Source organism: Nocardiopsis sp. LDBS1602 (assembly GCF_035818715.1).
Taxonomy (GTDB): domain Bacteria; phylum Actinomycetota; class Actinomycetes; order Streptosporangiales; family Streptosporangiaceae; genus Nocardiopsis; species Nocardiopsis alba.
The window spans coordinates 464,975-522,645 of record NZ_JAYLVW010000002.1 but is presented as its reverse complement, the minus strand read 5'-3'; the positions used below and the strand labels follow the sequence as shown (position 1 = coordinate 522,645).

At 70.3% G+C, this 57,671-nt stretch carries 48 protein-coding genes and 1 pseudogene (2 of these 49 running past the window's edge); 21 read left to right on the top strand and 28 right to left on the bottom strand.

Annotation, left to right across the window (positions count from 1 at the left end):
• The 7 genes from U9J66_RS10440 to U9J66_RS10410 form a co-directional block, all read left to right on the top strand.
• A protein-coding gene (locus U9J66_RS10440) for a ligase (protein WP_161110616.1) crosses the window boundary here: on the top strand, positions 1–241 show its 3' end. Its footprint begins 1,127 nt before the window's first position; the window shows 241 of its 1,368 coding nt (coding positions 1,128–1,368); its start codon lies off the left edge, out of view; its stop codon occupies positions 239–241.
• A complete protein-coding gene (locus U9J66_RS10435; protein ID WP_014910832.1) occupies positions 238–1,461 on the top strand; it encodes an aminoglycoside phosphotransferase in 1,224 nt (407 codons plus the stop codon). Before U9J66_RS10440 ends, U9J66_RS10435 begins: the two co-directional genes overlap by 4 nt.
• Before the next feature lie 82 nt (positions 1,462–1,543).
• Positions 1,544–2,419, top strand: coding sequence for a sulfotransferase domain-containing protein (locus U9J66_RS10430; protein WP_161110617.1), 876 nt, complete (start codon positions 1,544–1,546; stop codon positions 2,417–2,419).
• Positions 2,389–3,912: a lipopolysaccharide biosynthesis protein gene (locus tag U9J66_RS10425; protein WP_326337600.1), complete on the top strand. Its 1,524-nt coding sequence runs from the start codon at positions 2,389–2,391 to the stop codon at positions 3,910–3,912. The genes U9J66_RS10430 and U9J66_RS10425 overlap by 31 nt, the downstream gene beginning before the upstream one ends.
• Positions 3,913–3,980: 68 nt before the next feature.
• Complete coding sequence (locus tag U9J66_RS10420) at positions 3,981–4,439, top strand: polysaccharide biosynthesis protein (protein ID WP_017533396.1); 459 nt, start codon at positions 3,981–3,983, stop codon at positions 4,437–4,439.
• Positions 4,436–5,938 carry a glycosyltransferase gene (locus U9J66_RS10415; protein WP_161110619.1) on the top strand — a complete coding sequence of 501 codons (1,503 nt, stop codon included), beginning with the start codon at positions 4,436–4,438 and terminating at the stop codon, positions 5,936–5,938. The genes U9J66_RS10420 and U9J66_RS10415 overlap by 4 nt, the downstream gene beginning before the upstream one ends.
• Before the next feature lie 119 nt (positions 5,939–6,057).
• On the top strand, positions 6,058–6,642 hold the full coding sequence (locus U9J66_RS10410) for a GNAT family N-acetyltransferase (protein WP_326337599.1): 585 nt from the start codon (positions 6,058–6,060) through the stop codon (positions 6,640–6,642).
• Between the two features lie 49 nt (positions 6,643–6,691).
• Here the strand turns inward: U9J66_RS10410 and U9J66_RS10405 are convergent, their stop codons facing one another.
• The 8 genes from U9J66_RS10405 to U9J66_RS10370 all read right to left on the bottom strand — a co-directional run bounded on the left by U9J66_RS10405 (position 6,692) and on the right by U9J66_RS10370 (position 16,659).
• Positions 6,692–7,846 carry a glycoside hydrolase family 26 protein gene (locus U9J66_RS10405; RefSeq protein ID WP_326337598.1) on the bottom strand — a complete coding sequence of 385 codons (1,155 nt, stop codon included), beginning with the start codon at positions 7,844–7,846 and terminating at the stop codon, positions 6,692–6,694.
• A 102-nt stretch (positions 7,847–7,948) separates the two neighbouring features.
• The gene (locus U9J66_RS10400; RefSeq protein WP_326337705.1) at positions 7,949–8,842 is read right to left on the bottom strand and encodes a sulfotransferase; all 894 of its coding nucleotides are present in this window, start codon (positions 8,840–8,842) and stop codon (positions 7,949–7,951) included.
• Between the two features lie 203 nt (positions 8,843–9,045).
• Positions 9,046–10,203, bottom strand: coding sequence for a S8 family peptidase (locus U9J66_RS10395; protein WP_017533391.1), 1,158 nt, complete (start codon positions 10,201–10,203; stop codon positions 9,046–9,048).
• A 457-nt stretch (positions 10,204–10,660) separates the two neighbouring features.
• Positions 10,661–11,929 (bottom strand): sulfate adenylyltransferase subunit CysN, encoded by a 1,269-nt coding sequence (cysN, locus tag U9J66_RS10390; RefSeq protein ID WP_017533390.1) that lies wholly within the window; start codon positions 11,927–11,929, stop codon positions 10,661–10,663.
• 64 nt (positions 11,930–11,993) lie between these two features.
• Positions 11,994–12,926 carry a sulfate adenylyltransferase subunit CysD gene (gene cysD, locus U9J66_RS10385; protein ID WP_017533389.1) on the bottom strand — a complete coding sequence of 311 codons (933 nt, stop codon included), beginning with the start codon at positions 12,924–12,926 and terminating at the stop codon, positions 11,994–11,996.
• A gap of 58 nt (positions 12,927–12,984) precedes the next feature.
• Entirely contained in the window at positions 12,985–13,776 is a 792-nt protein-coding gene (locus U9J66_RS10380) for a 3'(2'),5'-bisphosphate nucleotidase CysQ (RefSeq protein WP_326337597.1), read from the bottom strand.
• A gap of 3 nt (positions 13,777–13,779) precedes the next feature.
• Positions 13,780–15,315 carry a sugar transferase gene (locus U9J66_RS10375; RefSeq protein WP_017533388.1) on the bottom strand — a complete coding sequence of 512 codons (1,536 nt, stop codon included), beginning with the start codon at positions 15,313–15,315 and terminating at the stop codon, positions 13,780–13,782.
• A gap of 363 nt (positions 15,316–15,678) precedes the next feature.
• Positions 15,679–16,659: a DsbA family oxidoreductase gene (locus U9J66_RS10370; RefSeq protein ID WP_326337596.1), complete on the bottom strand. Its 981-nt coding sequence runs from the start codon at positions 16,657–16,659 to the stop codon at positions 15,679–15,681.
• Between the two features lie 47 nt (positions 16,660–16,706).
• Here U9J66_RS10370 and U9J66_RS10365 point away from each other — a divergent pair, with 47 nt between their 5' ends.
• Positions 16,707–17,270, top strand: coding sequence for a TetR/AcrR family transcriptional regulator (locus U9J66_RS10365; RefSeq protein ID WP_326337595.1), 564 nt, complete (start codon positions 16,707–16,709; stop codon positions 17,268–17,270).
• Positions 17,271–17,336: 66 nt separating this feature from the next.
• On the opposite strand, the gene pth is transcribed toward U9J66_RS10365, so the two are convergent.
• The 4 genes from pth to glmU form a co-directional block, all read right to left on the bottom strand.
• Positions 17,337–17,972: an aminoacyl-tRNA hydrolase gene (pth, locus tag U9J66_RS10360; protein ID WP_014913330.1), complete on the bottom strand. Its 636-nt coding sequence runs from the start codon at positions 17,970–17,972 to the stop codon at positions 17,337–17,339.
• A gap of 107 nt (positions 17,973–18,079) precedes the next feature.
• The gene (locus U9J66_RS10355; protein ID WP_041561711.1) at positions 18,080–18,667 is read right to left on the bottom strand and encodes a 50S ribosomal protein L25/general stress protein Ctc; all 588 of its coding nucleotides are present in this window, start codon (positions 18,665–18,667) and stop codon (positions 18,080–18,082) included.
• A gap of 355 nt (positions 18,668–19,022) precedes the next feature.
• A complete protein-coding gene (locus tag U9J66_RS10350; protein WP_014912904.1) occupies positions 19,023–19,991 on the bottom strand; it encodes a ribose-phosphate diphosphokinase in 969 nt (322 codons plus the stop codon).
• 20 nt (positions 19,992–20,011) lie between these two features.
• Positions 20,012–21,475: a bifunctional UDP-N-acetylglucosamine diphosphorylase/glucosamine-1-phosphate N-acetyltransferase GlmU gene (gene glmU, locus U9J66_RS10345; protein WP_026124781.1), complete on the bottom strand. Its 1,464-nt coding sequence runs from the start codon at positions 21,473–21,475 to the stop codon at positions 20,012–20,014.
• Positions 21,476–22,018: 543 nt separating this feature from the next.
• Between glmU and U9J66_RS10340 the strand changes: the two genes are divergently transcribed.
• From U9J66_RS10340 to U9J66_RS10320, 5 genes and pseudogenes are all read left to right on the top strand, one after another.
• The gene (locus U9J66_RS10340) at positions 22,019–22,990 is read left to right on the top strand and encodes an acyl-CoA desaturase (protein ID WP_014909339.1); all 972 of its coding nucleotides are present in this window, start codon (positions 22,019–22,021) and stop codon (positions 22,988–22,990) included.
• Positions 22,991–23,004: 14 nt separating this feature from the next.
• Positions 23,005–23,667: a TetR/AcrR family transcriptional regulator gene (locus U9J66_RS10335; RefSeq protein WP_026124780.1), complete on the top strand. Its 663-nt coding sequence runs from the start codon at positions 23,005–23,007 to the stop codon at positions 23,665–23,667.
• 111 nt (positions 23,668–23,778) lie between these two features.
• Positions 23,779–24,288: a MarR family winged helix-turn-helix transcriptional regulator gene (locus tag U9J66_RS10330; RefSeq protein ID WP_017533382.1), complete on the top strand. Its 510-nt coding sequence runs from the start codon at positions 23,779–23,781 to the stop codon at positions 24,286–24,288.
• Between the two features lie 52 nt (positions 24,289–24,340).
• Entirely contained in the window at positions 24,341–25,267 is a 927-nt protein-coding gene (locus tag U9J66_RS10325) for an SGNH/GDSL hydrolase family protein (protein ID WP_326337594.1), read from the top strand.
• 152 nt (positions 25,268–25,419) lie between these two features.
• Positions 25,420–25,746: pseudogene (locus U9J66_RS10320) on the top strand (Scr1 family TA system antitoxin-like transcriptional regulator); the annotation flags it as partial.
• A 49-nt stretch (positions 25,747–25,795) separates the two neighbouring features.
• Here the strand turns inward: U9J66_RS10320 and U9J66_RS10315 are convergent.
• Positions 25,796–26,719 (bottom strand): LysR family transcriptional regulator, encoded by a 924-nt coding sequence (locus U9J66_RS10315; protein ID WP_326337593.1) that lies wholly within the window; start codon positions 26,717–26,719, stop codon positions 25,796–25,798.
• Positions 26,720–26,804: 85 nt separating this feature from the next.
• Between U9J66_RS10315 and U9J66_RS10310 the strand changes: the two genes are divergently transcribed.
• Positions 26,805–27,968: a TDT family transporter gene (locus U9J66_RS10310; protein WP_326337592.1), complete on the top strand. Its 1,164-nt coding sequence runs from the start codon at positions 26,805–26,807 to the stop codon at positions 27,966–27,968.
• Between the two features lie 37 nt (positions 27,969–28,005).
• Here U9J66_RS10310 and U9J66_RS10305 read toward each other — a convergent pair whose 3' ends face one another.
• Positions 28,006–28,497, bottom strand: coding sequence for a glutathione peroxidase (locus tag U9J66_RS10305; RefSeq protein WP_326337591.1), 492 nt, complete (start codon positions 28,495–28,497; stop codon positions 28,006–28,008).
• A gap of 54 nt (positions 28,498–28,551) precedes the next feature.
• Positions 28,552–29,061: an ArsR/SmtB family transcription factor gene (locus U9J66_RS10300; RefSeq protein ID WP_326337590.1), complete on the bottom strand. Its 510-nt coding sequence runs from the start codon at positions 29,059–29,061 to the stop codon at positions 28,552–28,554.
• A gap of 95 nt (positions 29,062–29,156) precedes the next feature.
• On the opposite strand from U9J66_RS10300, the gene U9J66_RS10295 reads away from it, so the two are divergent.
• Complete coding sequence (locus U9J66_RS10295) at positions 29,157–30,062, top strand: S41 family peptidase (RefSeq protein WP_326337589.1); 906 nt, start codon at positions 29,157–29,159, stop codon at positions 30,060–30,062.
• Between the two features lie 13 nt (positions 30,063–30,075).
• Here U9J66_RS10295 and U9J66_RS10290 read toward each other — a convergent pair whose 3' ends face one another.
• From U9J66_RS10290 to U9J66_RS10275, 4 genes are all read right to left on the bottom strand, one after another.
• On the bottom strand, positions 30,076–31,857 hold the full coding sequence (locus U9J66_RS10290) for an ABC-F family ATP-binding cassette domain-containing protein (RefSeq protein WP_017533365.1): 1,782 nt from the start codon (positions 31,855–31,857) through the stop codon (positions 30,076–30,078).
• A 107-nt stretch (positions 31,858–31,964) separates the two neighbouring features.
• Positions 31,965–32,864 carry a transketolase family protein gene (locus U9J66_RS10285; RefSeq protein WP_161110629.1) on the bottom strand — a complete coding sequence of 300 codons (900 nt, stop codon included), beginning with the start codon at positions 32,862–32,864 and terminating at the stop codon, positions 31,965–31,967.
• Complete coding sequence (locus U9J66_RS10280) at positions 32,857–33,585, bottom strand: thiamine pyrophosphate-dependent enzyme (RefSeq protein ID WP_017533363.1); 729 nt, start codon at positions 33,583–33,585, stop codon at positions 32,857–32,859. Before U9J66_RS10280 ends, U9J66_RS10285 begins: the two co-directional genes overlap by 8 nt.
• A gap of 83 nt (positions 33,586–33,668) precedes the next feature.
• Positions 33,669–34,616: a 4-(cytidine 5'-diphospho)-2-C-methyl-D-erythritol kinase gene (locus U9J66_RS10275; RefSeq protein WP_161110630.1), complete on the bottom strand. Its 948-nt coding sequence runs from the start codon at positions 34,614–34,616 to the stop codon at positions 33,669–33,671.
• A gap of 262 nt (positions 34,617–34,878) precedes the next feature.
• Here U9J66_RS10275 and U9J66_RS10270 point away from each other — a divergent pair, with 262 nt between their 5' ends.
• A complete protein-coding gene (locus U9J66_RS10270; protein WP_036567723.1) occupies positions 34,879–36,711 on the top strand; it encodes a serine/threonine-protein kinase in 1,833 nt (610 codons plus the stop codon).
• An 858-nt stretch (positions 36,712–37,569) separates the two neighbouring features.
• Here the strand turns inward: U9J66_RS10270 and guaA are convergent.
• Positions 37,570–39,150, bottom strand: a complete 1,581-nt coding sequence (guaA, locus tag U9J66_RS10265; RefSeq protein WP_014909507.1) for a glutamine-hydrolyzing GMP synthase — start codon at positions 39,148–39,150, stop codon at positions 37,570–37,572.
• A 58-nt stretch (positions 39,151–39,208) separates the two neighbouring features.
• Positions 39,209–40,270: a UDP-glucose 4-epimerase GalE gene (gene galE, locus U9J66_RS10260; RefSeq protein WP_326337588.1), complete on the bottom strand. Its 1,062-nt coding sequence runs from the start codon at positions 40,268–40,270 to the stop codon at positions 39,209–39,211.
• Between the two features lie 149 nt (positions 40,271–40,419).
• Here galE and U9J66_RS10255 point away from each other — a divergent pair, with 149 nt between their 5' ends.
• The 5 genes from U9J66_RS10255 to U9J66_RS10235 all read left to right on the top strand — a co-directional run bounded on the left by U9J66_RS10255 (position 40,420) and on the right by U9J66_RS10235 (position 44,834).
• Positions 40,420–41,637 (top strand): sensor histidine kinase, encoded by a 1,218-nt coding sequence (locus tag U9J66_RS10255; protein WP_326337587.1) that lies wholly within the window; start codon positions 40,420–40,422, stop codon positions 41,635–41,637.
• The gene (locus U9J66_RS10250) at positions 41,634–42,329 is read left to right on the top strand and encodes a response regulator (RefSeq protein ID WP_161110632.1); all 696 of its coding nucleotides are present in this window, start codon (positions 41,634–41,636) and stop codon (positions 42,327–42,329) included. The genes U9J66_RS10255 and U9J66_RS10250 overlap by 4 nt, the downstream gene beginning before the upstream one ends.
• A gap of 98 nt (positions 42,330–42,427) precedes the next feature.
• Complete coding sequence (locus tag U9J66_RS10245; RefSeq protein WP_017533357.1) at positions 42,428–43,327, top strand: ABC transporter ATP-binding protein; 900 nt, start codon at positions 42,428–42,430, stop codon at positions 43,325–43,327.
• Complete coding sequence (locus U9J66_RS10240) at positions 43,324–44,091, top strand: ABC transporter permease (RefSeq protein WP_326337586.1); 768 nt, start codon at positions 43,324–43,326, stop codon at positions 44,089–44,091. Before U9J66_RS10245 ends, U9J66_RS10240 begins: the two co-directional genes overlap by 4 nt.
• Positions 44,088–44,834 carry an ABC transporter permease gene (locus U9J66_RS10235; protein WP_326337585.1) on the top strand — a complete coding sequence of 249 codons (747 nt, stop codon included), beginning with the start codon at positions 44,088–44,090 and terminating at the stop codon, positions 44,832–44,834. Before U9J66_RS10240 ends, U9J66_RS10235 begins: the two co-directional genes overlap by 4 nt.
• A gap of 43 nt (positions 44,835–44,877) precedes the next feature.
• On the opposite strand, the gene U9J66_RS10230 is transcribed toward U9J66_RS10235, so the two are convergent.
• The 7 genes from U9J66_RS10230 to U9J66_RS10200 all read right to left on the bottom strand — a co-directional run.
• A complete protein-coding gene (locus U9J66_RS10230) occupies positions 44,878–47,361 on the bottom strand; it encodes an endonuclease/exonuclease/phosphatase family protein (protein WP_161110635.1) in 2,484 nt (827 codons plus the stop codon).
• 223 nt (positions 47,362–47,584) lie between these two features.
• Entirely contained in the window at positions 47,585–49,567 is a 1,983-nt protein-coding gene (locus tag U9J66_RS10225) for a translation factor GTPase family protein (protein ID WP_326337584.1), read from the bottom strand.
• 222 nt (positions 49,568–49,789) lie between these two features.
• A complete protein-coding gene (locus U9J66_RS10220; protein ID WP_326337583.1) occupies positions 49,790–52,381 on the bottom strand; it encodes a polynucleotide kinase-phosphatase in 2,592 nt (863 codons plus the stop codon).
• Positions 52,378–53,877: a 3' terminal RNA ribose 2'-O-methyltransferase Hen1 gene (locus U9J66_RS10215; protein WP_326337582.1), complete on the bottom strand. Its 1,500-nt coding sequence runs from the start codon at positions 53,875–53,877 to the stop codon at positions 52,378–52,380. The genes U9J66_RS10220 and U9J66_RS10215 overlap by 4 nt, the downstream gene beginning before the upstream one ends.
• Positions 53,878–53,968: 91 nt before the next feature.
• Positions 53,969–55,000, bottom strand: a complete 1,032-nt coding sequence (locus U9J66_RS10210) for a hypothetical protein (protein ID WP_026124774.1) — start codon at positions 54,998–55,000, stop codon at positions 53,969–53,971.
• Between the two features lie 103 nt (positions 55,001–55,103).
• The gene (locus U9J66_RS10205) at positions 55,104–57,344 is read right to left on the bottom strand and encodes a TRAP transporter permease (protein ID WP_042283986.1); all 2,241 of its coding nucleotides are present in this window, start codon (positions 57,342–57,344) and stop codon (positions 55,104–55,106) included.
• 111 nt (positions 57,345–57,455) lie between these two features.
• A protein-coding gene (locus tag U9J66_RS10200) for a DUF1850 domain-containing protein (RefSeq protein ID WP_014909545.1) crosses the window boundary here: on the bottom strand, positions 57,456–57,671 show its 3' end. Its footprint extends 348 nt past the window's final position; 216 of the gene's 564 nt are visible here — the last part of the coding sequence; its start codon lies beyond the right edge, outside the window — the gene reads right to left on this strand; the stop codon is at positions 57,456–57,458.

The following is a 57,671-nucleotide window of genomic DNA, read 5'->3' as shown; positions in this document are numbered from 1 at the left end:
CACGGCCCTGTTCGTGGCCTTCTTCGTCCTGGTCGCGTGGCGCTACCGTTCCGCGACCACCCTGGTCGGGCAGGGAGCCCTGCTGACCGTTCTGCTGCTGTTCTGGTACATGTTCTTCTACGTCGCGCTCATGTCCCCGCTCGCCGTCACCATGATCGCCGTCGCCCTCCTGTGGCGCGTCGAGGAACCGAGGGTGTCGGCACGACGGGGACCCGCGCGCACCGGCGGGGGTGCCTGGTGACCACAGAGACCACCTACCTGACCGATCTCGCCGCCGTGCTGTGGCCCTGCGGCGGACTGCTCGGTACCGGAGACGGAGGCCCTCGCAACGCGCCTCCCCGGCGCCGGGGGCACCAGTACCTGCCGGTGCCCAGCGCGCACAACCCGAGGGTGATCCTGCCCGTGCACGACCGCTCGGCGGCCACCCGGGGCATCACCTCCTTCGCGCAGAACCACTCCCTGCGCGAGCGCCTGCGCACTCTGCTGCTGACCGGGGCCTTCGCCAGCGGGGTGGCCCCGCTCCTGCTGCGCGACCGGCTGTACGTGGGCGCCGGCCCGGGGATCGAGCACGCGCTCGCCGCCGCGCTGGACCGCGATCTGTCCATCGCGATCCACCTGGGACCGCCGCGCGCCAACCGCAAACCGGTCCTGCTGTTGTTGACCCCCGGCGGGCGGACCATCGGCTACGCCAAGGTCGCGGTCAACGAGCTCACCGGCCGGCTGGTCCGGGCCGAGGCCGAGGCGCTCCGGCTGCTGTCGGAGGCGAGACTGCCGGACGTGACGGTGCCCCGTCTCCTCTACGAGGGCGAGTGGAACGGACAGCCTCTGCTGGTGCAGGAGGGGCTCCCGGTGGGCGGCCAGACCGACCGCCCCACCCGACACCAGCTCCTGCGCTGCGTCACCCGGATCGTCTCCGTGGCCCCGGTGACCGAACGCCGACTCTCGATGAGCCCCTACCGGAGCGCGCTGGACGAACGGATCGCCAAGCTCGGCTCCCGGCCCGAGGTGGGCCCTCTGCGCGCCGCGCTGCAACGCCTCCCGGACGTGTCCCTGTGCTTCGGCGCCTGGCACGGCGACCTCACCAGATGGAACATCGCCGGCACCGCGAGACGGGCGTTCGTCTGGGACTGGGAACGCCTGTCCTTGGACGCCCCCGCCGGGTTCGACGCCCTGCACTACGACCTCAACGAATGCGTTCAGGCCGGGGTCCACCCGGGGGTGCACCGCTGGCTGGACAGCGGCGCGCGGCTTCTGCGCGACCCTCTCCTGGCCGAGCTCGGAGTACGGCCCAACACGGTCTCCACCGTGATGGCCCTGTACCTGATCGACCTGGCCACCCGCTACCTGCACGACCGTCAGGCGGAGAGCGGAGGTCACCTCGCCGCCGTCGACGACTGGCTGCTCCCCGCCCTGGAGGGGCTCCAGGAACGAGCCGCCCACGAGGCCGTCCACACCGGTTGAACGACCGATGTCATCGGACGGCACGCGTCCCGACCCCGTCGTCGCCGCGGCGGGGCCACGTCTCACAACGAAGGAGCTCGCGATGTCCCGGGCCACCTCTGCGCTGAATCGCCTGGCCGTCCCGGCCCGGCGCGCCCTGCTACCGATCGCCGACGGGCTGGGGGGCGTGACCAGTCCGGCGAGGGCCCTGCCGGACTTCCTCATCTGCGGAGCCCAGCGGTCGGGCACCACCTCGCTGTTCAAGGCCCTGTGCTCGCACCCCGCGATCTCCGGTCCGACCCTGCGCAAGGGGGTCCACTACTTCGACACGGGATACCACCGCGGCCTGTCCTGGTACCGCTCGCACTTCCCTCTGCGCGGCGGCCTGCGGTCCCGGTGGGGACGACCGCGGACCCTGGTCTTCGAGTCCAGCCCGTACTACCTGTTCCATCCCCTGGCCCCGGAGCGGATCGCCCGCGAACTGCCCGGGGTCAAGGTCGTGGTGCTCCTGCGCGATCCGGTCGAGCGGGCCTACTCCGCGCACGCCCACGAGACCGCCCGGGGCTTCGAGACCGAATCCTTCGCGCGCGCGATCGAATTGGAGCCGGAGCGTCTGGCGGGCGCCGAGGAGCGTCTGATCGAGGACCCGGGCCACTACTCCCATTCCCACCAGCACCACGGGTACGTGGCGCGCGGACACTACGTGGATCAACTGCTGCGCATGGAGGCCCGGTTGGGGCGGGATCGCATGCACGTGGTGGACTACGCCGACCTGTTCGACGGAACCTCCCGCGCGTTGGAGGAGATCGTCCGCTTCCTGGGCCTGCCCACCACCCCCATGGCCGCGCCCGGCCGCCACAACGCCCGTAAGCGCTCGGTGATGCCGGACTCCCTGCGCGCCGAACTCACCGCCCGGTTCACCGAGAGCGACGCCCGCCTCGCCGACTGGTGGGGGCGCACCCCCTCGTGGTCGATGTGACGTCGGCGGAACACCGCGTCGACCGCGGAACCCGCCGCGTACTGCGCGGCGGGGTGATCAACATGGCGGGCGCGGTGGTGAGCGCCGTGCTCAACCTGGCGTTGATCGTCGCGATCGCCCGCGCCTTCTCCCAGGAGACGGCGGGCCTGCTGTTCTCCGCGACGTCGGTGTTCCTGATCATGACGGCGGTGGCCAACCTGGGAGCCCCGGACGGGCTGGTGTACTTCATCGCCCGGCTCCGGGTGTTCGGCCGCCCCGGAGGCGTCCCCGCGCTGTTGCGGCTGGCCATGGGACCGGCGGTGGTGACGGCGTCCCTGGTCTCGGTGCTCCTGCTGGTGTTCGCCGACCCCCTCGCCGACGCCCTCGGCCCCGAGGAGGCCGCCGCCTACCTGAGGATCCTGGCGCTGTTCCTCCCGTTCGCGGTGCTCACCGACACGGCCCTGGCCGCGACCCGGGCCCATCACGACATGTCGGCGACCGTCCTGGTGGACCGGGTCGGTCGGCCGCTGGCGCAGCTCGCGCTGGTCGGAATGATCGCGTTGACCGGGTCGGTCGGGCTGCTGGCCCTGGCCTGGGCCGGCCCCTACCTGCCGGCGGCGGTGCTGGCCTGGTTCTGGGTGGGTCGACTCGTACGCCGCTCCGTTCCCGAGAGCGTCGCCGTGCCGCCCGACGACGAGGGCCCGGTCACCCCGGCGAGGTTCTGGGCCTTCTCGCTCCCTCGCGCCCTGGGCGGGGTCGCCCAGATGGGGGTGCAGCGGGGCGGGGTGGTGATGGTGGCACTGCTCGGCGGCCTGAGCGGGGCCGCCGTCTTCACCGCCGCCACCCGGATCATGGTGGTGGGCCAGTTCGGCACCCAGGCGGTGCTGTACGCGGCACAGCCCCGTTTCGTGGAGCTCCTGGCCTCGGAGGACCACTCGGGCGTGCGCTCGCTCTACCAGGCGGGAACGGCCTGGCTGGTGTGTCTGAACTGGCCTCTCTACCTCTCCGCGCTGGTGTTCGCCCCCGAAGTGATGCGGCTGTTCGGAGACGCGTACGCGACCGGCGCCGTGGTCCTGGTGACCGTGTGCCTCGGACAGTTGACCGGGGCGGTCCTGGGCATGGGAGACCTCGTGCTCACCATGACCGGACGCACCGGCCTGAACCTGCTCAACAACCTGCTGTCGTTGCTGGCCAACGTGGGGGTGTGCCTGCTATTGGTGCCCTCCCACGGAGCGGTGGGCGCGGCGGTGGCACTGGTGATCGCGGTACTGGTGCGCAAGACCCTGCCCCTGTGGCAGTTGCGTTCCCTGGTGGCGCTGCATCCGGTGAGTCGTCCGGTCCTGGTCGCCGTGGGCTGCGCCCTGGTGTGGTTCGGCGGACTCCCCCTGGTCGTGGAGGCGATGACCGGGGGCGGACTTCCGGCCCTGGGGATCTCCATCGCCGCGGGCGTCCTCGGGCACCTGGCGTCGCTGTGGTGGCTGCGCGACCACCTGTCCCTGAGGTCGTGGAGGTGAACCCGAGAGCCCCGACCCCGCACTCGCACATCCCGGTTCATGACACACGGTTATGAGTTGATCACGACATGTCTGCACGTCCGGTCCTTCTGGTGGCCTCCAGCGGCGGTCACCTCACCCAGTTGTGCTCGCTACGTCCTTGGTGGCGGGACAGAGAACGCGTGTGGGTCACCTTCCGCACGCCCGACGCCGAGGCCGCCCTCGGCGGGGAGAACGTGCGGTGGGCCTTCCACCCGACCACCCGTCACATCGGCAACCTGCTGCGCAACACGGTCCTGGCCCTACGGGTGATGGGCGGACGGCGCCCCTCCGTGGTCGTCAGCACCGGAGCCGGGGTCGCGTTGCCCTTCTTCGTGCTGGCCTGGGCGCTGCGGATCCCGACCGTCTACATCGAGGTCTACGACCGCATCGACACGCCCACTCTCACCGCCCGTCTCTGCAAGCCGTTCACCAGGCTGTTCCTCACCCAATGGGAGGAACAGCGTTCGTTCATGCCGACCGCGATCACCGTAGGACCACTCCTGTGACCGAACAGACCACACGCCCGAACCCGCACCGAGACGACGAGGACGACCATCCCGACGTGGTCGTCAGCGTCGGCACCGACCACCACGCGTTCGACCGCCTCGTGCGCTGGATCGACGACTACGCCCGCCGCCACCCGGACCTGAGGATCCTCGTCCAGTACGGGCACGGATCCGCGCCGGAGCGGGCCTCCGGCGTTCCGTTCCTGCCCGGGGACGAACTGACCGAGGCGATGCGGCACGCGAGGGTGGTGGTCGCCCATGGCGGCCCCGGCACGATCACCCAGGCCAGGTCGGCGGGCCGGATGCCCATCGTGGTGGCCAGGGACCCGGAGTTGGAGGAGCACGTCGACGACCACCAGCTGCTGTTCGTCGAACGCATGGAGGGGGCCGGCCGGATCCGCGGCTGCTCGACCGCCCAACAACTGCACACGTTCATCGACAAGGCGTTGGCCTCCCCGGAGGACTTTCGCGTGGCACCCGAGACCGACGGCGGGGCCGAGAGGGCGGCCCTGCGCGCCGGAGAGCTCATCGACCTGGTGACCGACGGCGCCACGACCGAACCGGTGACGCCCACCGCGGTCGTGGACGACACCTGGCCGGAGGTGACCGTGGTCGTCCCGACCCGGGGCCGCCCCGAACTGCTGCGCCGCACGTTGAGGGCGGTGGCCGAACAGGACTACCCGGGGCGCGTCACCACGATCGTGGTGTTCGACAACGACCGCCCCGACCCCTCCCTCGCCCTGGACGAGGGGGAACGTCGGGTCGAGGTGGTGACCAACACGCAGACGCCCGGGCTGGCGGGAGCGCGTAACACCGGGGTGCTGGCCGCCGTCACCGACCTGGTGGCCTTCTGCGACGACGACGACACCTGGCTGCCCGACAAGCTCCGCGCCCAAGTGGAGATCATGCGTTCCGAACCCGGAACGGACATGGTGTGCTGCGGGATCCGGGTGGTCTACGACAAGGTGGAGTCCGAGCGGGTCCTGGACCGCACCAGCGTCTCCTTCGGAGACCTGTTGGGTTCGCGCCTGACCGAGCTGCACCCCTCCACCTTCCTCATCCGCCGTTCGGCCATGGTGGACGGTTGCGGCGCGGTGAGCGAGGAGATCCCGGGCAGCTACGCCGAGGACTACGAGCTGCTGCTGCGTCTGGCGCGGCGGGGGCCGATCCGCAACATCCCCGAGGCGGGCGTACGGGTGCTGTGGCATCGCAAGTCCTTCTTCGCCGAACGTTGGCAGACCATCTCCACCGCGCTGCGCTGGTTGTTGAGGCGCTACCCGGAGTTCCGTCTGGTGCCGCGCGGCTACGCCCGCATCACCGGCCAGATCGCCTTCGCCGAGGCCTCGGCCGGCCGTCGTGGGCGGGCTCTCCGCTGGATCGGCACCACCCTGCGGGCACGCCCGACCGAAGGGCGGGCCTACCTGGCGTTCCTGGTGATCTGCGGGGTGCCTCCGGGCTGGATCCTGCGCATGCTCCATCTGCGCGGCAAGGGCGTCTGAGAACGTTCGGGGCCGTCCCGTCCGGGACGGCCTCGAAATACGTGGCGTCGCGGGGGGAGGGGTCACTAACCTCCGGGTGAGGCCGGCGGTTCCGCCGGTGGGTTCGAAGGGGGAGGCACATGATCAGAGAGGCCACGGTCGCGGACGTGGAGGGGGCCGCGGACACGTTGGCGGAGGCGTTCGCCGACTATCCGTTCACACGGCACACGATCACCGCCGACGACCACCTCGCGCGGCTCCGGGAGTTCCAGCGGATCTTCCTCGCCGAGGTCGGTCTGCCGCACGGGCGCGTCCACGTCTCCGATGACCTGGCCGCCGTCGCCGTGTGGTCGACCCCGGACTCGGGTGGGGCCGACGTCACGCTGGAACGGCTCCTGCCCACCCTGATCGAACTGGCCGGGGACCGGGCCGACGCCTACGCCTCGGCGGAGGCGACCATGGAGCGCCACCGCCCGACCGGACCGGTGTGGTTCCTGGGCACGGTCGGGGTCCGCCCCGACGCCCAGGGGCGCGGACTGGGCCGAGAGGTCGTTCGCGCCGGTCTGCGCGAGGCCGACGCCGGCGGCGTGCCCGCCTTCCTGGAGACCTCCGCCCGGGGGAACGTGCGCCTGTACGAGTCTCTGGGGTTCACCGTCGACGCCGAGTACGACCTTCCCGACGGCGGTCCGCGTACCTGGGCGATGTCCCGGCCCGTGGGGGGCTGAACGGTCGGGGAGGACGCCGGCCGCGCCCGACCGGTGCCCTCCCCGACCGTCAGTCCTGTTCCCGCCCCTGCTTGCGCCGCTCGGCGAAGTCGACCAGTTCGCGTACCCGGTCGGGCAGGTTCACGTACGGGTCCTGGCCGGCCAGCTTGAAACCGCGCAGGGCGTGGGGGTTGACGCTCACACGGAAGTCGCAGCCCTCGGAGACCTTGTTGTCCCAGAGCTTGACCGCGCGGACGCGCTCGTAGCGTTTGAGGACCTCGGGGATCTCGGCGTACCACTCGTAGGTCTCGGTGGCCCCGATGTCGGTGGTGCCCATCTCGCCGATCATGACCGGTTTGGTCGGGTCGATCCCGTGCTCGGGCCCCTCCCGTTGGATCCACTCGTAGGCGGGGGCCAACGCCTCCTCGAAGGAGACCACGTGGTTCCAGTTCGGCTGGGAGTCGCAGTCGGTCATGTTGTAGGCCTCCCAACTGAGCCAGTCGACGTAGTCGTTGCCCGGCCAGAGCCCGGGGAGCCGGTCGAGGTTGTCGGGCCAGCCGGTCACGTTCCACACCCAGACGGCGTTGTCGGCCCCCTCTCGCCGGTACAGGTCGACGATGTGCCGCCAGGATTCGACGAACTCCTCGGGGGTGCCTCGACGGTTGTAGCGTCGGTTGGCGTCGGCCTCGTGGTCGAAGGTGATGAAGTAGGGGACCCCGGTCTCGGCGACGGCGCGTGCCTGGGAACGGAGGGAGTCGTCGAACTCTCCGGCGATGATCTCCCGGTAGGGGATGTCCGGACGGCCGGGAGAGCCGAAACGGCGCGCCTCGATGTTGGTGTGGACGAAGCGGCCCTCCTCGATCATCCGCAGTTCGCGCTCTCCGGGCACCCTGGCCTGGTCGATCCCCCGCCAGGTGTAGACGATGTCCATGTTCCGGCCGACCGCCTCCTCCAGCGGTTCGACCTCGTCCTGGTAGGGGCTGGCCCCCCACCAGACGCCGCAGGAGGTCTCGAGGATCTCCGAGACGGTGCAGCCGGTCGCTCCGACCGGCGGTAGCCCGAGAAGGGCCTCCGGGTTCGGAGGTGGTCGCAGGGCGGTCAGGGGGCGGCCCTTCGGTGCCTTCGGCGCGTCCGCGACCGTGGGCGTGTCCCCGGCACCGGCCAGTCCCAGCGCGAAGAGGAGCGCCCCCGTCGCGGCCATGCCCCGTATCGGTCCGCCACCCATGATCCATCGCCTCCTCTTCCCCTTCGATGACACAGGGTAACAAAGGTATGACGATACGTTATTTTCCGTGCAGGCGACACCCCCTGAGCACATAGGGGGACATCAGTACCCGTAGCGCCCACGAATGGGGGCGGTGACCGCCTCGACCAGACACCGCCTCCACGGGGCGAACTCCTCGCGCCAACGGTGATCCGCCCGGACACCCACCGGGCCGGACCGGAAGCGCATCGGGTTCCCGGAGACCGCGTGTCCCTCGGTCGGCTCCACCCCCGCGCCCCCCAGGTCGAGCGGCGGACCGTCGTGGCCCACGAAGTCGGCGATCCGGCCGAACTCCCGGTCGGGATCGGCCACGAAGTCCTCGTAGCGGACCCTGAGCGTGGCCACCCCTCGCCGCGCCAGCGCGTCCAGGGTGGCGTTCTGGGTCATCCACTGGACCGCCGCACGGCCCGCGGAGTAGCGCGCCATCTCCTTCTCCCGGCTGTCGGGCGAGGCGTCGGGGCGGGCCACCCTCCTGCCCCAGGAGTGGGCCACCGCCCGAGGGTCGCGCACCACGTGCAGAAGGCGCATCCGGTCGCCGTACCCGCGCCGCAGGCAGGCCGCGAGGGAGGCGTGCTTGCTCGCGTCGACGACCACCCGCGCCCCGGAGACCTCCGCCACCGCCCCGTGGAGCCGGTGGTAGAGGTCGACGTAGAGGCGGCCGCGCGTCGCGAACACGCCGTTCCCCCACTCTTCGTCGAGCAGGGCCGGCAGGAAACGGGTGCGATCCACTCCGTCCTTGAGACGCAGGACCCCGTCCACGTCCAGGCCTCCCCAGCCGCCGAAGGCCCGTTCCCCGACCTCGCTCCAGAAGCCGCAGTCGAGAAAGGCCTTCCCACAGCCGCAGCGCTCGTTCTCCAACAGCCCCCGGCGCCACAGGTGCACGGTCTCTCCGACGGAGCAGAACCCGGGCAGCTCACCGAGGAGACGTTCGATCAGGGTCGATCCGGAGCGGCCCATTCCTCCGACGAAGATCAGACGATATCCATCCACACCTTCAGGTTATTACTTTCGGTGACAGTTCATGACCGGAGGGTCGTCGGTGTCGGGGAGCCCCGGACACGACGCGGCCCCGGACCGGAGGTCTCCCTCCGGCCCGGGGCCGTCCCGTCGATCCTCACTCCGGATTGTGGACGCGCGGGGTCTCCACAGCCCGGTGGGTCCTACAGACCCTCGACGTTCAGCAGCAGGTTGACCGTGCCGCTCGGGACGCCGCTGATCTTGTCGGCACCGCCGTTGTCGATCATCCAGTCCAGGATGGTGCCCTGGTCGTCGTCACCGAGGCTGCTCTTGTACAGAGCCGCGGCGCCGGCGACGTGCGGGCTGGCCATCGAGGTGCCGCTGTAGCTGTCGGTCCCGCCACCGGGGATGGTCGACTCCACGTCCACGCCGGGGGCGTAGATGTCCACGGCCGAGCCGTAGTTGGAGAAGGAGGCCGCGCCGTCGGACGAGTCGGAGGCGGCGACCGTGACCACGCCGGAGGCGCCGCCCGGGGAGACGTTGCCCGCGTCCTGGCTCTCGTTGCCCGCGGCGACGGCCACGAACACACCGGACTCGGCCAGGGCGTTCACCGCGTCGTCGACGGCCTGCGAGGCCGGGCCGCCCAGCGACATGTTGGCGACGGCGTTCGGACCGGCGTTCTCGGCCACCCAGTCGATGCCCGCGATGACGTCGTCGTAGGTGCCGGAGCCGTCGTCCCCGAGGACCTTCACGCCGAACAGGTCGGCGCCGGGGGCGACACCGTAGCTGTCGGAACCGACCGTGCCGGCCACGTGGGTGCCGTGGCCCTGACGGTCGAGACCGTCACCGCCGGTGGCGTCGAAGCCGACCTCGGCGCGACCACCGAAGTCGGGGTGGTCCGGGTCGATGCCGGTGTCGATGATGTACGCCGAGGAGCCGGAGCCGTCGGCCTCCGTGGTGTACGAACCGTCCAGGGGCAGGTCCTCCTGGTCGATCCGGTCCAGGCCCCAGGGAACCATGGTGGTGACCTCACCGACCTGCTCGATGTAGGCGACACCGTCCTGAGCCCGCAGGTCCTCGACCTCGGACTCGCTCAGCGTGGCCGAGTAACCGTTGAGGGCCTCCTCGTAGGTGTGGTTCACCTGGTCCTGCGAGATGCCGAAGGACGAGGGGGACACCGAGGCCGTGCTGACCGAGTCCTCCAGCACGACGATCCAGTCGCTGGAGGCGGAGGCGTTGGTGTAGACCGGCGCGAGGTCGGCCGCACCGGCGCTGACGGCCCCGGAGAGGGCCATGGGGATGGTGAGCGCGCCGACCGCGACGGCGCCGATCGCGACCCTGCGAGTGGGGTGCTTCTTCACGCGGTTCCTCCTTATGAGGGAGATCGGGGGTCAGGGGTACACAGAGGGGTCCTCACCGTGCGTATTCGCCCGATTGCGACCCACCTGCGATTTGGACACTTTAGGCAGACTTGAACCGTTATTGCCAGAGCCCCAGGGATTTTTTTCTTCTCGTTTCATTCATCCCATGTCTGACACCCGGGCACGTTCACCCCTTCGATGCCTGACACCACGCCAGGTCCGACCCGCTGGACAGGCACCTAACGCCCGGTAACCCCACCCCCTCCAGAGGCCCCATTAACACCGAACCGACTGGAACCGGGGCCCGGAAAAAGACTTATGTTTCTTTTACATCTGGAAATACGACTGCAAGATCTCACCTTCGATCCGCAGGTCCGAGGGCGACTCGATCCGCCCCCGAACGCACGAGAGCGGGACCGCCCGAAGGCGATCCCGCTCTCGTGCGGCGTGGGGGAGGTCAGTCGGCCTTGACGACCATGCCCGCCCCGACGGTGACGTTGGTGGCCTCGTCGATGAGGATGAAACCGCCGGTCTGACGGTTCTTCGCGTACTCGTCCACGAACAGGGGCTGGGTGGAGCGCAGCCGCACCCGCCCGATCTCGTTGAGCGCCAGGTGGTCGGCCTGCTCGTCCCTGTGCAACGTGTTGACGTCCAGGCGGTAGCGCAGATCCTTGACCATCACCTTCGCGGTGCGGGTCGTGTGCTTCACGATGAGCTTGGAACGGGGGGTGAGTTTGCGCGCGTCCGTCATCCAGCACACCATCGCCTCGATGTCCTGGGAGACCACCGGGGTGTTGTTGGGCCGGCAGATCATGTCGCCCCGCGAGATGTCGATCTCGTCCTCCAACAGGAGGGTGACCGACATCGGCGAGAAGGCCTCGGCGACCTCGCCGTCGGCCGTCGAAATCCTGGCCACCCGGGTGGCCAGGCCGGAGGGAAGATGGACGACCTCGTCCCCCGGCTTGAGCACTCCGCCCGCGAGCCGGCCCGCGTAACCGCGGTAGTCGTGCAGTTCGGGGTCGCTGGAACGGTGCGGCCGGATCACGTACTGAACGGGGAAGCGCACGTCGATCAGATTGCGGTCGGAGGCGATGTGGACGTTCTCCAGGTGATGGAGCAGAGAGCCGCCCTCATACCACGGCATGTTCTCCGAGCGGCTCACCACGTTGTCGCCGTGCAGCGCCGAGATCGGGACGAAGGCGAGGTCGCGGGTGTCCAGTTTGGCCGCGAACTCCGCGAACTCGGCCTTGATCTCCTCGAAGCGCTCCTGGGAGTAGTCGACCAGGTCCATCTTGTTGACCGCCAGCACCAGGTGCGGAACCTGGAGCAGGGTGGCGAGGAAGGCGTGCCGGCGGCTCTGCTCCTGAAGGCCCTTACGGGCGTCGACCAGGATGATCGCCAGATCCGCCGTAGAGGCTCCGGTGACCATGTTCCGGGTGTACTGGATGTGGCCGGGGGTGTCGGCGATGATGAAGGTGCGCTTGGGGGTGGCGAAGTAGCGATAGGCCACGTCGATGGTGATGCCCTGCTCCCGCTCGGCGCGAAGGCCGTCGGTGAGCAGCGCCAGGTTGGTCTGCTCCTCGCCCCGGGCGACGCTGGTGCGCTCCACCGCGTCGAGTTGGTCCTCGAAGATCGACTTGGAGTCGTACAGCAGCCGGCCGATCAGGGTGCTCTTGCCGTCGTCGACGGAGCCCGCAGTGGCGAACCGCAGAATGTCATTGCTCATGATGCCTGGTCCTAGGTATGGAGGGGACTATCGCCTGAAAGGGGAGGTCTCGCCTGCGCGCGAGCTAGAAGTAGCCCTCGCGCTTGCGGTCCTCCATGGCGGCCTCTCCGGCCCGGTCGTCGGCGCGGGTCTGGCCGCGCTCGGTGATCCGGGTGGCCGCGATCTCGGCGATGATGTCGTCCAGCTCCACCGCGGTGGACTTGACCGCCCCGGTGCAGGTCAGGTCGCCGACCGTGCGGTAGCGCACGGTCTCGGTGAAGGGCACCTCGGTCTCGTCCCTCGGGATGATCGGGGAGGCGGCGAGCAGGATGCCGTCGCGCTCGAAGACCTCGCGTCGATGCGCGTAGTAGATCGAGGGCAGGTCCAGCCGCTCCCGCTTGATGTACTCCCACACGTCCAGCTCGGTCCAGTTGGAGATGGGGAAGACCCGGATGTGCTCACCCCGATCGATCCGGGTGTTGTACACGTTCCAGAGCTCGGGGCGCTGATTCTTGGGGTCCCACTGGCCGAACTCGTCGCGGAAGGAGAAGACCCGTTCCTTGGCCCGGGCCTTCTCCTCGTCACGACGCGCGCCCCCGAAGGCCGCGTCGAAGCCGTGCTCCTCGATCGCCTCCAGCAGCGCGGAGGTCTGGAGGCGGTTGCGTCCGGCCCAGCGGCCGGTGGGCTCGACGACCTTGCCCGCGTCGATCTGCTCCTGGACCGAGGCGATGACCAGGCGGACCCCGGCCTCCTTCACCCGACGGTCGCGGAACTCGATGACCTCGTCGAAGTTGTGGCCGGTGTCCACGTGCATGACGGGGAAGGGGATCGGCCCCGGCCAGAAGGCCTTCTCCGCCAGACGGAGCATCACGATGGAGTCCTTGCCGCCGGAGAAGAGCAGGACCGGCCGCTCGAACTCGGCCGCCACCTCGCGCATGATGAAGATCGACTCGGCCTCGAGAACGTCCAGCTGGGAGAGCTGGTAGCGCCCGAGGGTCTGCTGACTCGCCTGACCCATGGAATCCGCCTTAGAAGTACCGACACACGACCGGACCCAGGCGGAGGGTCCTTACCGTTCAGCCCCCCGCGTGTGGACCGGCGCTATCTAGGTCCGCGCCGTCGCGGATGCTCGCCAACAACATACCCGACAATTCCGATCGGCATACAAGGATATCGGGGAGTAGCGGGTCCGCCACGTTATAGCGCAATTCGGCCCCGTCGATCCGGGAGGCGTGCAACCCCGCGGCGCGCGCCACCGCCACCGGCGCGGCGCTGTCCCACTCGTACTGTCCGCCCGCGTGCACGTAGATGTCGGCGATCCCGAGCATCACGGCGCAGATCTTCGCCCCCGCCGAACCCATCGGGACGACCTCGGCCCCCATCTGGGTGGCCATGCGCTGCACGAACGCCGGAGGCCTGGTGCGGCTGGCGGTGATCCGCAGACGCTGCCCCTCCGGCCGCTCCTCCGGGAGCCAGGGCGGATCCACCGTGGACAGGCAGCTCCCCTGGGAGGGGAGCGCGACCGCCCCCGCGACCAGCTCGCCGTTCTCCCACAGCGCCACGTGCACGGCCCAGTCGGTACGGCCGGGCTCGGAGAACTCCCGGGTGCCGTCCAACGGGTCGATGATCCACACCCGTCGCGCCTTCAGCCTCGACTGATCGTCGACACCCTCCTCCGACAGCACCGCGTCACTGGGACGCAGCCGCCCGAGCGCCGAGAAGAGGAACTCGTGCGAGGTCCGGTCCCCCAGCGTGCGCAGTACCTCCGGCTCGTCGAAGCCGTGCCGGGCTCGCAGGCGCAGCAACAGCTGACCGGCCTCGGAGGCCAGGTCCCGGGCCACCTCATGATCGTTTCGGATACTCTTCACCGGCTAGTAAGCTCCCGCCCCACGGATCACCGCTGACCACGTCTTCCACAGGATCTGGATGTCCAACGTCAGCGACCAGTTTTCCACGTACCGCAGATCCAGGCGGACCGATTCCTCCCAAGAGAGGTCGGAACGACCGCTGACCTGCCAAAGACCCGTCAATCCCGGTTTGACCACCAATCTCCGACGGACGTCGTGCCCGTAGCGGGCGACCTCCTCCGGCAGCGGCGGCCTGGGACCGACGAGCGACATCTCTCCGCGCACCACGTTGACGAGCTGGGGAAGCTCGTCGAGGGAGTAGCGCCGCAACCATGCCCCGACAGGGGTGACGCGGGGGTCTCGACGCATCTTGAAGAGCACACCGTCGTGCTCGTTTCGGGGTTGTAGCACCGACTTCAACGTCTCGGCGCCGACCACCATCGTACGGAACTTGTACACGGTGAACTCGCCCCCGTCCCGACCCACACGGGTCTGTCGGAACAGTGCCGGCCCGTCCCCCTCGGCCCGAATGAGCACGAACAGCACGATGAACAGGGGTGAGAGCAGGAGGAGGGCCAGGGAGGCGGCGCAGCGATCGAAGACCCCCTTGATCAGCCGCCGGGCCCCGACCAGCTCGGGGTGTTCCACGTGGAGGAGGGGCAGACCGGCGACCGGACGGATGCTGGTGCGCGGGCCCGCGACCTCCATGAGGGCCGAGGCGACGGTGAGGTCGGTCCCGCTCTTCTCCAGCTCCCAGGCCAGCCGACGCAGTGCCACCCCGTCCATCTCCGGACAGGCCAGGACGGCGACCGTGTCCGCGTCGACCAGGGCGGCGGCGTCGGCCGCGTCGGCGAAGGTGCCCAGGACCGGACAGCCCTCCACCTCGCTCAGGTCCGTCTCGTGCGCGGGCAGGCACACGCCCACGACCCGCATGCCGTGGTAGATCTCGTCGCGAAAGCGCGTGATGAGCTCACCGGCGGCGTTCCGATACCCGACGACCACCACGCCGCTCATGCACGCACCGACCCGACGGCTCTGGTGCAGGGCCTTGCGGCGCGCGTAGCGCAGACCGAGGCTGAGCAGGACGAGCAGGGGCAGGGTGACGAGCACGTAACCGCGGGCGAGGTCGAACTTGACGGCGTAGGCCCCGATGGCGACGGTCGCGGCCAGCAGCGTTCCGGCCACCGCGACCCGGCGGTACTCCTCGGTGCCCACACCCAGGAAGCGACGTTCGTACCCGCCTCCGAGTCGGACGAAGACCACCCAGACCAGGGGCAGTACGAGCGAGAGGGCCAGGTAGGGCGCGGTGGTGGTCGCCGCGAGGGCGTCATGGAACCGGGCCGCGGTGCCTGCGAGGGTCGCGGTCAGGGCGGCGATCAGGTCGAGTCCGACCAGGCCGACGATGTAGGGGCGTACCCAGGCGCGGGTTCCGCCTCCGGACGGCCGGATCGGCGGACGTCGATGGCCGCCGCCCTTCGGCCCGGCCGAGGTGTCCGTCTCCGAACGCGGCGCCGGCCGGACGGTGGGTTCTCCCTGGATGGTCCCGCTACCTGTGACCACGTCTTCCCCTCAGGTTTCAGACACTCACCTTGAGTAGTCGCCCCTGGCGCCATGGGGCTCATGTGGAGGGTATGAGCGGGGCGCGCCATCGGGCGCAGAACACCTACTGCCAACCCGAACAGTAGCTAAAAGTAGTCGAGAAGTCGCTCGGAGTTGTTGCTTGTCAAGGAAGAAGTCCTGCTCAAGGGGAGAATGTGGCTATCCCGAGACCGGCAAGGCCTTCCTCGGCCCACCCCCGAGGGCCAGAACCGAACCGCCCGGCGCCTGCGACCGAAACCCTGTGCGGAACGTGATCGCCCCGGCCGAGGAGAACACCTCGGCCGGGGCGTGGAGCACGTCCCACCGGAGACGACCCTTCCGGGCTCAGGCCAGGCTCGGGTCCATCACGGCGGCCAGCCGCAGGTGCGGCCCGGCCGCCTCCTTCTCCCCCTGCCTACGGAGCGTGGTCCCCAGAAGCAGGTGGGCGTAGGCGTCGTCGGCCCCGTCGGCGATCAGCCCTTCCAAGGTCCGGCGCGCCCGACCCAGCTGGGCCGAGTGGTAGTAGGCGCGGGCGGCGAGCAGGCGGAGCGCCCGGTCGGAACCGTGCTCCTCCAGCAGGGGGCCCAGGAGTTCGAGGGCTCCCAAAGGGTCGCGCAGGTCGACCAACGCCTCGGCTCGACGCAACCGCTCCACCTCCTCCGGGAGCCTCCGGGGGCTCCGCCGAGCGGCCTCCCCCAGAAACTCCTCGATGAGTTCGGAGGGCTGTGCGCCGGCCAGGGACATCCCGTTGAGGACGAAGGTCGGCGAGGTCGCCACCCCCTCGGCCTTGCCGACGAGGAGGCGTTCGCGCACGAGCCGCTCGCCGCCCCCGTCGGCCAGAACGGACCCGCCCCGCCCGAACCCGGCCTCGGCTGCGAGCGCCGCCAGGACCTCCGGGTCGCCGATGTCCCGTTCCTCCACGAAGTGGGCGCGCAGGACCCGTTCGGCCACGGCGTCCTGGAGAGCGGGGCCGCCCTCCTCCTCGGCCAGGGCCAGCAGACGGTGGGCGCGCCGAGAGTCGACACGCCACGCGGCACCCCAGCGATCCCCGAGCCCCTCGGCCGCGGCGATCTCCGACACCCGGGCCCAGTTCTCCTCCAGAGTCGTGCCCGCCGGGCCACAGGAGAGCATCGCGTCCTCGACGAAGGGGTCGCGCACCGCCTCATCCAAGGGTTCGGACACGGCGGGGGCCGCGGGGTCGATCAGGTAGGGCCGCCACACGACCTCGACCTTCTCGCCCTCGTGGTTCCGCAGCGCCCGCTCCAGCCGACGCCTGCCGATGTAGGCCCAGGGGCAGACCACGTCCGCCCAGATCTCGATCCTCATGCCATGAAGATAAACGACAAGCGTTGTTAAAGCAACACCTGTCGTTTATGCTGTGGATCATGAACCCCGACGATCCCCGGGTCCGACGTACCCGAGAGCGCCTGCGCGCCGCACTGTTGTCACTGTCCGAGGAACGAGAGCTCTCCTCCCTCACCATGTCCGCCGTCGCACGACGGGCCGAGATCAACCGGGCCACCGCCTACCAGCACTACGCGGACCTGGACGCCCTGGTCGCCGACGCCATGGAGGACGCGGTGTCCCACGTCGCCGAATGCGCCGCGCTGTGCCCCCTGGACTCACCCGACGGCGCCACCCCCGCGCCCCTGGTCGACCTGTTCTCGCACGTGGCCGACAACGCCGTCCTCTACCGCAGGATGTTCACCGAGCGAGGAGGCTCCCGCTTCGCCGAGGTCCTGCGCGAACGCGTCGCCCGAGAGCTGCTCCCCGGATTCGACGCCGGTAGGCGACCGGCCCGCCACTCCGACGTGCCTCCACCCCTGCACGCCTCCTTCATCGCGGGCGCCCTGGTCGGAGCGATCGCCTCCGCGGCCGAGACCGACCGCTCCCCCACCACCGACGCCCGCGACACCTGGATCCTGCTCACCACGTGATCCCCCGCGACGACGAACGTCCCCGCTCCGGAGCACCCGGGACGGGGACGTTCGCGACCGCGACCCTCAGGCCGCGGTGTGAAAGACGTTCTGGGCCCGACCCAACCCCTCGGTGAGGATCGTGCGGACCGCGTCGGCGGCACGTTCGACGTTCAGTTCCAACTCGGGGCGTTCCGTCGAGGAGAAGTCGCGCAATACGTGGACGGCCGGATCCATCCGACCGGGCGGACGCCCCACACCGAAGCGCACCCGCAGGTAGTCCGGCCCGGACAGCGAGGCCGTGGTCGACTTCAGGCCGTTGTGACCACCGGAACCGCCGCCCCGCTTGAGCTTGAGCGCCCCGTAGTCGATGTCCATCTCGTCGTGCACGACGACGATCCGCTCCATCGGGACCTTGTAGAACTTCGCCAGACCGGCGATCGGCCCCCCGGACACGTTCATGAAGGTGCGGGGCTTGGCCAGGACCACGGAGGCACCGTCGATCCTCGTCTCCACGACGTCGGCGTTGGCCTTGTGCGCCTTCCAGCGCTCACCCTTGTCGGCCGCGAGGGCGTCCACCACCATGAACCCGGCGTTGTGCCGATTCCCCGCGTACTTGGGGCCGGGGTTGCCCAACCCCACCACCAACCAACGTTCGCTCTCCGCCATGTCCTCGTCGTCCTTGTTCTTCCCGACGCCCAACCTGCTCAACAAGCCCCACATGCCGCGAGCCTATCGGGGTCGGTCCACCCTGAACCCGAAACGCCGAACGCGCGGACCCCGGAAGGGACCGCGCGTTCGAACTCGAAGCGTGGAATGCGCACACCGAACTACTCGGCGGCGGCCTCGGCGGCCTCGGTGCTGGTCTCCGGCTCATCGGCCACGCGCGGCGCGGAGACGGTCAGGACCGTGGTCTCCGGGTCGTCGATGAGCGTGGCGCCCTCGGGCAGCACGACCTCACCGGCGGTGGGGACGGCACCGATCTCCAGACCCTGAATGTCGAACTCGACCTGGCCGGGGATGTTGTGGGCCTCGACCTCGACGCGCACGGTCACCAGCTCCTGGTTGAGAACACCCGGGGCCTTGACCTCGCCGGTCAGGACCAGGGGCACCTCGACCTCGACCTTCTCGCCCTTGGTGACGACCAGCAGGTCGACGTGCTCCAGGAACCCCTTGATCGCGTCGCGCTGCACGCTCTTGGGCAGGGCGAGGTTGTTCTTGTCCAGGCCGTCGAGACGGATCAGGACGTTCGGGGTCTTCAGGGCGAGCATGAGCTCGTGGCCCGGAAGGTTCAGGTGGCGGGGCTCGGTGCCGTGGCCGTAGAGGACGGCCGGCACCTTACCCGCGCGGCGGGCGCGACGGGAGGCGCCCTTGCCGAATTCCGTGCGGGGCTCGGCAGCGATACGTACCTCGGACACGACAAAACTCCTCGGGTTCAACCCCGCAACACGGGGAACACGACTCCATTAGTACGAACGATTCTCGCCCTCGGCGGAGAATACGACGGGGTCGCCCGGCTGGCAGGGGACTCGACCGCCTTGGTTCCAGGCGTGCCCGGCGAGCCGTCACCGGACCCGTTTCGGCCCGGGAACGCTCGTCGCGCACCCCTGCCCGCGTTGTTTCCGAACGGTTACACACGAAGACACGTGGAATCCGTCCGGGCACGGGGACACTCGGCCAAGTCTACTGGTTCCGGTGACGACTCCGTACATGCCCCACAGAGACCCCCGGCGGACCGGGCGGCCCCTGTGGGGCATGTCATGACCCGGGGGGTTACTCGAACAGGCTCGTGACCGAGCCGTCGGTGAACACCTCGTTGACGGCACGTGCCACCAGCGGGGCGATCGAGAGCTGGGTCAGCTTCTCGAAGGAACGCTCCTCGGGGACCGGAAGGGTGTTCGTGATCACCACTTCGGAGATCCGGGAGTTCTGCAGACGCTCGGCCGCCGGCCCGGACAGCACACCGTGCGTGGCCGCCACCAGGACCTTGGCCGCGCCCTGCTCGAAGAGGGCCTCGGAGGCCTTCACGATGGTGCCGCCGGTGTCGATCATGTCGTCGACCAGGACGCAGACGCGGCCCTTGACCTCACCGACGACCTCGTGGACCTTCACCTCGTTGGCGACGTCGGGGTCACGCCGCTTGTGGATGATCGCCAGCGGGGCGCCCAGACGGTCCGCCCAACGGTCGGCGGTGCGCACACGGCCGGCGTCCGGGGAGACCACCGTGATCTGGGACCGGTCGACCCGACCCGCGATGTGGTCGGCCAGGATCGGCAGCGCGAACAGGTGGTCGACCGGGCCGTCGAAGAAGCCCTGGATCTGGTCCGTGTGCAGGTCGACGGCCATCATCCGGTCCGCGCCCGCGGTCCGGAACAGGTCCGTCATCAGGCGGGCGGAGATGGGCTCGCGACCGCGGTGCTTCTTGTCCTGACGCGCGTAGCCGAAGAACGGCGTGACCACGGTGATCCGCTTGGCGGAGGCCCGCTTCAGGGCGTCCACCATGATCAGCTGCTCCATGATGGACTCGTTGATCGGGTCCGCGTGGCACTGGATCACGAAGGCGTCCGAACCGCGTACCGACTCCAGGTAGCGGACGAAGATCTCTCCGTTGGCGAAGGTGTCGAACCGGGTGGGGACCACGTCGATCCCCAGTTCCTTGGCCACCTCCTCGGCCAGCGCGGGGTGCGTGCGCCCCGAGAAAAGCATCAATTGTTTCTGTCCGGTGGCCTTCATCCCGGTCACGTGTTTCTCCCCCACAGTCACTACTCGTTCGCGGAGTCGGCTCTACGCCGTTCCGCCTCCTCCGCCGCCTCGGCGGAGGCCGTTCCCGGACGCTTGCGACGCGTCCAGCCCTCGACGTTGCGCTGCCGGTGCCCCTCGGAGACGGCGAGTGCACCCGGCGGAACGTCCTCGCGGACCACCGTCCCGGCCCCGGAGTAGGCACCGTCGCCGACGGTCACCGGCGCGACGATGGTGTTGTCGCTGCCGATGCGCACGTGGTCGCCGATGGTGCTCCGGGACTTGTCGACCCCGTCGTAGTTGACGAACACCGAGGAGCAGCCGATGTTGCTGCCCACGCCGATGTCGGCGTCGCCCACGTAGGTCAGGTGCGGGATCTTGGAACCGGTGCCGACGTTCGAGTTCTTGACCTCGACGAAGGCTCCGGCCTTGGCCCGCTCGGCCAGGCGGGTGCCCGGCCGGAGGTAGGTGTAGGGACCGACGGTGGTCTCGGGACCGATCTCCGCGCGGTCGGCGGTGGTCTCGCGCACCTCGGCGCCGTCGCCGACGACGGTGTCGCGAAGGTCGGCGCCGGGGCCGATCCGGGCGTCCTCGCCGATCCTGGTGGTTCCGTACAGGCGGCTGTCGGGGAGCACCACGGTGTCCACGCCGATGCTCACCTCGGAGTCGATCCAGGTCGTCGCGGGGTCGACGATGGTGACCCCGGCGAGCATGTGCTGTTCGAGGAGGCGCTCGTTGAGCAGGCGCCGGGCCTCGGCGAGCTGGACGCGGTTGTTGACGCCCTGGACCTCGTGGCGGTCCGCGGTGCTCCAGGCGCCGACACGGTGGCCGTCGCCGCGCAGCAGGGACACCACGTCGGTGATGTACTCCTCGCCCTTGGCGTTGTCGCTGGACAGACGCTGGACGACCTCGGTCAGCAGGGAGCCGTCGAAGGCGTACATGCCCGAGTTGATCTCGTCGATCGCGAGCTGTTCGGGGGTGGCGTCGGCGTGTTCGACGATCTCGGTGAAGGAGCCCGCGTCGTCGCGGACGATGCGACCGTAGCCGTGCGGATCCGGGACCCGGGCGGACAGGACGGTCACCGCGTTGCCCTCGCGCTCGTGCTCGGCGATCAGGCCGTTGAGCGTCTCACCGCGGAGCAGAGGTGTGTCGCCACAGGTGAGAACGACCGTGCCGGTGAGCTTCAGACCCTTGTCGGCCAGGTCCTCCAGAGCCATGCGCACCGCGTGACCGGTGCCGTTCTGCTCCTCCTGGACCGCGGTGAGCGCCTCGGGGGCGACCCGCTCCAGGTGCTGGGCGATGCGCTCCCGCTTGTGGCCCAGGACCACCACGGTGTGCTCCGGGTCGGTCGCCCGAGCCGCTTCGAGGACGTGGCCCAACATGCTGCGGCCCGCGATCTCGTGAAGCATCTTGGGGAGTTTCGACTTCATCCGGGTGCCCTCTCCCGCGGAGAGGACGATGACGGCAGCCGGGCGTTTCACGCTCACTGGAGGAGACCCCTCGTGATAGCTGGCACATGAACAGTCGGCTCACCCTTCGGCGGCGCGTCCCGCATGCCGCGCGGGCGGCCGTCGGATGACCAGCGGCCGACAGGGGAAGGATACATGCGCGTCACGAGCGCCCCCCGGTGGCGGCGCACGTTGACGAGGGCGCCCGTCCGGCGGGGTGTCCGCACACCCCTGGGGCCCGGGAAAGCGGCGTCGGATGTGAGTTGCGCCGCCGTGGACCCTCCGCGCCCCGGGGCGAGGGGGCGATCAGGGTCGGGAACAGCTCCCGGACCAGGGCTCGAACCTGGACGATGGGGACCAAAACCCCACATGCTGCCGATTACATCATCCGGGAACGCGCCGGGCCTCCGGCCCGTGCGTCCGTCACCAACATAGCGCCTTCCAGGGAGGGCTTGCCAAACCTACGGGTTCGTAGGTTACGGTTACGTAGGAATAGGTTGGACCGTCCCCACGGGTGCCCCGTACCCCGGCGACGCCGTTCTGACCAGTGACGACGTTCTCCGTGACGAGGTGTGCGAGACCATGACCACTGCTCCCGAACTACCCGCGGAAGGCACCGCCACGACGCGCCCCAAACGCGAGGCGATCCCCGAGTACGAGCCCGAGCTGAGGGGCAAGGCCGAGCGCTACACCGTGTTCGCCTTCGTCTTCGTGCCGCTCCTCGCGCTCTTGGGCGCGGTGCCCTTCTTCTGGGGCTGGGGCCTGTCGGTGACGGACATCGTCATCGCCGTGGTCTTCTACGTGATCAGCGGTCTCGGCATCACCGTCGGCTTCCACCGGCACTTCACGCACGGTTCCTTCCGCGCCAACCGGCCGCTGCGGATCGCCCTGGCGATCGCGGGCAGCATGGCCATCGAGGGCAGCGTCATCAAGTGGGTGGCCGACCACCGCCGCCACCACAAGTACGCCGACGCCGAGGGCGACCCGCACTCCCCGTGGCGCTTCGGCGACGACTGGAAGTCCGTGGCCAAGGGCATGTACTACGCCCACATGGCCTGGATGTACCTGGACGAGAAGAAGACCTCTCCGCGCCGCTTCACCCCGGACCTGCTCAAGGACAAGGACGTCGTCCTCGTCGACCGACTGTTCGTGCCGATCGTGCTCTTCTCCCTGTTCGCCCCGGCCGCCATCGGCGGCCTGGTGACCATGTCCTGGTGGGGCGCCGTCACCGCGTTCTTCTGGGCCGGTCTGGTCCGCGTCGCGCTGCTGCACCACGTCACCTGGTCGGTCAACTCCATCTGCCACACCATCGGCGAGGAGAACTTCGAGGTGCGCGACCGCTCCCGCAACGTGTGGTGGCTGGCCATCCCCTCCTTCGGCGAGTCCTGGCACAACCTGCACCACGCCGACCCGACCTGCGCACGTCACGGCGTCCTCAAGGGTCAGATCGACATCTCCGCCCGGGTCATCTGGGCCTTCGAGAAGATCGGCTGGGCCACCAAGGTCCGCTGGCCCAACAACGAACGACTCGCCGCGAAGCGGGTCAAGGTCTAGGATCGGTAACCATCATGGGAGCAGCCGACAGCGAACAGAGGACCCGCGTGCGCCGCAAGCGCATGACGGGCAAGGAGCGTCGGCAACAGCTGTTGGGGATCGGCCGGGAGCTGTTCGCCGAACGAGGGTTCGACGCGACCTCCGTCGAGGAGATCGCCGCTCGGGCCGGTGTGTCCAAGCCCGTGGTCTACGAGCACTTCGGCGGCAAGGAGGGCATCTACGCCGTCGTCGTGGACCGGGAGATGCGCACGCTCCTGGACATGATGGGCGAGGCCCTCACCGCCGATCACGCCCGGAGCAAGATCGAGAAGGCGGCCTTGGCCCTGCTGCGCTACGTCGAGGAGGACAGCGTCGGTTTCCGGGTGCTCACCCGGGACTCCCACGTCGCCTCCGGAACGGGTAGCTTCGCCAGCCTGATCAACGACATCGCCAGCCAGGTCGAGCACATCATGGCCGACGAGTTCGCCGAACGCGGTTACGACCCGGCGCTCGCCCCCATGTACGCGCAGGCCCTGGTCGGTATGTGGGCGCTGACCGGCCAGTGGTGGCTGGAGGTGCGCAAGCCCAAGCGCGAGGTGGTCGCGGCCCATCTGGTCAACCTGGCCTGGAACGGTCTCTCCTCCCTGGAGGCGAAGCCGAGTCTGGGCGAGGAGCACCGTCGAGGACGTTCCGGCTGACCCCGCTGCGGCGCCGTCCACGGGACCGGCGTCGCCCCAGGTCGCGTGTGGGGCGGGTGTGCAACGGCATACCCGCCCCACTATCTTGATGTCAAGAGATATGCTGTCCTCATGTGCGATGAGGTGGATGGGCTGTTGGAGGCGTGGCGCTCCGAACGGCCGGACTTGGACGTGACCCCGCTGGAGGTGTTCAGCCGGGTGTCCCGGCTCGCCCGCCACCTGGACCGCGCTCGACGCACCGTCTTCACCGAACACGCCCTGGAACCCTGGGAGTTCGACGTCCTCTCCGAGCTGCGCCGCTCGGGCCCTCCCTACGAGCTGAGCCCCGGTCGCCTGCTCAGGGCCACCCTGGTCACCTCCGGCACCATGACCAACCGGGTCGACCGACTGGCCGCCGCCGACCTCGTCCGCCGTCGCCCCGACCCCGCCGACAAACGCGGGGTCCTGGTCCGGCTCACCGACAAGGGCGCCGAACGGATCGACGCCGCACTGGAGTCGTTGCTGAGCTACGAGGAGACACTCCTCGCCCCCATGCCCACCGACGAGCGCGAACAACTGGCATCGTTACTGAGAAGCCTTCTGGCGCCGCTCGACAGAACGCCCTCCGGCCCACAGAACTAGGGCGTATGCCGAGCGCGCCGGTCCCCGCACACGATCCCGGTCGGAGAGCACTGTGAGAATCCGATGGACGGCCGCCCTCGCCGCGGCACTGACGATCACGGCCTGTTCGGCACCGGCCGACGAGGAGCCTCAGGAGAGGGCGGCCCCACAGAGCCACTACCTCTCCCTCGGCGACTCGTTGACCGTCGGCGTGCAGCCCGACGAATCCGGGGTGCCGGTGGAGACCTCCGAGGGCTACACGGACGTCCTGTACCGCGCCCTGAAGGACGAGGACTCCACGCTCGTCCATGAACGCATGGGGTGCGGCGGCGAGGACACCACCACCTTCATCGAGGGCGGGCTCATGCGGTGCGACCTCCGCTATGAGGGCGACTCCCAACTCGACCGTGCCGTGGCCTTCCTGGAGGAGCACGGCGACCGGGTCGACCTGGTCACCCTCACCATCGGCGGCAACAACTTCACCGGCTGCGTGAACGGAGTCCCCTCCGACCCCGAGGCCGAGATCGACCCCGACGCCCTCGGGGTGAACGAGGAGTGCGTGGCGGACGGGCTGGAGCGGTTGGAGACCGAGGTCCCCGTGATCGCCGAGCGTCTGGTCGAAGCGGCGTCGCCGGACACCCGGATCGTGGCGATGACCTACTACAACCCGTTCCAGGCCCTGGCCCTGGTGACCGGCCCCGAGGCGGCGGCCTCCGAGAGCGGACCGGCCGCCCGCACCGTCGAGATCATCGACGCGGTCAACGCCTCGCTCGTCGACTCCTACGAGGCCGCGGGCATCGAGGTCGCCGACGTGGCCGGGGCCTTCCAGGCGGCCGGCGCCGAGGCCCCCTCCGAGGGCGACGGGGCCGGGCTGCCCGCCGACCTGCGCGCCGTCTGCGCCCTCACCTGGATGTGCGACACCGCTCGAGGGCCCGACATCCACACCAACCCCGCCGGTGCCCGCACCATCGCCGAGGCCTTCCAGGAACGACTCGGCTAGGCACGGAAGGATCGTCGCCCCGGCCAGAGCGCGCGGGGTTCAGGGGGCTGTGTCCCTGACGCGGCGGGCGACCTCCGCGAGCCGTACGTCATCGGCCCTTTCGTGGTCGTGCGAGGACAGGTAGCCCTGCTCCACCCCGGGATCAGGCCTTCGCCAGGCAGGCCGGTTCTCCCGAGGTGATGGTGGAACAGATCGAGGACATCGCTCGTGTCGTGACTCAAGCGCCGAACGCGGTGGTCGGCGTTATCCCATGGACTCGACCGGCCCATGTCTTCCCAGGTCATGGCTTTAACATCTATGACGAGGACGCCGTCATGGTGGGCACGGAGACAGCGACCGCGACTCTGACCGGTACTGCCGACATTTCCACATATGTCGAGTTGTTCGGCGAGCTGGAGAAGTTGGCCGACTTCGGCGATGAGGCGGTCGCCCACCTGGAGCGCATCGCGGCGGAGTACCGGCAACTCGCGCGAGGGTGACGAGGGTGGAGAGGCGGGTGCTCCAGACCTCCCCTCCCGCCCCCCCACCTCACCCGGGCGGGCCGGCGAGGACGTGCCTCAACAATTCCTCCGCGGCTCGCGAGAGCCTCGTCCCCTCGGCCCAGATCACGGCGAGCGGCCTGGTCAACCGCACCCCCGACACCGGGACCTCGACCAACCTCCCACCGTCGAGATCCTCCTCGACGGCGCGGCGGCTGACCACGGCGGGAAGCCCCTCCTCGATGGCGGTGAGCCGGATGCCCGCCGCCGTGGGCAGCTCCGCCGCCGGCGCTACCGGCGCCAACGGCTCCGGTAGCGCCCCGAGCGCGTACTCGAAGGCGCTTCGAGTACCCGACCCCGGCTCCCGGAGGACGAGCGGGGTGGAGGCGAGCCCGCGCGCCGTGATCGGCCGGCGCCGCAGGGCCCAAGGGTGTCCCGGTGCGACGACGACGGCCAGGTCGTCGGAGCCGATGATCCGGTACTCCACGTCGCGCACCGGCTCGGGCGTCTCGACGAAGCCCAGGTCCGCCCGCCCCTCACGGACCCGTTCGACGACCTCGGTGCTGTTGGCCGCCACCAGTCTCACCTCGGGCGGCTCTCCCCGTCCGGTCTCCTGACGCATGGCCCTCAGCCAGCGCGGCATGAGGTGCTCGGCGATGGTGAGGCTCGCGGCGACCGTCAACCGCGATTCCGCGTCCCCGCGCAGGGTCGCGAGGGAGGTCGCCACCCGATCCGCCGAGGCCAGGAGTTCGCCCGCCCACCCGGCGACGAGCACGCCCGTGTCGGTGAGGCGCGCCCCCTGCGCGCCACGCGCCACCAGCGTCACGCCCAGCCGTGCCTCCAACTTCTTCACCCTCGCCGACACGGCCTGCTGGGTCACCCCCAACCTCCGTGCCGCCTCGGTGAGGCTGTGACCGTCCCCGACCATGGCCAGAACCCGGAGCGCGACGAGGTCCAGATCGACCGGGTCCATGCCCGTCCCCCTTCACAAACAACGCTTGTGCCGCCACAAGGACATCACTCTTCCCGGGACCGCCGCGCGGCGGCACTCTGGGCTCATGACCTTCTCACCTTCGTCGACGTCCGCGCCCACCCCCTCCGCTCCGGCCCGCGGATCCGGCCGCCGGTGGCTGTGGCGTGACGTCGACGACGTGAGGGACCTGGTCGGCTCGGTGACCCCGAACTGGTACGCGTCGATCATGGGCACCGGCATCGTCGCCGTCGCCGCCGCGACCCTGCCGTTCCAGTCCTCGGCCCTGCGGATCTGGGCGACGGGCGTGTGGATCCTGGCCACCGTCCTGCTGATCACTCTGACGGTGGCCTTCTTCGTCCACTTACGCGTCGCCGCCTCCAAGGCGCGCGGCTCCCTCACGCATCCGGTGATGGCGCACTTCCTGGGCGCCCCGCCCATGGCGCTGCTCACCGTCGGCACCGGAACCCTGCTGCTCGGCGGGGACCTTCTCGGGCAGCGGACCGTGGTCGTCGTCGACGCCGTCCTGTGGACGCTCGGCACCCTCCTCGGGCTCGCGTGCGCCTGGTACGTCACCTACACGACCTTCATCGGGAGGAACCACAGCCCGGTGGAGTCGACCTTCGGCGGCCGGCTGATGCCCGTCGTCCCGCCGATGGTCTCGGCGGCCTCCGGAGCCCTGCTCGTCCCCCACATACCCGCCGGTGAGCCACGTCTGCTGATGTTCCTGGCCTGCTACGCCATGTTCGGTCTCTCGCTGGTCGCCTCGTTGCCGATCATCGTCATGCTGTGGACCAGGCTCGTTCAGCACGGCCCCGGAGAGACCACCATGGTGCCGACGCTGTGGATCGTGCTGGGCCCTCTGGGGCAGTCCATCACCGCGGCGAACCTCCTGGGCGACAGCGCCCACCACGCCGTCTCCGCACGGCTCGCGACCGCCTTCGAACTCTTCGGCGTGGTCTACGGGCTCCCCGTCCTCGGGTTCGCCCTGCTGTGGGCGAGCGTCGCGGCGGCGGTGACGGTCCATCGGTTCCGCGGCGGGGCGCCCTTCGCCCTGACCTGGTGGTCCTTCACCTTCCCCGTCGGCACCTGCGTCACCGGCGTCGGTGCGCTGGCCGGCCACACCGGGTCGGTCACCCTGGCCTGGCTCGCCGCCGTCCTCTACGTCGGGCTCGTCGCCGCCTGGATCGTCGTCGCGACGCGCACCTTCCACGGGAGCGTCGTCAGCGGCCGGCTGCTCGCCCCGTCGTGAACCGGCCGCCGAACGCCCGGCGTGGACGGTCCTCCGGTCAGGTGCCCTCGGGCAGGGAACCCTCGATGAGGTCGACGATCTCGGGGGCGTCGGGCACCGTGGTCGGCCGGAATCGGTGCGTGGTCCCGTCCGGCAGGACCAGGAACTTCTCGAAGTTCCACCTGATCCGTCCGGCGCTCCCCCCGGCGTCGGGGACCCGGGTGAGCTCCTCGTAGAGGGGGTGGCGCCCGCGTCCGTTGACCTTCGTCTTGGTGGTCATCGGGAAGGTGACGCCCCAGGTCGTCGAGCAGTACTCGGCGATCTTGTCGTCGCCGCCGAACTCCTGGAGGAACTGGTTGCTGGGGAATCCGATGACCGTGAAACCGCGGTCGGCGTAGCGCTTCTGGAGCTCCTCCAGCGCACCGTACTGGGAGGTGAGTCCGCAGCGGGACGCCACGTTCACCACCAGGCGCACCTTTCCGGCCCACTCGCCGAAGGTGGTCTCGCGTCCGTCGATCAGGGTGACCGGGATCGAGTCCAGGTCGGCCATGGCGTCTCCTTGCGTTCGGAACCGTACGCGCCCTGTGGACAGCCTATGAGTCGGTCACTCGGGCTCGGGCATGGAGGGTTGTCGGTAGAGGCCGACCAGGATCCCGTATCGGGCCTCGCCCTCCCCCGCCTCCTCCGCCTCGTACGCCAGGGCGAACAGTTCGTCGTGGAGACGTCGGGCCTGCGCCTCGGTGAGTCGCAGGTGGCGCACGGCCAACAGCGGGTCGCCCGGCGCCTCGGTGAACTCCGTGGAGACGGCGCGGAGCATCGCCTCGGCCGGTCCGGGGTGGGCCTCCTCGATCGCGACGTGTCCGATGGAGCGCCGGTAGTAGTACTCGGTGCCGCCCCGTACCTTCCGGCTTCCGGCCGGCTCCACCATGCCGGTGGCGACGAGGACCTTGAGGTGGTGGGCGATGTTGCCCTTGTGGGTGTCCAGGATCGTGGCGAGTCGGCTGACGGTCTCCTCACGCTCTCCGAGGACGAACAGCATCCGTTGCCGGAGGGGATGCGCGAGGGCCTTGAACTGCTCCGGCTTGGAGAGCGGGGGGTCCGAGTGGTCGGTCATGATTCCAAGAGTCAAGAATCATTGACGCTTTGTCAATCCCCGTGCTCTACTGAACGCCCTCACCCCCCCCGCGTCACAGTGCAGGAGCACACGACATGAACATCGACGACCTCGTCGCGGAGACCGGCCGGCTGGTGGCCCGGCATTACGTCTTCCCCGAACAGGGCGAACGGCTCCGACGGCTGTTGGCCGACCGGCACGCCTCGGGCCGCTACCGGGGCGCGGACGGCCCGGCCGCCCTCGCCGAGCTGGTCACCGCCGACCTGCGCTCCTTCAACGGCGACGCGCACCTGGGACTGAAGCACCACGCGGAGGAGATCCCCGAGTCGCCGGACGAGGCCGGTCTGACCGAGATGATGACCCGTGAGGCCCGAGAACAGGACGGCGGGGTCGCCGGGATCGACCGGCCGGCGGACGGCGTCGCCCACCTGGAGCTGCGACCGCTGCTCTACCCGCTGTCGATGGTGGTGGACCGGCTGACCGCCGCGCTGCGATCGGTCGCCGACGCGGACGCGCTCGTCATCGACCTACGGCACAACCGGGGCGGCGCCCCCGAAACGGTGGCGTTCATCTGCGGCCACCTGTTCGACGAGCCGACCCACCTGCACACGATGCACTTCGCGGACGGGACCGCGCCCGTCCAGTCCTGGGCCTCCCCGCCCCCGTCCGGGCCCACGTTCGGCGGCCGGAGGCCGCTGGCGGTCCTGACCGGCGCGGACACCTTCTCCGGCGCGGAGGAGCTCGCCTACGACCTACAGCAGTACGGACGTGCGACGGTCGTCGGCGAACGCACCAGGGGCGGCGCCCACCCGCGCGAGGGCTTTCGGATCCATCCCCACCTGGAGGTGGCCGTGCCGACCGGCCGCCCGGTACATCCGATCACCGGCACCAACTGGGAGGGCTCCGGGGTGGTACCGGATCTGCCGTGCGCCGCCGAGGACGCCCTCGACGTGGCCCTGACCCGCCTGTCCCACCGGCCGGCGGGCCCTCGGTGTCCCTGAGGGCCCGAGAACCTCAGTCGCCGATCAGTTCGGCCTGCTCCAGCCAGACCATCTCCAGCTCGTCCTTCTCGGCGGCGAGGGTCCTGACCTCGGCGTCGAGTTCGGCGAGCCGGGTGTAGTCGTCGGCGGCCTCGGCCATCTGCTCGTGGAGCTGCGCCTCGCGCTTGGCGATCTTGTCCATCCGCCGCTCGACGCGCTGCATCTCCTTCTGGGCGGCGCGGCGCTCGGCGGCGGAGACCACCGGCCCCTCGTCGGGCTTCTCCGCGGCGGCCACCTCGGAGGCGCCCAACGGCACGGTGGCGTCGCCCGCGCCGGCGGCCCGACGCTCCAGGTACTCGTCGACCCCTCCGGGCAGGAACGCGAGCGTCCCGTCGCCCATGAGGGCCAGCACACGGTCGGTGATCCGCTCCAGGAAGTACCGGTCGTGGCTGACCAGCACCAGGGAACCCGGCCAGCCGTCGAGGAGGTCCTCCAATTCGGTGAGGGTCTCGATGTCGAGGTCGTTGGTGGGCTCGTCCAGCAGCAGCACGTTGGGCTCGTCCATGAGCAGGCGCAGCAGTTGGAGACGGCGCCGCTCACCACCGGACAGGTCGCCGATCGGGGTCCACTGGCGTTCGCCCCGGAAACCGAACTTCTCCAGCATCTGGCTGGCGGTGTAGTCCCGCTTGCCGATGGTGATGTGCTCGCGCACGTCCATGACGGCCTGGAGGGGGCGGGCGGTGGGGTCGAGCTCGGCCACGTTCTGGGACAGGTGGGCCAGCCTGACGGTCCGGCCGGTGCGCACGGTGCCCGAGTCGGGCTCGCGCTCCTCGGCGAGGATCTTGAGCAGCGTGGACTTGCCGGCGCCGTTCACACCGACGAGGCCGACCCGGTCGCCGGGGCCGAGCTGCCAGGTGAGTTCGTCCAGGAGAGTGCGGTCGGGGATCGAGACCGAGACCTTCTTCAGGTCGATGACGGTCTTGCCCAACCGCGAGCTGGCGAAGCGGACCAGCTCCACGGTGTCCCGCGGCGGCGGCTCGTTCGCGATGAGCTGGTTGGCCGCCTCGATCCGGAACTTGGGCTTGGAGGTACGCGCGGGGGCGCCCCGACGCAGCCAGGCCAGCTCCTTGCGCATGAGGTTCTGCCGGCGGTCCTCCGCGGCGGCGGCCTGCCGGTCGCGTTCGGCCTTGGCCAGCACGTAGGCGGCGTAACCACCCTCGTAGCGCTCGACGGCGCCGCGCCCGACCTCCCAGGTGCGAGTGGTCACGGCGTCCAGGAACCAGCGGTCGTGGGTGACGACCACGAGCGCCTCGGGCCGGTCGCGCAGATGTCCGGCGAGCCAGGCGATGCCCTCGATGTCGAGGTGGTTGGTCGGCTCGTCCAGGACGATGAGGTCGTGGTCGTCCACCAGCAGGCGCGCCAGCCCCGAACGGCGGCGCTCACCGCCGGAGAGCCCCGACATCGGCAGGTTCAGGTCCCAGCCGCCGAGCAGGCCGCGCAGGATGTCGCGGATGCGGGCGTTGCCGGCCCACTCGTGTTCGGCCATGTCGCCGAGCACGAACTCCCCCACCGTGGTGTCGGGGAAGTCGTCGCGCTGGTGCAGGAAGCCGACGCGCAGCCCCCGGTTGTGCACGACGCGGCCGGAGTCGGGCTCGGTGATACCGGACAGCACCGAGATCAGCGTGGACTTACCGCCGCCGTTGCGACCGACCACGCCGATGCGTTCGCCCTCGTCGACCCCGAGCGACACCTTGTCGAGGAGTACGAGCGGCCCGTAGGCCAGGGACACGTCCTGAAGGTTGACCAGATTCGTCATCACCTTCCATTGTGCTGCCCCCGCGAAGGTGCGCGGACCGCCCGTCCGGACGAGGACACCCGGGGCCTCACCACGCCGGGCCCCGGGTGCGTTCGATGGGCGACGTCTCAGACGAGAAAGAAGTCGCGGGCGGACTTGGCGATCCCCTCGACGTCCAGACCGTGGGCGCGGGCGTGCTCCTCGGGGGTGCCGTAGGCGCGCAGTTCGGATCCGCGGCCCACGCCCAGGGAGCGCTGTCGGTGGCGGCGGTCCGCGAGCGCCTCGGAGATCTCCAGGGCGGAGGTGCCCTCCAGGTAGGGCTCGACCATGAGCACGTCGGCGCTGCCGGCCGAGGCGACCAGGGAGGCCAGTCCCTCGCGGTCGAAGGGGCGCACGGTGGAGGTGTAGGCGACGGTGACGTCGAGGCCCTCGGTGGCCTCCAGGACCCGGTCCAGTGTCGGGCCGACGGCGACGACCACACCGGCGGAGCGGCGCGACCCGGTGCGGACGACGTGGAGGCGGGGGCCGACCGGTAGCGCGGAGCGGTTGGTCTCCCCGGTCAGGCGCATGTAGACGGAGTGGTCGCCGGGCAGGTCCTGTTCCAGGGCCTGGCGGACCTCGTCGGGGTGGCCGGGCACGCGCACGGTCCAGCCGGGCAGGGTGTCGATCAGGGCGACGTCCCCGGGCGCCTGGTGGGTGCGGCCCTCCGAGGCGGCGTCGTAGGAGGCCCCGATACTCACCAGGATCGCTCCCACGCCCTGGTGGCCGAGGTCGAGCTTGATCTGTTCGAAGGGGCGCTCGATGAGGAAGGGCGCGTAGGTGTGCACGATGGGGCGCATCCCGGAGAGCGCCAGGCCGCCGGACACCCCGATCATCGCCTGCTCTCGAATGCCCAGGTCGATGACGCGGCCCGGGTGGCGCCGGGCCGATCGCTGAAACCGGTCGGCGGAGATGGCGGCGAGGACGAGCGCGGTGCGGGGGTCCTCGTCGAGGGCCTTCTCGACGGTGTTCACGAAGGTCTCACGCATGGTCGGCTCCTCGGTTTCCGTTGCGGATGCGGGCGACGACGACCAGCGGACGTCCATCGTCGGAGGGTGTGAAGGCCTTTTCGAGGGCGTCGTGGTCGCGACCGTTCACCTCGCGCGTCTCCCAGCCCTCGACCTCGAAGCGGCGGCCGATCCCGCCGGGCCAGCCGTGCTGGGAGGAATCGTTGTCGATGACCACGACGGTCAGGTTGTCGACACCCAGCCGCGCGGCGGCCGCGATGGCCTCGTGGTTGCTGCCCTCGTCGAGTTCGCCGTCGCCGACGAGCACGACCACGCGGGGTTCGGCCCCGTCGGCCCGGCGAAGGCCTTGGGCTCGCAGCCCCAGGGCGCTGCCCAGCGCCAGGGGGAGGCCGTGGCCCAGGGAGCCGCTGCCGATCTCGGCCCCGGGCACCAGGACGCGGTCCGGGTGGTGGCCGAGCGGTGAGTCGAAGGAGGCCCATCCGCGCAGGGCGGAGACCTTGAGGAAGCCCTTGGCGGCGAGCACGGCGTAGAAGGCGGTCGGTCCGTGCCCCTTGGAGAGCAGGAAGCGGTCTCGGTCGGGGGCCTCTGCGGTCTCGGGCGTGGTGGAGAGGACACGGTCGTAGAGCACCCAGAGGACGTCGACGGTGGAGAGCGAGGCACCGTCGTGCTTCTCGTCCCCCTCCATGAGTCCTATGAGCGCCGGGAGGTCGGCGTACCTGGAGAACGTCGCTGTCGTCGTCATGCACACCAGTGTTCGACCTCAATCAAGGTTGAGGTCAAGTGGTGGAATGCCCCGCTTTCACCGAAAAACGGAAGTGATTCGCATCACACGACCATGGCGCCCGGAACGTCCCCGTCCGCGGCCACGACCCGCTCGCACAGCCCGGTGCCGTTCAGAGCCGCCACCACCTCGGCCTCTCGCTCGGCCAGAACCCGCGGATCCTCACCGCCGCCCACCAGGAAGGCGCAGGTCGGGCCCGACCCGGAGACGAGGGCGCCCAAGGCTCCGGCGGCGCTCCCCGCCGCCAGGGTCCGCTCCAATTCCGGCAACAACGACAGGGCCGCCGGCTGGAGATCGTTGCTCAAGGCACGGCCGAGCGCCTCCGCGTCCCCCGTGGCCAGGGCCTTCTCCAGCTCGGGATCCAGGCGCGGGGCCGGCGCGTCCGGACGCAGCCGGTCGTACTCGCGAAAGACGTCCGCCGTGGACAGACCCCGCTTGGACAGGGCGAACACCCACCGATAGCGCCCCGGGCTCGACATCGGCTCCAGGATCTCGCCCCGACCGGTCCCGAGCGCGGTCGCTCCGACCAGCCCGAAGGCCACGTCGCTGCCCAGGTCCGCCGCCGCCTCCAGCAGGCGCTCCCTGGACAGACCGGCACCCCACAGCCGGTCACAGGCCACCAGGGCGGCCGCCGCGTCCGCGCTGCCCCCGGCCATACCGCCGGCCACCGGGATGCGCTTGTCCAGGTGAATGTCGACCGGAGCACCCAGACCGGACGCCTCCGCCACCGCGAGGGCGGCCTTCGCCGCGAGGTTGCTCTCGTCCAGCGGCACCCTGGCCAGGTGAGATCCCATCTCACCCTCGGCGGTCAACGTCGTGAGGGGAGCCGACCGACGCGGGGACGCCTCCTTGACGGTAACCTCATCGAACAGCGAGACGGCGTGGAACACGTTGACGAGGTCGTGGAATCCGTCCTCGCGGCCGGGCCCCACCGCCAACTGGAGGTTCACCTTCGCGGGGACCCGCACGGTTACGGTGGTATTAACGGTCACGAGTCCCCAATCGTAAAGGAACCCCCACCTTGTGTGAACACACACCCCCGCATGGGGCCCCTGGTGTTCACCGCCTTCGACCGGCGCGAACACCTGTTCGCCCGGGGGCGACCGGGCCCCACGACCCCGGACTCGCAACCACTGTCATGTCAATTACCGCCCGTCCCCTAAGCGGCCCGATCCGGCCTACGAGTGGGAATCAGGGCACAAACACCGCTACCTTGGGGCAAGGCGGAGTTTGGACACCGTCGGGGAGGGTCGCTTGCCGTCGGATGGGCTCCCGAAGAACCTGGAACCGCTGGCCGCCGGAGATCCGGCCACCATCGGTCCCTACGTGCTGTCCGGGAAGCTGGGTAGCGGCGGCATGGGAACCGTCTACCTGGGTAGCACGCCGGAGAAGAACCACCAGGTAGCCATCAAGGTCATCCGTCCGGAGCTCGCCTTCGACGAGCAGACCCGGGCGCGTTTCCGCGACGAGATGGAGAACGCCCGCAAGGTCGCCTCCTTCTGTACCGCCAAGGTGCTCGACCACGGGACGTTCGAGAACCGTCCCTACATGGTGACCGAGTACATCGCGGGCACCGCTCTGGCCGAGCACATCGCGGAGAACGGTCCGTTGGACTCCTCCACGCTGCACGGCTTCGCCTTGGGCGTGGCCGCCGCGTTGGCCGCCATCCACCGCACCGGTCTGGTCCACCGCGACCTCAAGCCGGCCAACGTGCTGCTGTCGATCTCCGGCCCCCGGGTGATCGACTTCGGTATCGCGCGTGCGATGAACACCGCCACCAACCACACCCAGACCGGCATCGTCATGGGCAGTCCCGGCTGGATGGCTCCGGAGCAGCTTCTGGAGGAGAAGGTCACCACCTCGGCCGACATCTTCGCCTGGGGCTGTCTGGTGGCCTTCGCCGGAAGCGGGACCCACCCCTTCGGCAACGGCGACGCCATGACGCTCGGCAAGAGGGTGCTGTTCGCCGAACCCCGGCTCACCGGGCTGGCCCCGCCCCTGGACCGTCTGGTCGCGCGCGCCCTGGCCAAGGAGCCGGGCCGCCGCCCCACCGCCCAGGACCTGCTCCTGGAGCTCGCCGGCGGCGAGGACACCAGCAACCCCAACGACATGGTGTCGCACGCCCTGCACCAGTCCTGGCGCCCCAACCTGCCCCCCATGCCTCCCGGACCGCCCGGAATGCCGCATCCGGGCCACCAGACCATGACCGGTATGCGCCACCCGGCGCCCGGCCAGTACCAGGCGGCGCCCCCCATGCCGCCGCCCGCGCACCAGACCGGGAACTTCACGCATCAGGCGCACCAACAGCATCCGGGGCACCCGCCACAGAACGGGCCCGGACAGGCCCACCCGGCTCAGGCGCAACACCCCGCCGCGACCGGCCCCATCCCGATGGTGCCGCCGCCCGAGCAGCAGCAACAGCAACGGGCCCCGCAGCCGTACGTGCCACCGGTACCTCCGCCACCGCACCGCCCCGCCTCGCCCGGCAAACGCAGGGGCGTGTTCTGGGGCCTGGTCATCGGCGGCGCCGTCCTGTTGTTGAGCACCCTCCTGGTGATCGTCCTGGCGCTGAACGGTCAGCTCTCCGGCCAGGGGAGCTCCGACGGGGCCGGCGACGGCAAGCCCGGGACCACGGCTCCGCCCGAGGACGCGGTGCCTCCCGCCGAGGGGGCCGACAAGAACGAACCGCCCTCCGCCGGTGCCGACGGTGCGTACGTGTCACCCGACGGCACGGTCCGCTACCAGATAGACAAGGCCCACTGCGTCGACGAACTCGCCGGACGTTCCTCCACCAACGGCAAGTACTGCGTCATCGAGATGAAGTTGGAGAACCTCGGCGAACAGGCCATCGACTTCGACGCCGCTCTGCAACAGATGGTGACCAGCGAGCGGCGCTGGCGCCAGGCCATGTCCCCCACCTCCACCGAGGGGACGGACCCGCTGTGGTCCACCATCGAACCCGGAACGGCCGCCGCCGGCAGGCTCGTGTTCGTCCTCGCCGCGGACGAGGACCCCGATTCCCTGGAGCTCTACCACCACCCGGACGAGGATTCGACCCGCGCCGACCTCCTCACCGTCGAGGAGTAAGAACCCCCCGGCCCAAGGGGGAAGGCAAGAGGTCGCGTGACCGTGACACCCCAGGGGGCTGGTGTGGGAGGGCGTGTCACCCTTACACCCTGCCTGGGGCGAGGCCCGAAAGTGTTTGCTTTGGCCCTCCGCTGGCGCTTCGGGCCGTGTTCGGGCGCCAAGGGAGGGAGCGTTCTTCATCCTCGTCTACGCCTGGCTCGTTCCTCGCGGGCGGCTTGACTCGTCTTGCAGAACACTCCCGGCGCCCGAACGGGCAACCCCCCGTGGTTGCTGTAGGAGACCGCGTGTACCGACCCCCTGGGGTGCCGGAAGGTGCGGACTCCCACCTTCACCCCCAGGGGTGCGACCCGCCGCTCGATCTCCTACCTCACCACGAGGGGGTGGGACCGGTACCTGTTCTTTCACATCAAGCCCAGGGGGTGTGACCGGTTCGCGGTCTCCTACATCAACTCCAGGGGGTTGCCCGTTCGGGCGCCGGCGGGGTTCTGGAGGTGCCGTAGGTGGGGTCGCGAGGTACGAGTGGCCACACCGGAGGTGCCGAAGGTTCCCGCCTCCCTTGGCGCCCGAACACGCGCCGAAGCGCCGGCGGAGGCGCAAAGCAAACACTCTCGGACCCCAACCACAGCAGGGTGTAACCAGTACACGGTCTCCTACCGCAGACACAGGGGGTGCGACCGGTACGTGTTCTCCTACATCAACTCCAGGGAGTGCCCGAAGCGCCGGCGGAGGGCCAAAGCAAACACTTTCGGACCCCGACCCCAGCAGGGTGTAAGGGTGACACGACCTCCCACCTCAACCCCCCGACAAACACGGAACCCGGCGCCTCAGGCGCCGGGTTCCATGCCGTTCAGGGGAGCTCTACTCCCATTCGATGGTGCCCGGGGGCTTGCTCGTCACGTCGAGCGTCACCCGGTTGATCTCGCGGACCTCGTTGGTGATCCGGTTGGAGATGTGGGCGAGCACGTCGTAGGGCACGCGCGACCAGTCGGCGGTCATGGCGTCCTCGCTGCTGACGGGGCGCAGCACCACGGGGTGGCCGTAGGTGCGGCCGTCGCCTTGGACGCCCACCGAGCGGACGTCGGCGAGCAGGACGACGGGGCACTGCCAGATGTCGCGGTCGAGGCCGGCGCGGCTGAGTTCCTCGCGGGCGATGGCGTCGGCCTCGCGCAGGATGTCGAGCCGGTCCTTGGTGACCTCGCCGATGATGCGGATACCGAGGCCGGGGCCGGGGAAGGGCTGCCGCCACACCATCTCGGGGGGCAGTCCGAGTTCCTCGCCGACGCGGCGGACCTCGTCCTTGAAGAGTTCGCGCAGCGGCTCCACCAGGGTGAACTGGAGGTCCTCGGGGAGTCCGCCCACGTTGTGGTGCGACTTGATGTTGGCGGTGCCGCTGCCACCACCGGATTCCACCACGTCGGGGTACAGGGTGCCCTGGACGAGGAACTCGACCTCGCTGCCGTCCTCGCCGCTCTCGGAGACGACCTCACGGGCGGCCTGCTCGAAGACGCGGATGAACTCGCGGCCGATGATCTTGCGCTTCTCCTCCGGGTCGGTCACGCCGGCCAGGGCGGAGAGGAAGCGCTCTTCGGCGTCGACGACCTTGAGGCGGGCGCCGGTGATCGCCACGAAGTCCTTCTCGACCTGGTCGGCCTCGCCCTTGCGGAGCAGGCCGTGGTCGACGAACACGCAGGTGAGCTGGTCGCCGACGGCGCGCTGCACGAGCGCTCCGGCGACGGCGGAGTCGACCCCGCCGCTCAGGGCGCAGATGACGCGCTTGTCACCGATCTGTTCGCGGATGCGGTCGAGCTGTTCCTCGACGATGTTCACCATCGTCCAGGTGGGCCGGCAGCCGGCGCCCTCGTACAGGAAGCGGCGCAGCACCTCCTGGCCGTGCTCGCTGTGCATGACCTCGGGGTGGAACTGGACACCGAACAGGCGGCGGTCGGCGTCCTCGAAGGCGGCGACCGGGGCGCCCTCGGTCCCGGCGGTGCTCTTGAAGCCGGCGGGCGCCTGGACGACGGAGTCGCCGTGCGACATCCACACGCTCAGTTCCTCGGGGAGCCCGTCGAAGAGCATCGAGTCGCCGGTCGTGGTCAGCCGGGTACGGCCGAACTCGCTCAGGTCGGTCTTGTCGACGACACCGCCGAGGGCACGCGCCATGGCCTGGAAGCCGTAGCAGATACCGAAGGTCGCGACCCCGGTCTCGAACAGCTCGGCCCCCACGCTCGGGGCCCCTTCGGCGTACACCGAGGACGGACCACCGGAGAGGATGATGGCCTTCGGGTTCTTCGCGAGCATCTCCTCGACCGGCATGGTCGAGGGGACGATCTCGCTGTGCACGTGACATTCCCGTACCCGCCGTGCGATCAGCTGCGCGTACTGCGCACCGAAGTCGACGACGAGGACGGTGTCGAACGTGCTCTCAGCACCAACGGACACGGAGAGGACCTTCCACAGAAAATCGGGATGTCCTCTCAGTCTAGGCCGTTCACCGTGCTCAGGACGCCTGGTCCGGTGTGCGGCCCGGCACGGGGTCCGGGGCGGGTCGGTCCGTGTAGCCGTCGGGGTTGGTGGACTGCCAGCGCCAGGCGTCCCGGCAGGCGTCGTCGACGGTCCGTTCGGCCTTCCAGCCCAGGTCGCGGGAGGCGGCGGCCGGGTCGGCGTAGCAGACCGCGATGTCGCCGGGGCGGCGGTCGACCACCCGGTGCGGGATCGGGGAGCCGGTGGCGCGTTCGAAGGAGCGCAGGCCCTCCAGGACGGAGGTGCCGCGTCCGGTGCCGAGGTTGTAGACGCGGTGGCCCGGGGCGTCGGCCAGGTGGTCGACGGCGGCCAGGTGGCCGGTGGCCAGGTCCATGACGTGGAGGTAGTCGCGGACGCCGGTGCCGTCGGGGGTGTCGTAGTCGTCGCCGAACACGCTGAGGTGGTCGCGCCGTCCGGCGGCGACCTGGGCGATGTAGGGGAAGAGATTGTTCGGGACGCCCTGCGGGTCCTCGCCGATCAGGCCGCTGGGGTGTGCGCCGATCGGGTTGAAGTAGCGCAGGGAGACGATCCGCCAGCGGGGGTCGGCGGTGGCGAGGTCGTCGAGGATCCGTTCGGCGAACAGTTTGGTGCTGCCGTAGGGGTTGGTGGTGGACAACGGTGCGTCTTCGGGGATGGGCACCCGCTCGGGGTCTCCGTAGACGGTGGCGGACGAGCTGAGGACGAGGTCGCGCACGCCGGCGGCGTCCATGGTCTCGCAGAGGGTGAGCAGCGCGTCGAGGTTGTTGCGGTAGTAGCGCAACGGCTGTTCGGTGGACTCGCCCACGGCCTTGAGGCCGGCCAGGTGGATGACGGCGTCGATGTCGTGCCGGGCGAACACCTCGCGCATCGCCTCGGGGTCGGTGCAGTCGGCCCGGTGGAAGGTGAGCGCGCGTCCGGTGATCCGCTCGACCCGGCGCAGCGCCTCCTCGTGGCTGTTGACCAGGGAGTCGACGACGACCACTTCGTGGCCCGCCTCGAGCAGCGCGACGGCGGTGTGGGAGCCGATGTAGCCGGCCCCGCCGGTGAGCAGTACGTTCATCGTTCGCTTCCCTGGGGTGGGCGGTACGGACCTCCCAGGATAGGCAACCCCGCGCCTCCCATCGGGTGATCCACGCCATGGTCGTCGCGGTGGATCTCGTACCGGGGCATGAGGCCGGGCCGGTGGTGCCCTCGGTAGCGTGGGGCGGCATGCCCGTCCCGTCGTCACGCCCGTTCCCGGACCGTGCCTCGTCCTGGGCGCGTCGCCACGTGTTCGCCGTGGACGCGCTCTGGGCGCTCCTCTGGTTCGTCCTGTCGATGTCGCTCTGGCCGTTCTCCTCGGAGACGCCCGTCGACGCCCTCCTCTATATCGCTCTCTCCCTGGCCTGCTGTGCCGCGTTGAGCGTGCGGCGGATCCGACCGTGGACCGCGTTGACGGCGTTGGCGGTCCTGTTGTTGATCCAGGTCCTGTGGTCGGGCATGTTCACGGTGCTGTCGGTGGTGTGCGTCCTGGTCTGCGCCTACACGTCGCGGACGGAGCTGGGCCCGGCCGGTCGCCGTGTGGTCCTCGCCCTCCTGTTGGCCGGTACGGCCTGGGCCTTCCTGTTCGTTCCGGGTCTGTCGCCGGTCGAGGATCTCGGTGCCCGGTTCACCTCGGTGGTGGCCGGTTGGAGCACCACGCTGCTGTTCGCGCTGCTCGGCACGGTCCGTCGGCGCCGTCGGGAGGAGGTGGACCGTCTCGTGGAGCACGCCCGCCTGTTGGAGGAGGGTCGGGAGCGGGAGCTGAGGTTGGCCGCCCTCGACGAGCGCACCCGTATCGCCCGGGAGATGCACGACGTCCTCGCGCATTCGTTGAGCGTCGTCGTCGCCCAGGCCGACGGAGGGCGTTACGCGGCGCGGACGTCCCCCGAGCGGGCGGTGACGGCGTTGGAGACGATCGGCCGTGTGGGTCGGGAGTCCTCACGGGAGTTGCATCGACTCCTGGGGGTGCTGCGCGTCGAGGACGACCCCGCCCCCTCCCCTGTTCCCGGCCTGGACGACCTTCCCTCACTCATCGACGACCATCGGAGCTCCGGGCTCGACGTCCGGCTGGTCGACGTTCCGCCGCCGGGAAAGGTCGCCGCCCCTCCCGCCAGTGTCTCCCTGACCGTCTACCGGATCGTCCAGGAGTCCCTGGCCAACGCCCTCAAGCACGCGGGGGCCGTGAGCGCGCGCGTCGATCTGGACCGTTCTCCCGGAAGGATCGTGGTCACGGTGACCGACCGGCCCGGGCCCGAGGGCCGGAAGGGCGAGGACGGGGCTTCGGGACACGGCCTGATCGGTATGCGCGAGCGGGTCGCCCTCCACGGAGGTTCCCTGGAGGTCGGTGAGGATCCGGCCACGGGTCTGTGGCGGGTGAGGGCGATCGTTCCCTGGGAGGACGCGTGATCCGGGTGGGGCTGGCCGACGATCAACGGCTGTTCACCGCGGGGCTGGCGATGGTCATCGACTCCCAGCCCGACATGGCGGTGGTCTGGGAGGCCGACGACGGCTCGGCCGCGATCGAACGTCAGCGCGCCGACCCGGTGGATCTGCTGCTCATGGACGTGCGCATGCCGGGGACCGACGGTCTGACCGCCACTCGTGCCCTGGTCGACGCCGGGGAGCGGTGCCGGATCGTCGTGCTCACCACGTTCGACGTCGACGAGTACGTGGTCGAGGGGATCGAGGCGGGCGCCGCCGGCTTCCTGCTCAAGAACACGCCTCCGGAGGAGCTGCTGGAGGCGTTGCGCACCGTCCACCGCGGCGACTCGGTGATCTCGGCGAGCTCCACCGGGCGGCTGCTGCGGCACGTACGCCCCCTGTTGGGCGGCCGGTCCGGTCCGTTCGCGCCCGCGGACCGGGCCACGCGACGGGCGTTGGAATCGTTGACCCCACGGGAACGAGAGGTCCTCGCCCTGATGGCGCGCGGTCTCACCAACACGGAGATCCGCGACCTCCTGGTCCTGTCCATGCCCACCGTGAAGACCCACGTCGGCAACGTCCTGCACAAGACCGGATCGCGGGACCGGGTCCAGGCCGTGCTGTTCGCGTTCCGGGCCGGTGTGGTGGACCGTGACGAGCTGCTCCGCGACCGCTGAGGGCACCCTCCTCCCCCGGTAGGAGGCGGGATCCGGTCCCCCGGCCCGATGTGCGGCGCGGGTCCTCGACGGGAGTCTTCTCGGTGGAAGGAGGCTCCATGAGTCACGTCATCACCACCGAGGGACTGACCAAGGCCTACGGGTCGCGCACGGTCGTGGACTCCCTGGACCTGCGGGTGCCCGAAGGTCGCGTCTACGGTTTTCTCGGGCCCAACGGTTCGGGGAAGAGCACCACGATGAAGATGCTGCTGTCCCTGGTGCGGCCCACTCGGGGCGAGATCCGGGTCCTGGGCCGTCCCATGGACCGCCGCACCCGGCACGAGCTCACCCCGCTCATCGGATCGCTGATCGAGTCACCGCCCGGCTACGGCCATCTGACCGGACGGGAGAACATGGCGATCGTCCGTCGGATGCTCGGCCTGTCCGAACGCCGGGTGGAGCGGGCCGTGGCCACCGTGCGGCTGCGCGACCAGATGGACAAGCCGGTGCGCGCCTATTCGTTGGGCATGAAGCAGCGTCTGGGCATCGCGATGGCGTTGGCGCGCGAACCCCGTCTGCTCATCCTGGACGAGCCCACCAACGGGCTGGATCCGGCCGGGATCGAGGAGATCCGGGCTCTGCTGGTGTCGTTGGCCGGAGAGGGCGTCACCGTCATGGTCTCCAGTCATCTGCTCGACGAGATCGACCGGATGGCGTCGGTCCTGGGGATCCTCGGCCAGGGGCGGCTGATCTTCCAGGGCACCCGGGAGGAGCTGTTCGACCGCAGCGCCCCGGATCTGATCGTGGAGACCCCCGAGCCCGAGCGCGCGCTGGCGTCGGGGCTGTCCGCCGTGCGCGTGCGCGAGGGGTTGCGGCTGGCCGGACGGGACGGCGGGTCCACCGCCGCCCTGGTACGCCACCTGGTCCACCACGACGTGCCGGTCCACGGTCTGCGCCGGGTCGAACGTTCGTTGGAGGAGGTCTTCATGGACCTGACCGGACGTGAGGGGCTGTCGTGATCCGGACCGCCGTGGGCCTGGAGGTCCGTAAGACGCGACGGATGCGGGTGTGGGCGCTGTGCCTGGTGATGGCGGTGGCCGTCGTCGTCCTGGCCGGGCTGAGCCTGGGGTCGGAGACGGCGCGGGCCGGTTTCGCCGACCCGGACACGCGTCCGTGGGAGCGGCTCCTGTTGAACCACGTGATGGTCGCGGCGATGACCTCGCCGATCCTGGTCGCGGTGCTCGCCGGACGCCAGGTGGACATCGAGCATCAGGGGCAGGGGTGGACGCTCGCCCGGACGGCGGGGATGGGGCCGGGGCTGTTGTGCCGGGCCAAGGCCCTCGTCCTGGGCACGGCCCTGGTCTCGACGGTGGTGGCGCAGTGCGCGCTGCTGCTCCTGGCGGGGACGATCGCCGGTATCGAGTTCGCGCCGCCCCTCCTCCTGTGGGGTCGTTACGCGCTCTGTCTGACGGCGGTGAACCTGGCGCTGCTGGGTCTGCACCTGTGGCTGGCGGCCCGGGTGGACAACCAGCTCGTGGGCCTGGGGGTCGGGCTGCTCGGGGCCTTCTACGCGGTCTTCTCCCTGCTCATGCCCTCGTGGGTGGCGTACGCGCTGCCGTGGGGGTACTACGCGGCCATCTCCCCGTTGCGCATGGAGGGGGGAGATCGGCTGATCGAGTCCCAGCCGGATCCCGTCCTGTTCACCCTGTTCCTGGGCGGCGCCGCGGTCCTCTTCCTCACGGCCTGCCGACGGTTGGACCGTGCCGAGGGAGGTCCCGCGTGATCGTCTCCGAACTGGCCAAACTCCGGCGTTCGTCCCTGTGGATCGTGGCGGTCGTCCTCCCGGTTCTGGCCGTCACCGCCGGGACCCTGAACTACCACGGCAACCAGGACGTCCTCTCCTCCGGCTGGGGTCCCTACCGTTCCCAGGCGGTGTTGTTCTACGGGCTGTTCTTCATGTCGATGGGGGTGGCGGTGCTGGCCTCCGCCGCCTGGCGGATGGAACACCGGGGGAACAACTGGAACCTGTTGATGACCACGCCCGCGCGTCCGAGCGCGATCGTGGGGGCCAAGATCGTCTCCCTCGCTCTCGTGGTGACCGCGATGCAGGTGGCGCTGCTGGTGTTGATAGGCCTGACCGGGACGTGGGTGCTCGGGTTGGAGGGTCCCCCTCCGTGGGAGTACGTGCCGGTGGCGCTGCTCGCCGTGGTCGCGGCCCTGCCCGTGGCGGCCCTGCAATCCCTGCTGTCGATGCTGATCCGATCCTTCACCGCGCCGGTGGCCCTGGGGCTGCTCGGGTGCGCGCTCGGGGTGGCGACGATGCTCGGCGGTGAGGGCGGTGTGGTGTCCCACCTGGTCCCCCAGGCCCTGGTGACCTCGGCGTCGTTCCTGGGGAACGGCGCCGTCTCCGGATCGGCGGAGATCGACCCGTCCGCGGTGGGCGCGATCGTGCTCTCCGCCTCGGCCCTCACCGGCCTCTTGTGGTGGCTGTCCGCGTTCGTCCTGTCCTGGCGGGACGTGCGCTGACGGAACCGGCGGGGGCGTGAGGCCCCCCGCCGGTTCCGGAACCTCAGCGCCGGCCGGGCGAGGTGCCGGCGCGGGTGTCGATCCACAGCACCTGGGGGTCGTGGTCGCTGACCTGATCGTGGAACTCGGAGTTGATCCGCGCGATCCGGTAGTCGATCCGACCGGACAGGGCGCCGTTGACCAGGATGTGGTCGAGCGCCTGGGAGTTGCCGTCGAAGTTGTAGTTGTAGCCCTCGTTCGGTTCCAGCAGTTCCACCATCGGGTTGATGAGGGCGCCGTCGCCGGTGAGGATGTCGAGGGTGCGGGAGAACTGGAAGTCGTTCAGGTCGCCCATCACCACCAGGTTGGCCCGGGGGTCCGCCGCCAGGAGCTCGTCGGCGAACTCGCGGACCAGTTCCGCCTGGGCGTTGCGCTGCGTCTCGCTGGTACGGTTCGGCGGCTGGTTCACGCCGTGCAGGGACTGGTCCCCGCCCTTGGAGTTGAAGTGGTTGGTGACCACGTAGATGTCGCGGTTGAGCGCCCGGAAGTGGCCGACCAGGGGCTTGCGGCTGGAGTTCCAGGCGCTGTCACCGGGGCTGATCCGGCCCGGGGAGACCGACAGTTCGACGCCGCGTTCTCCTTCGACCACCTCGACGGGGGTGGTGGCGTCGCCGCCCTCCACGTCCACGTACTGGACCCGCGCGGGGTTGAAGAGGAAGGCGTTGCGGATGTTGCCGCCGGGGACCCCGCCGTCCTTCTTGTCCTCGGGGCTGATCTGGCGCCACTCGTAGGTGGGCCCGCCGGCGGCGGCGATCGCGTCGACCAGACGGTCCAGGGTGACGTCGGCGTCGACCACGCCGTCGTCGGTCTCGCTGCTGTTGTCCTGGATCTCCTCCAGGCCGACGATGTCGGGCGAGCGCAGGTAGGTGACCAGGCCCTCGGCGAGGTCGTCGAAGGCCTCCTGGTCGTCGGCGCCGCCGAGGTTCTCGACGTTGTAGGTGGCGACGCTGACCTCGTGGCGGGCCGTCTCACGGAGCGGTTCGCGCTCCAGGTCGCCCGAGACGTGCTCGCCCAGGGTGGTGGCGCGGATCAGGTAGCCGCCGAACCGGCTGTAGTAGACGGGACCCTCGGTGACCCCGGCGAGGGTGTCGCCGACGTTCGCCTCGGGGAAGGGGCGCTCCGCGCGGTCCAGCAGCGACTCGATCTTCACCCGGCCGCCGTTGGGGTCGTCGTAGGAGCCGTAGTGGGCGCCGCCGTTGGGGGTGGGGTTCTCGTCGGGGCGGGTGGTCACCCACAGGGCGTCGTAGCCGTCGGTCGGCGAGATGATCGGGGCGTCCTCGACCCGGACGAGCATGTGCTCGTTGGCGGCCCAGAAGTCCAGGGCGTAGGTGTCGGGTTCGAGTTCCCTGTCGGTGATGTCACCGCCGTCCGAGGGGGCGTAGGCGGTGGGGAGGGTGTCCTCCTCCAGGAGGATCGCCTCGGGCAGGTCGTTGCCGCGCGAGAGCGTGGTCCAGCGGGCCTGTTCGAGCTGGGTGATGGTCTGGGCGCCGGCCTGCGGACGGTACTCGCTCACGCGTCCGGCGACCAGGACCTCGTCGCCGATCGCGACGTCGGGCGTGGTGGAGCCGGTGAAGACGAACAGCGCCTCGCTGGTGCGGGGGTCGTCGTCGCCCTCGGTGTCCTGGAACCAGAAGCCGCGGCCGCCGCCGAAGGCGTTGATCGCGGTGACCACTCCGGGCAGGCCGGTGACCTGCTCCCCCGCCAGGGGCGAGGTGCGGGTGACGCCTTGGACGTCGTGGATGCGGTCCTCGCCCGGCTCGACCGGTTCCCCCGGCTCGCCTTCGCCGGGTTCGGTGGCGGTCTCGCCCGCGGAGTTGGTGGGGGTGGGCTCGCCGACGGTGAAGTCGGCGGCGTTGTCCCCGGTGTGCGTGAACGCCTCGTCGCGCGAGGTGGAGGTGGTGTTGCCGGTGCCGGCCGCGGGTGATCCGGCGAAGATCGTCGCGGCGCCGTAGCCGAGCACGTCGACGACGTTCTCGTCGGCGGCACAGTCGGCGGCGGTCCGGCACTCGACGGCTCCGGTGCCGTCCACGAGCAGCACCGTGCCCGCGGTGGCGGACATGTTGGTGTTGCCGGCGGCGTCGGGCTCGGGGAGGTCGGCGCCGCCGCCGGTGCCCGCGGCCTGGCGGATCAGGTAGTGCTCGCCGGCGGGGATCTCGCCTTCGAGCGGGGTGACCTGGACCCGGGTGGAGGGGCCGGGACGGGCCGGAAGGTACTGGACGCTCCAGCCGGAGACGTCCACGGCGGCGTCGGTGGGGTTGCCCAGTTCGACGAAGTCGTGGCGCAGGGGGGCGCCGCTGTTACCGCCTCCGCCGTAGACCTCGCTGATGAGCGGGGTGTCGGCCGCGGCCGCCGCGGGGACCGAGGTGATCAGGCCGGCGCCCAGGACCAGGGCGGTCAGGGCGGATCCGGTGGCCAGGGCGCGGCCACGACGCGCGGGCCGGGTTCCGGGGGTGTCGGGGGGACCGGGTCTGGAAGGGGTCGGGAACACGCCTTCTCCGTTATCTTCCGTTGGCTCGGGGGAGCACGGGGGTCCGTGCGGCCACATCATGTACGTCGTGAATGTCCGGTCGAAAGAGACCACGTGAAAAGAAGACGAAGCGGCATCCGATTGTTGTGATCCCACCACGGATCGGACCCCCGGCCCTGGTGCGATCGTCCAAGTCCGGGGGTCGGTGGCGACGGCGGTACGGTCCGGTCCAGACCGGGTGGGGTCAGTCCGCTCCGGAGCGGCCGGCATTGGCCAGGTGGACCAGGTACTCGTCGAGCACCAGCGGGTCGCCGTCGGTCCTGCGTCGGCGGGGCGGGGCACCGGTGAGGGGCCGCTCCCCCGCCGGGCGGGTGGTCCACACGCCCTCGCCCCGGGTGACGCCCACGATCTCGGCGCCGACCCGATGCGCCTCGGCGGCCGCGATCTCGCCGGTCACCCGCCAGGCGTCCCCGTCGATCCCGATCTCGCGCACCCGCGCGCCGTGCCCTCCGAGCAGGGAGAGCACCGGGCTCAGCGTCTCCTCCGGGGTCTCCAGTTCGAAGTCCTGGACGGGTGCGAACACCCGGGTCCCGGCCCGTTCCAGCGCCCTCAGGACGACCATCGGCACGAGTCGGCGGAAGTGCGCGGCCTCGGTGAGCGGCGGATCGTACCCACTGCGCACCAGGGTCACGACGCAGTCGGTCACCGGCCACCCGTACAGCCCCTGTCCGAGGGCCGTGCGCACCGTCCGTTCCACGGCGCGATCGTAGGCGGGCGGCAGGGCTCCCAGCTCGGTCTTCCGCCGGAACGTCACACCGGAGCCCTCGAACGCGGGCTCCACCCGCAGGCCGACCGCGACCGGCGCCCCCACCTGTCGAGAGGGGTCGATCTCCTCGATGTCGGTGCCGACGCCGATCGGACGTTCGACGTGGACCGTGGCGCTGCGACCGAAGAGCGCCCGCACCCCGAAGTCCGTGGCCAGGGTGTCGGCGACGACCTCCTTCTGCACCTCCCCGTGGAGCAGGACCGAGACCCCCTCGCCCGGCACGACGCGCAACCCGATGAGCGGGTCCTGTTCGGCCAGGGCGGTGAGGGCGGCGTGCAGGCGGGAGGCCTCATCGGGACGTTCGGGACGGACCAGGGCCTCCAGCGCGGGGCGGGAGAGCCCGTGCGCCGCGACGGGCGGTCCGAGCCGGTCGCCGACCCGAAGGGCCGGCAGACCACGGATCCGGCCGATCCCGCCGGCGGTCAGCGGCCTGGAACGGTCGTGTTCGGCCCCGACCACCTCGAGGTGGGTGACGCGACCTTCGTGCGGTTCGCCGTCGGCGGGGTCGGCCCGCTCCCACGTGCGGCGTTCGCGTCGTTCGAGACGCCCGGAGAAGAGGCGGACGTAGCCGGTCTTCTCACCCGAGGGTGCGCGCTCGATCGCGAAGACGGTGCCCCGGGTCTCCTCATCGTTCCCCGGTGGCGATCCCCGGTGGTGCGAGAGCAGCCCGGTGATCGCCCCGAGCAGCGCGGGGATCCCCGCGCCGGTGACGGCCGAGCCCGACAACACCGGGTGGGCCAGGCCGCGCAGGACCTGGTCGCGCAGGCCCGCGTGGAGCCGCCCGGCGTCGGGCATCGAACGGTCCTCGACCAGATCCGCCAACAGTTCCTCGTCGTGTTCGGCGAGGAACTCGGCGACGCGGGCCGCGTGGTCGGGTGCGTCGAGGTCGTGGGCGACGACACGGGCCTTGCGACCACCCGGGTCCACGACCCGGTCCATCGGCAGGGCACGGTCGGTCAGGCGGGCGATCCGTTCCAGGACCCGTTCGGGGTCGGCGCCGGAGCGGTCGACCTTGTTGACGAAGAGCAGGGTCGGAATGCGCGCGCGTTCCAGGACCCGCATGAGCAGGCGGGTGTGCGGCTGGACCCCTTCGACCGCCGACAGGACGAGCACGGCGCCGTCCAGGACGGTCAGGGCGCGTTCGACCTCGGCCACGAAGTCGGCGTGGCCGGGGGTGTCGATGAGGTTCACCTGTGTGCCGCCGACGTGGAAGGGCGCCACGGCGGTGCGCACGGTGATGCCGCGTTCGCGTTCGACGCGGCCGGTGTCGGTCCGGGTGTCGCCGTCGTCGACCCGGCCGAGGCGGTCGATCGCCCCGGTGTCGTAGAGGAGCCTCTCGGTGAGGCTGGTCTTACCGGCGTCGACGTGGGCGACGATCCCGAGGTTGACGGTGCTGGTCAAGGGCTGTTCCCAGGAGGTCTCGTGTCCGAAGGGCGGGCTCGAAGATTCCGTGGGAACGCCGCATGCCGTCGACCTCTCTGCCGGGTGCCGGTTCGATCACCGTCGTGTCCGGCGTCCGTCGCCGGTGGGGATCACGTTCATGCTGGTGGGGCCGGGGTGGAACACGCAAGCGGTTTTCCGCGCGTGTCCCTCCCCGGCCCCGATGCCCCGTGCGGGGCGGCCTCACAGGCGGGGGTCGACCGGTTCGGTCTCCAGGGCGAGAAGGGCGAAGACCGGCTCGTGGACCCGCCACAGCGGTTCGCCGGCGGTCAGCCGGGCCAGGGCGGTCAGCCCCAGCTTGTGCTCGCGCATGGCCAGCCCGTTCTTACGGCCCAGTCCGCGCTCCTTGAGCACCGCGAGCCGCTCCGGGTCGGTGTAGTCGGCCCCGTAGATGATCCGCAGGTATTCGGGGCCGCGCACCTTGAGCCCCGGCTGGACCAGGCCCTTGCGCGCCTCGGCCCTGGCCCCCAACAGCGGTTTGACCACCATGCCCTCGCCTCCGGCGTCGACCATCTCCCGCCACCAGTCGGCGGCCGCGGCGCAGGCGTCGCCGTCGGTGGTGTCCACGACCCGGTAGCGGTTGGGGTGGATCATCGGGTGGGCCTTGGCGAGCAGCTCGACCACGCCCATGTGCCACAGGTGGTCGGCCTCGGTGTACTCCTTCCCCTCGGAGGCCAGGAGCATGAAGGGCGCGAAGCGCAGCCCCTTGATCCCGTCGGTCTCCCAGGTATATCGGCGGTAGACCCGGGAGAAGGCCTCCATCTGTCCACTTCTGCGCTCGATGGTGTCGGCGAGCCCGGACACGTCGATTCCACGCGCGGCGGCGGCCGCCAGCGCCGCCCCGGCCGCGGGGAGTGAGGCCCGCGCGGCGGCCCCCACCGAGGCGTACTGTTCGCGGATCAACGCTCCTGCCTTGGCGGACCAGGGTAGGAGCTCACCGTCCAGGACGACCCAGTCGGTACCGAGGCGGTCCCACAGTCCGGCGTCGGTGACGGCCCGGCGCAGCTCGTCGACCACCTGGCGGCCGAGTTCGGCGTCCTTGAAGAAGGGGCGACCGGTGCGGGTGTAGAGGCTGCCGAGCTCACCGGGGACGAAGCGGCGTTCGGCGGCGGCCTCGTCCCGGCACAGCACGGCCACGGCCCGCGAGCCCATGTGCTTCTCCTCGCAGATCACCTGCCCGATGCCGGAGGACCGGTAGGAGGCGAAGGCCTCGTCGGGGTGCTCCAGCAGGGCGGGGTCGGCGGCGGTGGGCGCGGGCGCCATCGTGGGCGGCAGGTACACCAGCCAGCGCGGGTCGACCGCGAAACGGCTCATGACCTCCAGGGCGGCCAGGGTGCTCTCGGGCGTGGTCCGGACGGTCCCGTACCCGGTGTCGACGTAGAGCCCGGATCCGGTCCCCGCACCGACGTCGTCGATGCCGATGGCCCGGTCCGTCCCCTCTCCGTCCCGTTTCGGCGCCTGGTCCGCGAGCGGGCGCACCGGCTCGTACCAGACGCGTTCGGCCTCGACGTCGACGATCTCCCGCTCGGGGTAGCGCAGCGCGGTGAGCCGTCCGCCGAACACACAGCCGGTGTCCAGGCAGATGGTGTTGTTGAGCCACTCGGCCTTGTCGGAGGGCACGTGCCCGTAGACCACCGCGGCCCGGCCCCGGTACTCGCGCGCCCAGGGCAGCCGCACGGGCAGACCGTACTCGTCGGTCTCCCCCGTGGTCTGGCCGTACAGGGCGAAGGAGCGCACCCGGCCGGAGGCACGACCGTGGTACTCCTCCTTGAGCCCGGCGTGGGCGACCACGAGGGAGCCGCCGTCCAGGATCAGGTGGCTCACCAGGCCGTCGCAGAACTCCAGGACCCGTCGACGGAACTCCTCGCTCTCGCGTCCGAGCTGTTCGGCGGTCTCGGCGAGGCCGTGCGTGAGGGTGGCCTTGCCCTTCTTCAGGTAGCGGATCAGCTTGTTCTCGTGGTTTCCGGGCACGCAGAGGGCGTCGCCGTCGGCGACCATGCCCATGACCAGGCGCAGCACACCGGGGCTGTCGGGCCCCCGGTCCACGAGGTCGCCGACGAACACGGCGGTGCGGCCCTCGGGGTGGTGGGCGCCGACCGGGCGCCCCTCCTCGTCCCTGCGCGTCTCGTAGCCGAGCTCGCCGAGCAGGGTCTCCAGTTCCGAACGGCAGCCGTGGACGTCGCCGATGATGTCGAAGGGCCCGGTCAGCTCGGTCCGGTCCGGCCAGGGGCGTTCCAGTTCGATCCGGACGGAGTCGATCTCCTCCTGCCCCTTGAGGTGGTACACCTTGCGCACCCCCTCGCGGGCCAGACGCTTGAGGCCGTCGCGCAGGTCACGCCGCTGCCGGCGTACGACGTGGTCGCCGAAGTCGCGGTCGGGGCGGGAGCGGTTGCGTTCCAGGGCCAGGGCCTCGGGCACGTCGAGGACGATGGCGGTGGTGAGGACGTCGTTGTCCTTGGCGATGCGGATGAGGCTCTCGCGTGCCTTGCGCTGGACGTTGGTGGCGTCCACGACGGTGAGCAGTCCACGGCGCAGCCTGATGTCGACGATGGTGTCGAGCAGCTTGAAGGCGTCGCCGGTGGCGGTCTGGTCGTTCTCGTCGTCGGCGACCATGCCCCGACAGAAGTCGGAGCCGATCACCTGGGTGGACGCGAAGTGCTCGGCGGCGAAGGTGGACTTGCCCGATCCGGAGACCCCGACCAGCAGGACGAGCCCCATCCGGGGCACGCCGAGCACGCGGGGCTCGCGGGCGGCCTCGACGTTCGGCTCGGTCATTTGGTGAAGACTCCCATCTGGGTCGGGGCCCCGGTCTCGGGGTGCTCGTCGCCGACCGGCAGGTACCGGACGGTGTAGCCGTACCGTTCGGCGACCCGGTCGGCCCAGGCGGCGAACTCGGCGCGGGTCCACTCGAAGCGGTGGTCGGCGTGGCGGAGGGCGCCGTCGGCGAGGCCCTCGTAGTGGCGGTTGTACTCGACGTTGGGGGTGGTGACCACGACGACGCGGGGCGCGGCGTCGCCGAAGACGACGTCCTCCATGGCGGGCAGTCGGGACGGGTCGAGGTGTTCGACGACCTCCATGAGCACGGCGGCGTCGTGACCGTGGAAGCGACGGTCACGGTAGACCACCGAGCCCGCCAGGAGCGCGAGGCGGGAGCCCGGTGTCCCCTCGCCCCCGTCGGAACCGTGGGAGGCGGCGAACAGCGGCCGGTGTCCGCGGCCGCCGCCCGGCTCGCAGCCCCGGCAGAGCCTGCGGTGGGCGATCTCCAGACCGCCCACGTGGACGTCCACGCCGGTGATCCGTTCCAGTCTCCGGTCGCCGACCAGACGTTCCAGCAGCCGGCCGCCGCCGCATCCCAGGTCGATCACGCTGGTGGCCCGCTCGGCGTCGAGGACCGCCATGACAGCGCCCACGCGCCGCTCGGCCAGGGAGGGCTCGCGTTCCTCCACCGCCGGGTCGCTCGGGACCGTGTCGTTCCCGGGTTCGCCGGACCGGTCCTCGGACTCGGCCAGACGGGACAGGGCCGTGCGCACGTACCGTTCCCGGCGGGCCAGGTAGCGGCGGGTGATCCAGTCGCGTTCGGGGTGCGCGGCCAGCCAGCCGGCGCCCTCCTCGCCCTCGACCCCGTCGACCGGAGCCCCGCCCGCGCGCAGCAGCTTGTCGATCTCGGTGGAGTCCACCCAGTAGTGCTTGTTCCCGCCCTCCATGGCGGGCAGGAGGACGTACAGGTGGTTGAGCGCCTCGGACAACCGCACGGTGCCGGTCAGGGTCAGCGACAGGTAGTGGGAGTCGCCCTGATCGGGCAGGTCGGGGTCGAGCGGGACCGGTACGGCCTCCACCGTCCAGCCGAGCGGTTCGAAGAGCGCTCGGGCGCGCTCCGGACCGGGGTGACAGGGCACCGCGGGCAGACTCAGGACCAGGGGGATGGGGGTGTCGGCCAGTTCGGGGCGCCGCTCGCACGTACCTCGCATCGCGCTCCGCAGTACCCGGCCCAGCACCACCGTGAACAGCGACGAGGAGGCGTAGGGGCGGTCGTTGACGTACTGGGCGAGGGAGAAGTCGGGCGTGCTCACCGACGTACGCGCGCGCAACAGGGCCCGCGGATCCACTTCCAGGAGCAGGGCCGCGGTGCAGCGCTCGTCGGTGGCCTCGGGGTAGAAGACGTGCGCGGTCCCGAAGGACTGCTCGAAGCTCTGCGCCTTGTCCGGATGCTTGTGGAGCAGGTGTCCGAGATCCGTGGCCGGGCGGTTCGTGGTCGAGATCGTCAGTAGCACCCGTGCATTGTCACCGATCCCGTTCCGGGCGGACCAGTGCTTTTCGTCGGCGTCCCTCCGCCCTCGCCCCGTTACGCTCCCCCGCCCCGGGTCACCGCTGGTCGGGTTCGGGTTCCTCTCCGGGCCCCCGGCGAGGGTCCACACCCAGGTCGGCCATGGCCTGTGCCACCTCGGTCCGAGCCGTGCCGAAGAAGGACCAGGGGATCTCGGTGGAGAAGCGTCCCACCCGCTCCAGATGCCATCGTGCCGCGTCCTTCTCCCCCGCCCGGTGGAAGGCCCACCCGAACAGGTGATGGGCCTGGACGTCGCGCACGTGCGGCACCGGCGCCTGAGCCCAGGTCCGAGCGAGACGGAAGAGTTCGCCGATCGCGTCGCCGTGCAGGCGTCCCAGACTCATGGACACGATGTAGGCGCTGTTGCCCTCGTCCACGAGACGGCGCCGCTCCCCTCTCAGGAACTCGGCGTGGGCGAGCGCCAGCACCGACGGGAGAGGGCCTCCCTCGGGCGCGGTGTCGGCCGCGGCGCCCGCGGCGGCGAACATCTCCTCGGCCGAACCGCCCCGGCTGGGGGCCAGGGCCCGGACCCGGGTCATGTGCGCGGAGAAGAGATGGGGCGTACGGTTCGCGACCTCGTTCCAGGCGCGTTCGCGTTCCTCCCGATCGCCCAACCCCATGGCGACGGTCTGGAGCGCGGACCAGGGCGCGGCGTCGTCGGGGTGGATCCGGGCCGCCTCCTCCAAGGGCACGCGAGCCTCGTGCAGGGCGGCCTCCACGGCCTTGCGTTCGGCGGGTCCCCCGCCCGGCAGGGACATGGCGCGGGCGATCAGGGTGTGGCCGAGCCACAGCATCGTGTCGGCCCGGTCGGCGCCCGCGTCGACCAGCGCGGCCACCTCGTCGATCCGCTCCACCGCGGCCCGGCCCAGGGCCTCGACCTGGTAGGCGCGGGCCTCGGGGTCGTCCCGGGTCTCCAGGAGCAGGGAGGAGCCGACCTCGACGTCGCCCTCGCGGACGGCGCGGCAGCCGGCGCGCAACAGCGGATCGGTCCCGAGAGAGGAGGAGACCAACACCCCTTCCAGGTCGGCACCGCGCGGTGCCCTCGTCGGTTTCCATCCGAATCGCCACATGCCAGCCATGTCAGCGAGGTTAGGGCATCGGTGATCGGTCCGCCCGGGCCGGGCACGCGAAGGGCCCGCCGTCCCGAAGAGGACGGCGGGCCCTGAAAGGGGATCAGTTCGCCGCGGTCTCGGGGACCTCGGTCTTGTTCTGCACCACACCGAAGTCGGCGACCAGGCCCTTGGCCTTGTCCCGACGGTGGTTGATCACCTGGAGGGCGATCAGCACGGTACAGGCCACGGTGCCGGCCAGCACGAACCAGTCCGAGGCGACGTGGACCGACAGCAGCGACTGCGTCCAACCGGTCCACTCCGGGGCGATCAACACCAGGGCCGCGGACAGGCCCAGGGCGATGCGCTCGCCCAGCAGGGTGCGGCGCAGGAAGAAGCCCTCGATGGCCATGGCTCCGGCGGCGAGCGCGACCGATCCTGTGACGATCGCGATGACCAGGTCCAGGATGGGACCGTCGACCTCCATCAGCGCCGAGTAGGCCATCAGCAGCGGGATCAGGTACAGACCCTTGGCGAACTTCCACGCGGACACACCCGAGCGCATCGGCTTGGAGTCGGCGATACCGGCCGCCGCGAAGGCCGCGAAGGCCACCGGCGGGGTCACGTTGGAGTCCTGGCTGAGCCAGTACACGATCATGTGGGCCACGATGAGCGCCAGGCCGAGCTGCTCCAGGGCCGGGCCGGCCAGGATGACCAGAACCACGTAGGAGGCGGTGACCGGCAGGCCGATGCCGAGGATCAGGGAGGCCAGGGCCACCATCACCAGGGTCATGAACAGGCTTCCGGCGAAGGCGTTCACGAGCACGTCGGAGAAGACCAGGCCCAGGCCGGTGAGGCCGACCATGCCGACGATGATGCCCGCGACGGCGCAGGCCACCGACACCGGCAGGGTGCTGCGGGCCGCCATCACGAACACCTCGAGGAAGTCCTTGAGGCTCAGCCGGCTGCTCGCCCGCAGCATGGCGACGACCAGCAGGGAGCCACAGGCTGCCAGGCCGGCCTGTGTGGGCGGCACGTAGTTGAGCAGCAGCACGATGAGCAGGATCAGCGGGGCCATGAAGTGCCAGCCGGCGCGCATCACCTCGCCGAAGGAGGGCAGGTCCTCCTTCTTCATCAGACCGACGTTGTGCTTACGGGCGAGGATGTCCACGAACAGGAACATCAGCGCGAAGTACATCAGCGCCGGGATGATCGCGACCTTGACGATGTCCGCGTAGGGAATACCCAGCCGCTCGGCCATGAGGAAGGCGCCCGCGCCCATGATCGGCGGCAGGATCTGGCCACCCGTGGAGGCGGCCGCCTCGACACCCGCCGCGTCGTGCTTCTTGTAGCCGACCTTCTTCATCAGCGGGATCGTGAACGGTCCGGTGGTGACCACGTTGGCGATGGCGCTACCGGAGACCGAGCCCATCAGGGCGCTGCCCAGCACCGCGCCCTTGGCGGGGCCGCCGACCATGCGACCGGTGAGCACGTAGGACAGACCCACGAAGAAGTTGCCGCCGCCGGTCTTGGACAGCAGCGCGCCGAACAGGATGAACACGAAGACGAAGGTGACGACCACGCCCAACGTGAGCCCGTAGATGCCGTCGTTGCCCAGGAAGGCGTGGGTGGCGATGCGTTCGCGGGTCACACCCGAGTGGCCGAACTGTCCCGGGATGTAGGGCCCGTAGTAGGCGTAGAGGAGGAACGCCGCGACCAGGAGGACCATGACCAGGCCGACCGAGCGGCGGGTGGCCTCCAACAGGATCACGATGGCGATGGCGCCCACGATCCAGTCGAGTTCGGTGTAGGCGCCGGCCCGTCGGGCCAACTCGGCCTGGAAGACGATCGGGTAGAGGCTGACCACCACGGTCCCGACGACCATCAGCAGGTCGAGGATCGCGCCCACGAGGACCAGGGCCGGGTTCTCCCCGACCTTGGCCTTCTTGAAGGGCGGCATGATGACGAAGACCATCATCATCACGAGCATGAGGTGGATGAGGCGCTGCTGACGCGCGTCCAACCCCGCGCGCAGGGCGATGTAGAGCTGGAAGGCGGTCAGGGCGATGCCCAGGGCGAGGATGATCCCGCCCATGATCATCCCGGCCCGTCCCTCGCCCCAGCGCTCGGCGGAGATCCTGCGCCAGAACGGCGGGGCGTCCTCGCCGAGTCCGTCGACGTCGGGCAGGGCGTCGGCGGACGTCCCGGTCCTACGGTTCTTCTTTCCGGGGTCGCTCTCCGTTCCCTCCTCGGTGACGACGGTCGCGGTGTCGGTGCCCTCGACGGTCGCTTCGGTCGCGTCCGCCTCGGGTTTCTCCGGGCTCGGGGGCGAATCGCCCCTCGCCTGTCCTGGGGTCTCGGCCATGTTCTTCCTCGGTTCGCTGGGCCGCGCGGGGCGTATGACACGGAAGGGTCGCGCGGCGGAGTGTCTCAGGCGGGGGCGGGGCGTGTCCTCGGGAACACTCCCTCGGTCGTGCTAGTCGCACTCCGGCTGCGGATCGTGATCGAAGAGCAGCTGGAGGGCGGTGGCCCTGACGGGCTCGATGAGCACCCTGCGGGTCGCCAGGCACGGTGACAGCCGTACCTCGGCGTCGGGGGTGCGCACGCGGTGGTCGACCGAGGGCGCGCCCACGCGGATCGCGACCTCGGGTCCGATGTCGCGTTCCATGTCCTCGATGACCCACCATTCACC

Excerpts from the sequence above, each read along its gene's own strand:
- U9J66_RS10430 (WP_161110617.1), top strand. The coding sequence starts at position 1,544 with ATGTCCCGGGCCACCTCTGCGCTGAATCGCCTGGCCGTCCCGGCCCGG.
- U9J66_RS10420 (WP_017533396.1), top strand. The coding sequence starts at position 3,981 with ATGTCTGCACGTCCGGTCCTTCTGGTGGCCTCCAGCGGCGGTCACCTC.
- U9J66_RS10410 (WP_326337599.1), top strand. The coding sequence starts at position 6,058 with ATGATCAGAGAGGCCACGGTCGCGGACGTGGAGGGGGCCGCGGACACG.
- U9J66_RS10405 (WP_326337598.1), bottom strand. The coding sequence starts at position 7,846 with ATGGGTGGCGGACCGATACGGGGCATGGCCGCGACGGGGGCGCTCCTC.
- U9J66_RS10400 (WP_326337705.1), bottom strand. The coding sequence starts at position 8,842 with ATGGGCCGCTCCGGATCGACCCTGATCGAACGTCTCCTCGGTGAGCTG.
- cysN (WP_017533390.1), bottom strand. The coding sequence starts at position 11,929 with ATGAGCAATGACATTCTGCGGTTCGCCACTGCGGGCTCCGTCGACGAC.
- cysD (WP_017533389.1), bottom strand. The coding sequence starts at position 12,926 with ATGGGTCAGGCGAGTCAGCAGACCCTCGGGCGCTACCAGCTCTCCCAG.
- U9J66_RS10370 (WP_326337596.1), bottom strand. The coding sequence starts at position 16,659 with ATGAGGATCGAGATCTGGGCGGACGTGGTCTGCCCCTGGGCCTACATC.
- U9J66_RS10365 (WP_326337595.1), top strand. The coding sequence starts at position 16,707 with ATGCTGTGGATCATGAACCCCGACGATCCCCGGGTCCGACGTACCCGA.
- pth (WP_014913330.1), bottom strand. The coding sequence starts at position 17,972 with ATGTGGGGCTTGTTGAGCAGGTTGGGCGTCGGGAAGAACAAGGACGAC.
- U9J66_RS10340 (WP_014909339.1), top strand. The coding sequence starts at position 22,019 with ATGACCACTGCTCCCGAACTACCCGCGGAAGGCACCGCCACGACGCGC.
- U9J66_RS10335 (WP_026124780.1), top strand. The coding sequence starts at position 23,005 with ATGGGAGCAGCCGACAGCGAACAGAGGACCCGCGTGCGCCGCAAGCGC.
- U9J66_RS10330 (WP_017533382.1), top strand. The coding sequence starts at position 23,779 with ATGTGCGATGAGGTGGATGGGCTGTTGGAGGCGTGGCGCTCCGAACGG.
- U9J66_RS10315 (WP_326337593.1), bottom strand. The coding sequence starts at position 26,719 with ATGGACCCGGTCGATCTGGACCTCGTCGCGCTCCGGGTTCTGGCCATG.
- U9J66_RS10310 (WP_326337592.1), top strand. The coding sequence starts at position 26,805 with ATGACCTTCTCACCTTCGTCGACGTCCGCGCCCACCCCCTCCGCTCCG.
- U9J66_RS10305 (WP_326337591.1), bottom strand. The coding sequence starts at position 28,497 with ATGGCCGACCTGGACTCGATCCCGGTCACCCTGATCGACGGACGCGAG.
- U9J66_RS10300 (WP_326337590.1), bottom strand. The coding sequence starts at position 29,061 with ATGACCGACCACTCGGACCCCCCGCTCTCCAAGCCGGAGCAGTTCAAG.
- U9J66_RS10295 (WP_326337589.1), top strand. The coding sequence starts at position 29,157 with ATGAACATCGACGACCTCGTCGCGGAGACCGGCCGGCTGGTGGCCCGG.
- U9J66_RS10290 (WP_017533365.1), bottom strand. The coding sequence starts at position 31,857 with ATGACGAATCTGGTCAACCTTCAGGACGTGTCCCTGGCCTACGGGCCG.
- U9J66_RS10285 (WP_161110629.1), bottom strand. The coding sequence starts at position 32,864 with ATGCGTGAGACCTTCGTGAACACCGTCGAGAAGGCCCTCGACGAGGAC.
- U9J66_RS10280 (WP_017533363.1), bottom strand. The coding sequence starts at position 33,585 with ATGACGACGACAGCGACGTTCTCCAGGTACGCCGACCTCCCGGCGCTC.
- galE (WP_326337588.1), bottom strand. The coding sequence starts at position 40,270 with ATGAACGTACTGCTCACCGGCGGGGCCGGCTACATCGGCTCCCACACC.
- U9J66_RS10255 (WP_326337587.1), top strand. The coding sequence starts at position 40,420 with ATGCCCGTCCCGTCGTCACGCCCGTTCCCGGACCGTGCCTCGTCCTGG.
- U9J66_RS10245 (WP_017533357.1), top strand. The coding sequence starts at position 42,428 with ATGAGTCACGTCATCACCACCGAGGGACTGACCAAGGCCTACGGGTCG.
- U9J66_RS10220 (WP_326337583.1), bottom strand. The coding sequence starts at position 52,381 with ATGACCGAGCCGAACGTCGAGGCCGCCCGCGAGCCCCGCGTGCTCGGC.
- U9J66_RS10210 (WP_026124774.1), bottom strand. The coding sequence starts at position 55,000 with ATGTGGCGATTCGGATGGAAACCGACGAGGGCACCGCGCGGTGCCGAC.
- U9J66_RS10205 (WP_042283986.1), bottom strand. The coding sequence starts at position 57,344 with ATGGCCGAGACCCCAGGACAGGCGAGGGGCGATTCGCCCCCGAGCCCG.